Genomic DNA, 56,907 nt, shown 5'->3' with positions numbered 1-56,907 from the left:
CATGTCCAGCGGCGCCGCCCTGGCCGGATCACCGCTGAGTGGGGGCTATGCCGGCGCGAAGGCGGCGGTGAGGTTCATCGCCAGCTATGCCGCCATCGAGTCGCAGCGGTCCGGATCGGGGATTCGCTTCGTGTCTGTCCTGCCGCGGTTGACGCCGGCCACCGACCTCGGAGCCAAAGCCGTCGCGGCGTACGCCGAACGGCAAGGGGTCGACGTCGAGGCGTTCGTGCGGGCCGGTGGGCCCGCGCTCAGCGCGGAGCAGGTGGGCCGGTCGGTCCTGGAGATCGCCGGCGGTGACAGCGGGAGCGGAGACGCATATCTGCTCACGTCGACGGGTCTGTCAGCGGTGGCCTGAGGCCGCCGAAAACGCAAGGAGGACAACGTCATGAACACTCCCCCCATCGTGTCGGCACGGGACTGGGCGGCCGCGCGTGAACAGCTGTTGGTGAAAGAGAAGGAAGTGATGCGAGCGCACGACGCCTTGGCGGCAGCGCGTCGGCGGATGCCCTGGCTGGCCGTCGACACGGAATACGCGTTCGAGGGCCCCGAGGGCAGGATGAGCCTGCTGGGGCTTTTCGGGGGCCGGCGTCAGCTGATCGTGTACCGCGCCTTCTTCGAGCCGGGCGTCGACGGCTGGCCCGACCATGCCTGCCGCGGCTGCTCGATGATCGCCGACCACGTGGGGCACCTCGCCCATCTGAATGCTCGCGATACGACTCTGGTGTTCGCCTCGCGCGCGCCCCAGCCCGACATCGCGCGGCTGAAGGCGCGGATGGGGTGGCAGATGCCGTGGTACACGATCACCGACGGATTCGATGCCGACTTCGGCGTGGACCAATGGCACGGCACGAACGCGTTCATCCATGACGGTGACCGCGTGTTCCGGACCTACTTCATCAACAACCGCGGCGACGAGGCGCTGGGCAACACCTGGAGCTACCTCGACATGACCGCACTCGGGCGCAAGGAAAACTGGGAGGACTCGCCGGACGGGTACCCGCAAACCGCGCCGTACGAGTGGTGGGAATGGCACGACGCATACGGCGAGCGCGCGCCGTCGCGTTGGTTCGGTGAGCCCGAGCCGGGCGACCCCAACGACCCACGCCCGCCGCGCGGCGACTGACTCCGGCCGATCGCATTTGGCGTTTCAGCCCCCGAATAACACAAATGCGCGGTAGCCGTCCAACGGCTACGCGCGCAATATTCGGCGGAGTAAATTCGGGCTATAAAATTCGGTGGTTCGCCCTGTTGACGTGGTACCCGGTCGGGAAAGACTTCTCGATGACCTGCAGCTGGTGGTCCACCCTGGACTCGAGCTCGAGGACCACGCAGCTGTCGCCGACGGCCTTCGATTCGAGAACTATGTACCGCTGGCCGCAATCCATGATGGGATCACCTGACTGCAATGTTTCGACGGGCACCAATTCCGGGGTTCCGTTTGATTCCACGCATCACACGCTAGGTCAATTTCGCGAGTGAGGGAATACTTTCCGGGCCACCCCGGCGGTTCACTGCGCTCCGGGCTGCTTGAAGAACACGCTGACGTGAGAGATCCGCCCGTCGTCGCTCCGCTCGAACAGGATGCATTCGGGCCACACCTTGGTGGCCCCGTCGATCTCGAACGCCTCGGTCAACTCCACGTAGGACAGGCGGGCGTTCACGTGCGAAACCCGTTGCACCTCCAACCGATGACCCGCCAAGTTGGTGAGGACCTTGCGCAGGTAGGCGACGTAGTGCTGCTTGCCCTCGACGACATCGCAGAACGGGCCCTCGCGGATCAACCCGTCGTCGGCGATCGTCGCGGCAAGACCGTCCCAGTCGTGTGCGGCCAGGCACTCCAGGTAGCGCTCGACCACTCCCACCTCGGTCACGTCGCCTCCACGCACAACACAGTAGGCGAACAGCGTGGGCCAGAAAACAGGTTTGCTCAAGCGCTGCGCCCGGCCCGGCGATGCGGGCAAGAATAGGGCGATGAGCGCACCCAGCGCACCGGATTCCCCGCCCGCGGTTCCGACTTGCTATCGGCACCCGGGCCGCCCGACGTATGTCCGCTGCAACCGTTGTGAGCGCTACATCTGCGGGGATTGCATGCGGAACGCCGCCGTGGGTCAACAGTGCGTGGAGTGCGTCCGGGCGGGCGCCCGGACCATCCGGCAGCCGCGAACCCGCTTCGGCGGGCGGCAGCGGTCGGCCACGCCTGTGCTGACGTACGCCCTGATCGCGATCAACGTGCTGGCGTTCGTGCTGCAGATGGCGTCGGGGAATCTGGAGAAGCAGCTCGCGCTGTGGCCGCCGGCGGTCGCCGACGGTCAGGTCTACCGCTTGGTGACGTCGGCGTTCTTGCACTACGGGGCGACGCACCTGCTGTTCAACATGTGGGCGTTGTACGTGGTGGGTCCGCCACTCGAAATCTGGTTGGGCCGAATTCGTTTCGGCGGGCTATATGCGCTGAGCGGGTTGGGCGGTTCGGTGCTGGTCTACCTGATCTCGCCGCTCGACACGGCGACGGCGGGCGCTTCGGGTGCGATCTTCGGCCTGTTCGGTGCCACCTTCGTGGTGGGCAAGCGGCTGGCAGTGGACGTCCGCTGGGTCGTGGTGGTGATCGCGATCAACCTGGTCTTCACTTTCCTTGTCCCGCTGTTTAGTTCGCAGCGCATCAGTTGGCAGGCGCATGTGGGCGGGCTTGTCACGGGCGGGCTGGTCGCCGCGGCCTACGTTTACCCGCCAAGGCAGCGCCGCAACATGATTCAGGCCGCGGTGACGATCATCGTGCTGGCGGTGTTCGCCGTGCTGATCTGGTGGCGCACGGCGCAGCTGCTCGCGGAGTTCTCGGCATGAGCTGGTGGGTCGCCCACGCCGAGCACACGCTGACGGAGGAGGTGCCGGCACCCCCGGACCAGGTCCGCGATTTCTACGTGGACCTGGACAACATCAAGCTCGTCCACCCGCTCATCGTGTCCGTGGAGACGTTGTCGCGCAATGAAACCCCGGACGGTTACCTCCACAGTTATCGGGTGCGGGACCGGATCCCCTTGGGGCCGTTCACGATGAAGATCACCTACCGCGCGCGGCTGCGGGTGCCGGCGGCAGGCGACGTGCTGACCGAGGCCGACCAGTCCCCGGGGGTGCACCTGCGCGGAACGGTGCGCTTCGAGCCGATCGCGGCGGGCACGCGCGTGACCGAGCGAATCCGGATAGCTGCGCCCCGGCTGCTGGCCCCGATGACGACGCGTGAAGCCGTCAAGGCGCACGTCGAGATGCTGGCCGGCATTCGGAGGCACTTCGAATCCGATTACCGAGACACGCGATGATGGATTCTCGCCTGCGCCCGCCGCGGCGCCTCGAATGCCACGAGACATCAAGGAGGTCGCAATGAAGTGTCGCGCCGCTGTGATCCGCGGGGTCGGCCAGGACTGGGAGATCCTCGAGATTGAGCTCGATCCGCCCCGGGCCGGTGAGGTCCTGGTACGGATGGCCGTCGCCGGAATCTGCCACTCCGACGACCATCTGTTCACCGGCGACGTTTTGCCGACCCCCGAGGTGCTGGCCTCAACCGGCATCCCTGAGCCGGACTGGTTCCCGATGCTCGGTGGTCACGAAGGCGCTGGTGTCGTCGAAGAAATCGGGCCAGGCGTGACGACGGTGCGGCCGGGGGACCACGTGGCGATGTCGTTCATTCCCGCGTGCGGCAGTTGCCGGTTCTGCGTGAACGGTCAGAGCTACATCTGCGACGCCGGCGCAAGTTTGTTCTCGAGGGAGATGCCCACCGACGGAACCTGTCGCCGGCATCTCGGCGACGAAAACCTCATGGCTTACGGCCAGCTCGGCACATTCGCCGAATATGCGGTGCTGACGGAAAGGTCGGTCATCAAGATCGATGACGCGATCCCGTTCCATGCCGCCTCGCTGGTGTCATGCGGCGTCAGCACGGGCTGGGGCTCGGCAACGGTTTCGGCGGGCACCGAACCCGGTGACACCGTCGTAGTCATAGGTACCGGTGGTGTCGGGATGAATGCCCTGCAAGGGGCCCGCGCCGCTGGCGCAACCTATGTCGTCGCGGTGGACCCCGTTGAGTACAAACGGGATTCGGCCAAGATCTTCGGTGCCACGCACAGCGCCGTCTCCGCCGAGGAGGCAATACCGCTGGTGGCCGACATCACCGCCGGCGTAATGGCCGACCGCGTCGTCGTGACCGCCGGCGTTGTGCATGTCGACCTGATCCCGTTGGCCATGAGGCTGCTCCGCAAAGGCGGGACGTGCGTGGTCACCGGCATCACCCCGTATACCGAGCCCGTGGTTCCGCTGATCCTGCAGGAGATGGTGCTGTCAGCCAAACAACTCAGGGGAGCGCTGTATGGCGGGATGAATCCGCGCACCAGCGTGCCGTTGCTGTTGTCGATGTATCAGGCGGGCGCAGTGAAACTCGACGAGTTGGTCACCCGCCACTACCAACTCGACCAGGTCAACGAGGCGTTCGTGGATCTGCGCGAGGGCCGCAACATTCGCGGAATTATCGATTTCGCCGATCTCTAACCAACGGGGCCCTGCGCCAACCTTGTGCGCAGTTCCCGCCTGAGCACCTTGCCGTAGCTGTTTTTCGGCAGCTCGTCGATGAATTCGTAGCGCTTGGGCCGTTTGAAGCGGGCGATGCGCCGCAACAGGTGAGCATCCAACGCCGCGGGCTCGACCGCGCCGACGATGAACGCAACAACCACCTCGCCCCACTCGGCGTCGGGTGTGCCCACCACGCATGCCTCGGAGACGCCCGGGTGTTCGAGTAGGACCTCCTCGACCTCCCGGGGGTAGATGTTGCTCCCGCCGCTGATGACGACGTCCTTCGACCGATCCCGAAGCGTGAGAAAACCGCGCGCGTCGAAGGAACCCATATCGCCGGTATAGAGCCAGCCGTCTTTGAGCGTGGAGCGGGTCGCGTCGGGATTTCGCCAGTATCCGGACATGATCGCGTCTCCGCGGCACACGATCTCGCCGATCTCGCCGACGGGCGCCGGGCCGCCGTCCGCGCGCAGCACCGCGACCTCCATCCCCGACCGCGCATAACCGACCGAACCCAGGATCGCGTCGTCGTCGGCGTCGTGATCGACCCGGCGCAATCCGGTGATGGTCATCGGTGACTCGCCCTGCCCGTAGATCTGCGCGAAGACTGAGCCGAATGCCGTAATCGCCTTCCTCAGGCATTCGACATACATGGGCCCGCCGCCGTAGACGATCGTCCGAAGATTGGCCGGCCGGGCGCGGCCCGTGTCGACCAGCCGTTGCACCATCGTCGGTGCCAGAAATGCGCTAGTGGCCGGGTGGTGCTCGCAGAGATCGAGGAACTCGTCGGGATCGAATGCGCCCGACTCGGGCACTACCTGGCGGGCAGCGCGCAGCACGTACGGCAGGACGTAGAGGCCGGAGCCGTGCGACATCGGTGCCGCGTGCACGAGGCTGCAGTCCTCTTCCGGAGCGTCGATGTCGGCAAGGTGCGCGACCGCCATCGCCGTGAGGTTGCGGTGCGACAGCATCGCGCCCTTCGATCGGCCGGTGGTCCCGCTGGTGTAGAACAGCCAGGCCAGCGCCGACGGATCGGTGCGCGGCGGGGCCGATGGGGCGGCGGTCAATCGCCGTGAATAGGCTTCGGACTCAATGATTTCCGTTGGCGCTGTGGAAATTGATGCGAGTTCGGCGCCAATGGCCGATGACGCGAAGACCTGTGCCGCGCCCGCATCGTCGAGGATTTGCGCCATCTCGCGCGGATGCAGCTTGTAGTTGATCGGGACGACGACGCATTCGGCGGCCCAGATCGCGAACATCAACTCGATGATCTCGGGGCGGTTGTGGGTCGCGATCGCGATTCGAGCACCCGCTCCGTGTTGTTGCCGGATCGACGCGGCCAGTCGCAATGCCCGGTCGCGCAACTCAACCCAAGTGCACACGCGGCGCCCCCCGTGATACACCGCGCCGCGATCGGGGAACCGGCTCGCGGCCTGATCGAGCATCGCGAACAGATTCATCGTTCGACCCACTGCGATGACAACGCAAACTCCGAAAGATACTTCGTCGAACTCCATCCGCCGTCGACGACGATCGTTTGGCCGTTGATGAAACTTCCGCCCGGCGAGCAGAGGAAGGCGACGGTGCTGGCGATGTCGTCGATCGTGCCCAACCGCTGATGCGGGGTCATCTCTGTGTTGATCTTGCGGAATCGCTCGTCCTCCAACCGCTTTTCGACCATCGGCGTCACGGTCACCCCGGGCGCGACGGCGTTGCAGCGGATGCCGGACGCGCCGTACTGGCAGGCGATGTGAGTGGTCAGCGCGGTCAGGCCGCCCTTGGCGGCGGAGTAGGCGCCGCCTCGCAGGCCGCCGACAACCGCGAAAGTCGATGTCACATTGATGATTGCCGACCCAGGTGGCATGTGCGGCAGCACGTCGCGCGCGAGTCGAAACGGCGCCCGCAGCATCAAACCCAGGAAGTAGTCGAGGGTTTCGTCGTCGGTTTCGTGCAGGGGCTTGGGGCTGCCCACTCCAGCGTTGTTGATCAGGAAGTCGATGTGACCCCACCGGTCGACCGCGAGGTCCACGATGCGTCGCGGGGCGTCGTCGTCGGTCAAGTCGACAGCAATTGTCGCGACGCGATCCGGATCGCCGATCGCCTTTTCGAGCTCGGCCAGCCGATCCCGGTCGCGGCCGGTGCCCACGACGGCCATGCCCATCTCGGCAAGTTTTGTTGCGCACCCCAAGCCGATACCGCTGCTTGCTCCTGTGACGATTGCGACTTGCATCTCACCCATCCTTAGTCTCCGCCTGTGTTAAAGACGCCCGGATCTGATGCTTGAGAACCTTGCCTGCGTCGTTCTTCGGCAGGGCATCCCAGATCACGACCTGTTCTGGTGCCTTGAATTTGGCGACGCCCTTGCTCACCAGCAGCGCAAGCAGGCTTGCGACATCGGGGTGCGCCGGGCCCGCGGGGACGATCACTGCACAAGCGCGCTCTCCGGTGCGATCGTCGGGCAGTCCGACGATCGCGATTTCGGCGACGCCGGGATGGTCGGCAAGCAGGTCCTCGACCTCCTTGGCCGAAATGTTCTCGCCGCTGCGGATGATGACGTCCTTGGCCCGGCCAGTCACGACGAGGTACTGGTCATCGACCCAGCGCCCAAGATCTCCGGTGCGGAAGAAGCCCGCGGCATCGAACGAGTCGGCGTCGTCTTTCCGATGACGGTAGCCCGCCAGCATCTGCGGGCCGCGCACACGGATTTCTCCGTCACCGGCGGGCGCGGCTTCGTGTGCGACGAGCTTGATCTCGGCGATTCCGGGTCGGCCGTCGGTGTCTGCTGCGTAACCGGTTTCGTCTGGCCGGGGTGCGCCGACGGTCGTCACGGGCACTTCCGTGCACCCGTACACCCGGGTGACCGCGGCATGGTCGAAATACTGTGCGGCGCGGCGGATCAGCGATGGCGATACGGACGCGCCGCCGCAGATGAACACCTTCAAGTCGGGCAGGCGGGTGTCGGCACGCTGCGCGGCGGACAACAGCTGCTGCAGAAAGGGTGTGGCCCCCGCCATGTGGGTGCACCGTTCGGAGTTCATCACTGCGACCGCCTCGGACGCATCCCATCGGTCCATCAGTACCGCGGTGGTGCCCAGCAGCAGCGGGCATTCGAACGCATATATCGAGCCGCCGATATGGGCGACCGGCGACGGGACCAGGAACGCGTCGCCCGGATCGATCATCCAGTGGTCGCGGATCTGACAGATCAGGGCGTGTATCGAATTGTGGGTGTGCAGCACGCCTTTCGGGCGGCTTGTGGTACCGGATGTGTAGAGGATCATCCGAACGGAATCGGGATCCAGCGCCGGAAGCGTTGGGGCGTCCAGCGGCTGCTCGACCAGGTCCCGGTACGGTATGTGCGGCCTGGCGTCTCCCCGCAGCACCACCACCTCCGGCGCCGGGCTCATCGCGGCTGTCACGCGTTCGAGCATCGCCGCGTAGTCGTGGCCGCCGTATTCGTGTGGGACGAAAACCATTGCGGTATCGGCGTCTTCGAGGATGAAACGCAGGTCGTGGTCGCGCAGCGATGGCAGGATCGGGTTCACTACCATTCCGGCCAACGTCGCGGCCAAGTAGATGACGGCGGTCTCGTGCCAGTTCGGCAGCACGAAGGACACGACGCTGCCGGTCGGCATGCGCGACAGCAGGGCGGTGGCCAGCCCGCTGGCCTGCGTGTACAGTGTGGCGCAATCCAGCCGAATGTCCTTGTCGACCAATACCGTTCGCCCGGGCGATTGCTCTGCGGCCGTGCGCAGTGAATCGGCCAGCGTGGTGTGCACCCACAGCCCGCGGCGGTATGCCTCCGACGCGTATGCCGTGTCCTGCGGGGGCCGGGCGATCACCTCAACCGGCCTGACCGGTTACCCGACGCATGGTCATCGCGTACCGAAACCTCGACGACAGGTGGGTGTTGATCGTTACCTGGGCCACCTCTCCGTCGGAGGTCGTGTAGGTGCGCCGCATCTGCAGCGCGGCCGTCCCTGCTTCCACGCCGAGGCCGTCGGCCAGTTCGGGCGATAGCAGGACGGCTGCGATCTCCTGGTGCAACTGGGCGACACTCACGCCGAAGAGATCCTCGATCAACGGAAAAATCGGGCCGGCATGGCGTTGCAGCAGCCTGCCGACCGCGGCGAAACTGCGGCTGATGTAGTACTCCGTTCGGCACATCGGCACCGATGCGCCGTCGGCTTGCCGGTAGCCGCGTACCGATAGCCACTGGGTGCCAACCTCGAGTCCGGTCCGAGCGGCGAGGTCGTCGTCGATCGTCACCATCGCGTTGGATTCGATCGTCAGCTGCGCGCCGGCCGCGAACGCGAGAAGGTCGTCGATCGACATCGCGTCCTGGGCATAGGAACTCGACGCCGGTCGGGGCACTACCCGGGTGCCCGCTCGCGGTCGAGACGCGACCAGGTTGTCCTCTCGCAGCCGGCGCAGCGCTTCGCGGACGGTGTAGCGGCTCACCGCGAAGCGCTCGCACAGTTGGTGTTCGGTCGGCAGCTGCGAGCCCACCGGATAAACCCCGTCGACGATCTCCTTACGCAGCGTGCGTGCGATCTGTAGATAGCGGTGGTCACCCGCGATGGCCTGGGGCATCAGCCGGCTTCCCGTGTCGGGCGCAGTGCCAGCACGCTGCCGTCGCCGTCGGCCGAGAGGTAGAGCGTCCCGTCGGCCGCGGCGGTGATCCCGGCGAATGGGCCCTGCGGTCCGGAGAACGGTGGCATGCCGCGCAGCGGCTTGGGCGTCACACCCGGCGGGGGGCCGACCGGCAGCCCGGATGCGATCGTCTGCCGCGCGTTGCTGGTCAGATCGAACGCGACCAGCTCCTTGGCGCCGGCATCGACGACGTAGAGCACACCGCCGTGGACCAGAATGCCCTGCGGGCGTTGGAGATCGGGGATGACGGTATCGATCCTCGACCCGTTCACCCTGACCACCCGTCCGGCTCCGGCCTCCGCGACCAGACACGCCCCGTCGGCATCGATCGCGACGCCGACCGGCTCACGCAGATCGCTCGCCAGCACTTCGAGTCCACCCGATTGCAGCGACAGCACCCGTCCGGTGCCCAACTCCGCAACGACCACGCCGCCGGGATACACGGCGACACCATAAAGCTGGTCGAAACCGTCTGCCAGTACCTCGGTTTCGCTCGCTTCCGGCCGGTAGCGGCTCACCTGGCCGCCGGAGGTCGTGACGACGAACTCGCCGGGTCCGCTCGCCGCAACGCCGCGCAGGAATCCGGGATAGCCGGGGCTGAACAGCATTCCCGCGGTGTGCAAGGACCCGTCGGGCAGTGCGACGTAGAAGTAGGTGCCGTCGGCGATGTAGAGCTGTCCGTCGTGGCCGACCGCCAGGTCCATCGGCCAGTTGAGTCCGCCCGCCAACACGGATCGTGCTGTGCCGTCTGGCGATATCTCGGTGATTTCGCCGGTGAAGTTGGATACGAACAGCTGCTCGCCGACGAAGGTGCAGTTGTCCAGCCCCGGATTCAACTGGGCGAGCAGACGTTGTTCGCCGCTGCGAGGATCGATGCGGAGCACCTGTCCGCTCGCCACCTGCGTCGAAACGATGTAGCCCTGCGCGTCGAACTTGACCGAGTCGGGCACACCGAGATCGCGTGCGACACAATGTGGCTCGCCGCCGTCGGGGTCGATGCGCCAGATTTCGTTGGCGCCCATCACCGGGAAGTACAGTAGGCCGTCCGGGCCGACCTCCATTGCGTTGGGTGAGGGCACGTTGTCCAGGAGCACCCGTGGCGGTCCGCCCGCCAGGTCGAATTGCAGCAGCCGTCCACCCTCACGGCATTCACCGATGAACAACCGGCCCTGATGGAAGGTGATGCCATTGGCTGCCGGCACGTCGTCGCGCAGGACCCGCGTTCGACCGCTCGTGTCGCGCACGCTGACCCGGCCGTCCATCACCTCGGTCGCGTACAGGTTGCCGCTGGCGTCGAACGCGACGTCGTCGGGCGCCACGATGTCGCCGCCCTTGGGGCTGACCGTCACCAGTTCGCCGGTGCGGTGATCCAGCGCGCTGATCTGACTGCCGGTCACCTGGGCGATGTAGATGCGACCGTCCGGGCCGGTGCGCAGACCATTGGCGCCGAACAGCCGACTGGGCGCGGTGACCCGTTCGAGCCCCCAGCCCTCCGCGACTTCGATGGGGTGTGGCCCGGAGTTCGAGGGGGCATACCGCGAGGGCTGCGTTGAGATGGCCCGTGAAATCGACATGCTCGCGCGACGTCCTTCCGTCAGCCGTTTGGGCTGGACGTTATCAACTCCTCTTAGTCCAGACAATAGCTGCGACCGTGTTCTGGGCCGACCTTGACAGCGAAGTCCACCGATCGGAATAGTGTTCTCCAAGGGGCAGAATGCAATATTTTGTCCGGACAAATGAAGCAATCGATCCTGTTGCGGACCTTTATGCGTTGGCAGCGGGCGAAAGCAGGTCATGGACGATCTTCTCGGGCTCGACGGTCGCATCGTGGTGGTCTCCGGCGCCGGCGGAGGCGGCATCGGCACGACGGTCACGGCCATGACCGCCCGGGCCGGGGCCACGGTCATTGCGGTGGGCCGGTCGAAGGAAAACCTCGACGAGCACATCGCTCCGCTGGCGGAGCAGGGGCTGGCCGTGGTGCCCGTCGCGGCCGATGCGTCCACCGACGAGGGCATCGCCGCGGTGATCGACCACGCGCGTCGTGCCGACGGCAGCTTGTACGGGCTGGTCAATGTCGCCGGCGGCGCGCAGCCGTCGACGTGGATGCCGTCGACCCGGGTGACGCGCGGCGACTGGCGCAAGATCTTCGCCGACAACCTCGAGACGGCATTCTTCATGAGCCAAGCCGTGGCAGGTGAACTCGTCGCGCAGCAACAGCGGGGCTCGATCGTGTCGATCTCCTCGATCAGCGGCATGAACACCGCGCCGTTTCACATCGCCTACGGAACAGCCAAGGCTGCGATCACGGCGATGACCCGCACGATGGCCCTCGAATTGGCACTGGCGGGGATTCGGGTCAATGCCGTGGCGCCCGGCGTCACCGAGACGGCGGCCTCGCGCACCTACGTCGACGAGGACCCCGAGCGGGACCGGCAGGCGATCGCGATGGGTCGCCGTGGGCGGCCCGAGGAACAGGCCGGCGCCATCCTCTTTCTGCTGTCGGAGATGTCCAGCTACATCACCGGCCAGACCCTGCTTGTCGACGGCGGACTGGACCTCAAGTGGAGCCATCTCGGTGCCGACCACACGTCGCTGTTCCTCAAAGACGAATCCTTTCGCGCGGCGATCAGGAGGATGTGATGACCGACCTAGCCAAAGGCGTGAATTCCGAAGTAGCCGAAGAACTCTCGAAACCGATGACGATCGGGGTCGAGGCATACATCTCGGAGGACTATGCCCGCGCCGAGCGCGACAAGCTGTGGCGCAAAGTCTGGCAGCAGGTCGGCCGCGTCGAGGAGCTGCCCGAGGTGGGCAGTTACCTGACCTACGACATTCTCGACGACTCGATCATCGTGGTGCGCACCGGCAAGAAGGAATTTCACGCCCACCACAACGTCTGCATGCACCGTGGCCGCCGGCTGATCGACACCCCCGAAGGCGCCAAGAACGCCTGCGCTCGAACCCGAAAGTCGTTCGTCTGCGGCTTCCACGGCTGGACCTACGGCCTCGACGGAGCCTGCACTCATATCCGCGAACAACAGGACTGGCAGGCTGCGCTCACGCCCGACAACACCCATCTTCGGCCGGTCAGGGTCGATACCTGGGGCGGCTGGTTGTGGATCAACATGGACCCCGACTGCGAACCACTGGCCGACTACCTGTTCCCCGCCGCGAAAATTCTCGAGCCGTTCGGCCTGGAGAACATGCGCTACAAATGGCGCAAGTGGCTGTCCTTCGACTGCAACTGGAAAGTCGCGCTGGAGGCCTTCAACGAGACCTACCACGTCTACACCACGCATCCCGAGTTCAATAAGTTCGGCGAATTCAAGGGCTGGGCGAAAGCGCAAGGCAAGCACAGCCACATCGGCTACGACGCCCCGGACGATCTCGCGGCGACCAAGTCCAAGATCCGCCTCGGAACCGGCGCCGATCCCCGTGTGTCAACCGCGGAGATGCAGATCTACACGATGGAGGAAACCAACACCTCCACCACCGAGACGCTGGTGAACGCCGCCAAACGGTTGGTCGACGAGCTGCCCGAGGGCACACCGGCCGACAAGGTTCTCGAGCACTGGCTGGCGTCCGCGCGCCGCGACGACGAGGCACGCGGCGTGATCTGGCCGACGATTCCGTCCGACATCCTCGGACAGGCGGGCACCGCGTGGCAGATCTTCCCGAACTTCCAGATCGGTCAGGGTCTGACGGTTGCGCTGTGCTACAGCGCCCGGCCGGACCCCAGCTACGACCCGAACAAGTGCATCTTCGAGGTGTCGGTGTTCGAACTCTTTCCCAAAGGCGAAGAGCCGCAAACGGAGTGGGAGCATACCCCGGCCGGTGACCCACGGTGGCGGTCAGTCTTGCCGCAGGACTTCTCCAACATGGCCGCCGTGCAGCAGGGCATGAAGTCCCTTGGCTTCCCGGGCACCAAGCCCAATCCCTATCGGGAGCGCAGCACCGTCAACCTCCATCACCAACTGTCGAAGTACATGGGTACCGGCGAACCGCAGGAGCTTTGAGATAGATGACCATGTTCGATAAATGCGGACCGACGCAGACGCCGGACGACATCGATATCGACGCGCTGCGAAAGAAGTATCTGCACGAGCGCGATAAGCGACTGCGCCCGGAGGGCTCGAAGCAGTACTTGGAACTCAAGGACGACTTTGCAGAATACGCCGAGGTCGACCCCCACACGCCGGTGACGCCGCGCGCGCCGATCGACGAGAACATCGACGTGGCCGTGCTCGGCGGCGGCATCACCGGGCTGCTGGCGGGCGCCTACCTCAAGAAAGCCGGCGTCGAAGACGTGCACATCATCGAGATGGGCGGGGACTTCGGCGGCGTCTGGTACTGGAATCGTTTCCCCGGCATCCAGTGCGACAACGACGCCTACTGCTATATCCCGATGCTGGAAGAACTCAACTACCTTCCGTCGAAGAAGTTCGCCGACGGCGCCGAGATCTATGAGCACTGCCGTCGCATCGCAAAGCATTTCGGGCTCTACGACGGCGCCATCCTCTCCACCCAGGTTCGCACGGCGCGCTGGGATGAGACGATCGAGCGCTGGCGGTTGAGCACCAACCGCGGTGACGACATTCGGGCCCGGTTCGTGGTGATGGCGCAGGGCTCGTTCAACCGCCCGAAGCTGCCCGGCATCCCCGGTATCAAGGATTTCAAGGGGCATACATTTCATTCCGCTCGCTGGGATTACGACTACACCGGTGGGGACTCCAGCGGCGGACTGCACAAGCTGCATGACAAGCGCGTGGCACTGGTGGGTACCGGTGCGACCGGCGTGCAGCTTGTTCCGCACCTGGGCCGAGACGCCCAGCACCTCTACGTCTTTCAGCGCACGCCCTCGTCGGTGGACCTGCGGGGTAACGAGCCGACGGACCCGCAGTGGGCGGCTTCCCTGCAGCCCGGCTGGCAGGAAGCACGCAAGCGCAACTTTCACCGCTGGTCACCGCTGGGGGAAGGTGTGGTGTTCGACGAGCCGGATATGGTGTGCGATTTCTGGACCGAACTGGGGCGCAACCTGACCGCGCGGGTCGCGGCCGTCGACGATCCCTCTTCACTGACCATCGAGCAGATCATGGCGATGCGTGAAGAAGAGGATTACAAGATGATGGAGCGGCTGCGGCGCCGCGTCGCGGAGGTGGTCGAGGACCCGGAGACCGCCGAAGCGCTCAAACCGTACTACCGGTTCATGTGCAAGCGGCCCTGCAGCAACGACGAATACCTGCCGACGTTCAATCGCCCGAACGTCACGCTGGTCGACGTGTCGGAATCCAAAGGCGTGGAAAGACTCACCGAGAACGGGATCGTCGCCAACGGCGTCGAGTACGAAGTCGACTGCGTCATCTTCGCCAGCGGTTTCGAGATCACCACGGACATCAGCCGTCGGTACGCGGTCGATGTGATCGAGGGCCGCGACGGCCTGTCGCTCTTCGATCACTGGCGCGATAGCTACAAGTCGCTCCATGGGATGACCAGCAAAGGCTTTCCCAACCAATTCTTCACCGGCTTCATTCAGGGCGGCGTGGCGGGAAACACCACCGCGATGCTCGAGCAACAGGCCGAACACATCGCCTACATAGTGTCTGAGGCGATGGCACGCGGTGCGACGACCGTCGAGCCGAGCCAGGAAGCCCAAGACAACTGGGTCAAGACGATCCGCGAAACCTCGATCGACAACACGGAATTCGCGGTGTCCTGCACGCCCGGCTATTACAACAACGAGGGCGGCGGTGGCGGCGAGGGCATCCGCTCGGCCATCGGCGATCCCTACATGCCGGGCTTCTACGCGTTCGACGACCTGCTCAAGGAATGGCGTGCAAAAGGCGACCTCGACGGCCTGGTCTTGGCGAACTTAGATGGCTGACTTGGGATCCTTGAACTTCAAGGGCAGGGTGGCGGTCGTCACCGGGGGTGGCCGAGGGCTCGGCCGCTCCTACGCCTTGCTGCTCGCGTCTCAGGGGGCGAAGGTTGTCGTCAACGATCCCGGGGGCGGCCTCACGGGTGACGGCACCGACGCCCGTCCGGCCGACGATGTGGTGCGTGAGATCGTCGCTGCCGGTGGTCAAGCCGTCGCCAGCACCGACTCGGTCGCCACCGCGGACGGCGGCAAGGCAATCATCGATTCGGCGCTCGATACGTACGGCCGCGTCGACATCCTGATTCACAACGCCGGCAACGTTCGTCCTGGCTCGCTGAAGGAAATGACTTACGAAGATTTCGACGCCGTGCTCGACGTGCACTTGCGCGGCGCATTTAACGTTGTGCGGCCGGCATTTCCGGTCATGTGCGAGGCCGGCTACGGGCGCATGGTGTTGACATCCTCGATCGGCGGCCTGTACGGAAACCGCGGCGTAGCCAACTACGCGGCAGCGAAGGCCGGCGTGATCGGGCTGTCCAACGTCGCCGCCGTCGAAGGTGCGGCCGAGGGCGTGACGTGCAACGTGATCGTGCCGGCCGCTGTGACCAGGATGGCCGAGGGTGTCGACACGTCGGCCTATCCGCCGATGGGCCCCGAGCTCGTCGCGCCCGTAGTGGGCTGGCTGGCACACGAATCCTGTTCGGTGAGCGGCGAATTGTTCATCGCGCTCGCGGGCCGGGTGGCGCGGGCGGTCATCGCCGAAAGCCCCGGCGTGTGTCGCCTATCGTGGACGGTCGACGATGTCGCCGAACATCTCGAAGCGATTCGAAATATCGAGGCTCCGTTGGTTTTTCCGGTACTGCCGGACGGTCACAACGAGCACATCCGCTATAGCTTCGAACTGGCTCGCCGATCCAGCGATCGGGGTGCACTCCATGGCTGACAGCGCAGGCAAGGGCCCGCTGGCCGGTGTGCGGGTAATCGACCTCACCGCAATGGTGATGGGACCGTATTGCACGCAGATCATGGCCGACATGGGCGCGGACGTGATCAAAGTCGAGCCCCCACAAGGAGATAACACCCGCTACATCTCAGTGGGTCCGGCGCTGGGCATGAGCGGGGTATTCGTCAACGTCAACCGGGGCAAGCGCAGCATCGTGCTGGACCTGCAAACCGATGCCGGAACGCGTGCGTTACGCGCTCTCGTTGAGAACGCCGACGTGTTCATCCACTCGATGCGCGCCAAGGCGATCGCCAAACTCGGCTTCAACTATGACGACGTCGCCGCGATCAATCCCGCGATCATCTACACCAATTGCTACGGGTACGGGCGACGCGGACCCGATCGCGACCGCCCCGCCTACGACGACACGATCCAGGCCGAATGCGGGCTGCCGGCGGTGCAACGGCAATTGACCGGCGAGGCCGATTACGTCGGCACCATCATGGCCGACAAGATTGCCGGGCTGACGGCACTGTACGCGACGACGATGGCGTTGTTTCACCGCGAACGCACCGGACAGGGGCAAGAAGTCGAGGTCGCGATGTTCGAAACCATGGCCTCGTTCATGCTCGTCGAACATGCCAACGGCGCCCTGTTCGACCCTCCCCTAGGCCCCGCGGTGTATCCGCGCACCGTGGCACCCAACCGTCGCCCGTACCGCACCAGCGACGGCTACATCGCGGCGTTGATCTACAACGACAAGCACTGGAACGCGTTCATGAAAGCCGTACAGCCACCATGGGCCAGCGACCTGTATTCGACGTTGGAACAACGCGCCGGTCAGATCGACACCGTGTACGGGCTCGTAGCCGAGACGATGAAAGAGCGTTCCACCGCGGAGTGGTTAGCGCTGCTGCGCCAACTCGAGATACCGGCAGCGCCCCTCAACACGCCCGGCGCGCTCTTCGACGATCCGCATCTCAACGCCGTCGGCATGTTCGAGACGGTGGACACCCCGCACGGGCCGGTGCGCTTCCCGGGCGTACCGACCTGGTTCTCGCAGACACCGGGTCGTGTTGCAGGGCCTGCGCCAGAGCTCGGCGCCCACACCGCCGAGGTCCTCGAAGAAATTGGCCCGAGCAGACACAAAATCAGTCGAAATACCAGGCCAGAGCGCGATTTTGCGTCTGCTCGCGAGGGAAAGGAACTCTAAAGTGGGTGTGCCTGTCTATAAGCGCATTCTCGACCTGTTCGAGGCCGAGGGCGTGAACACGCTGTTCGGTATCCCGGACCCGAACTTCGTGCACATGTTCGCCGAGGCCGACGCACGCGGGTGGTCGGTGGTCGCGCCGCATCACGAACTGAGCGCGGGATTCATGGCCGAGGCGGCGTCACGGATGACGGGTAAGCCCGGCCTGTGCATCGGCACGCTCGGTCCCGGCGTCGCCAACATCTCCGGCGCGATGATGTGTGCGCTCGTGGAGAACTCGCCGGTGATCTTCCTGGGCGGTCAGCGCGCCCGCATCACCGAGCGTCGTGTTCGGCGCGGACGCATCCAGTTCGTCCAGCAGGAAGGCCTTTTCACGCCATCAGTCAAGTACAGCAGCTCGATCGAGTACGCCGACCAGACCGATGAAATCATCCACGAGGCGATCCGCCGGGCCATGTCGGGCACACCCGGCCCCGCCTACATCGAGTACCCGTCGCACGTCATCCTCGAGGAGCTCGACGTGCCGGATCCGCTGCCACCCAACCGGTACCGGCTCGTCAACCAGACGGCGGGTGAGCGCGAGGTGGCCGAAGCGGCGAAGTTGATCCGCGCGGCCGAGAGCCCGATCCTGTTGGTAGGACACGGGGTCCACACGTCCCGCACCGGCGCGGCGGTCCGAGAGCTGGCCGACCTCATGCAGTGCCCGGTGATCCAGACTTCCGGCGGCACGTCGTTCATCGAAGGTCTCGAGGACCGCACTTTCGCATACGGATTCTCGCCGGCGGCCGTCGAGGCGGTGGTGAAGTCCGATCTGTGCGTCGCGCTCGGCACGGAGCTCGGCGAACCGAGCCACTACGGCAGGACCCGCCACTGGGCGGAGAACGACGCAAAGCGGAAATGGGTTCTGGTCGAGCAGGATCCGGTGGCCATCGGCGTCAACCGTCCCATTGACGTCCCCCTGGTCGGTGACCTTCGCGGTGTGGTACCTCAGCTGGTGGAAGCGCTCAGGGACAATCCGAGAAAGGCTTCGGCCGCTTCCAGGGCCGATCTCGACCGCTGGATCAAGGAGGACGCGGCGGAGCTGGCGCAGCTCGCCGAGAACGCGCCGACGGGCCGGACGCCGGTGCACCCTGCGCGGTTCGTCGTCGAGGCCACGAAAGCTTTCCCAAAGGACGGCATCATGGTCCGCGACGGCGGCGCGACCGTCATCTTCGGTTGGACCTATTCGCAGGCCAAGCCGCGCGACGTCATCTGGAACCAGAACTTCGGCCATCTCGGCACCGGCTTGCCGTACGCGGTCGGGGCATCGGTCGCCGAGGGTGGCAAGCGCCCGGTGATGCTGCTGACCAGTGATTCGGCATTCCTCTTTCACATTGCCGAGTTGGAAACCGCTGCGCGGCAGAACCTTCCGTTGGTATGCGTCGTGGGTGTCGACCACCAGTGGGGCCTCGAGGTGGGCGTCTACAAGCGCACCTTCGAGCAGCCGTCTCCGCAGCCCGGCGTGCACTGGAGCAAGGACGTCCGCCTCGACAAGGTCGCCGAGGGCTTCGGCTGCCACGGCGAGTACGTCGAGAAGGGGGACGAGATCGGCCCGGCGATCGCGCGGGCCTACGCTAGCGGCAAGACCGCCGTCGTGCACGTATGCATCGATCCGAAGGCCAACTCCGAGGAGATGCCCAAATACGACGAATTCCGCACTTGGTACGCCGAAGGCACCCAGTAGATAAGGAGAAGCCATGCGCGAATACCTGAAGTTCTACATCGACGGCAAATGGGTCGACCCGTTGCGGCCCAATAGCTTTGACGTTGAAAACCCGGCGACCGAGCAGGTGTCCGGGCAGATCTCGCTCGGCACGGCCGCCGACGTTGACGTGGCGGTCAGCGCCGCCCGACGCGCTTTCGCCAGCTGGTCGCAAACCAGTCGCGAACAGCGCCTCGATCTGCTGGAGGCGATCCTCGCCGAATACGGCAAGCGTGCGGGCGACCTCGCCGACGCGGTCACCGAGGAAATGGGTGCGCCGCCGTCGCTGGCGGCCGGCCCGCAGGTCCAACTCGGCATCGGTCACCTGGTGACGGCGATCGATGTGCTGAAGAACTTCCCATTCGAGGAGCAGCATGGGGCAACGCTGATCGCCAAGGAGCCGATCGGCGTGTGCGGGCTGATCACGCCATGGAACTGGCCGCTCAACCAGATCGCGGTCAAGGTGTACCCGGCGTTGGCGACGGGGTGCACGATGGTCCTAAAACCGTCTGAGGTGGCGCCGTTCTCGGCCTACATCTTCACCGAGATCCTTGATGCCGCGGGCGTTCCGGCAGGTGTCTATAACCTGGTCAACGGCGATGGCCCGGGCGTCGGCGCCGCGCTGGCGAGCCACCCCGACGTCGACATGGTGTCGTTCACCGGATCCACCCGCGCCGGTGTCCAGGTGGCCACGAATGCCGCCCCGACCGTGAAGCGGGTGACCCAGGAACTCGGTGGCAAGAGCCCCAACATCGTCCTCGACGACGCGGGTTTCGCCGACAGCGTCCGCGCCGGCGTGGTCAACATGATGCCGAATTCGGGGCAGAGCTGTAACGCGCCGTCGCGCATGCTGGTCCCGAATTCGCGTATGGCCGAGGCGATCGCCATCGCGCGGGAGACCGCCGAGCAGGTGAAGGTGGGCAATCCCGGCGATAAGACAGCGATCGGGCCGGTGGCGTCGAAGGCACAGTTCGACAAGGTCCAGGGCCTGATCCAGAAGGGCATCGACGAGGGCGCGACCGTCGTGGCCGGCGGCCCGGGTCGCCCGGCGGGGCTGGACAAGGGCTACTACGTCAAGCCGACCGTGTTCGCCAACGTCACCAACGACATGACGATTGCACGCGAGGAGATCTTCGGGCCGGTGCTGTGCGTCCTCGGCTACGACGACATCGATCAAGCCGTAGAGATCGCCAACGACACCGACTACGGCTTGGCCGGCTATGTCTCCGGGGCCGACGTCGATAAGGCGCGCGAGGTCGCCCGCAAGATCCGGGCCGGCTGGGTGACGATCAATCACGCCTTCGACATGAACGCGGCGTTCGGCGGCTATAAGCACAGCGGCAACGGTCGGGAGTGGAGCGAATTCGGCTTCCACGAGTACCTGGAAGTCAAGAGCACGCTTGGCTACGCGCCCGATAAGGCCGCCCAATAACCCTCTGACCCAAATCCGAACGCACCACAGCGGAAAACCGCTGCGTGTCCTCCACTGAATCCTGCGCGCCCGCCTCTAGGCTGGCTTGCTGAACTCAACAGGAGGGGCAGCGACGTATCGGCATCAACCATGGCGCCGGGCGAGATGGTAATTACGGCGCGCTGACAGCAAGCACCGAGCCGGGCGGGTCTCACCCCGCACCGGCTCGTCGTGCTCGGCGGACCCGGTGGGTCGCTCCCGTGCGCAGGGCCGGACGGCTGGCGATCTGGGATAAACCGGAGCGGCGCAGCGGGATTCCGGCACTCGATGGGTTACGCGCGATAGCCGTCGCGCTGGTGCTGGTCGGACATGGCGGCATCCCCGGAGTGGGCGGCGGATTCATCGGCGTCGACGTCTTCTTCGTGCTCAGCGGATTCCTGATCACCTCGCTGCTGCTGGACGAGCTGGGGCGCACCGGCCGTATTGAGCTGGCCGGCTTCTGGATTCGCCGTGCGCGCCGGCTGTTGCCGGCCCTGGTGTTGATGGTGCTCTCGGTGGCCGCTGCCCGCCAACTTCTTCCCGATCGGTCTCTCACCGGGCTGCGCGACGATGCGATCGCAGCGTTCGTGTGGATGGCGAATTGGCGGTTCGTCGACCAGAAGACCGACTACTTCACACAGGGCGCCCCGCCGTCGCCGTTGCAGCACACCTGGTCACTCGGGGTGGAGGAGCAGTACTACTTCGTGTGGCCGGTGCTGCTGATCGCGGTGACGCTGCTGTTGGCCGCGCGGGCGCGGCGCCGCTTAACCCGGGCCACCGTGGGCGGTGTCCGGTTCGCGACGTTCGTCATCGCCACCGTGGGGACCCTGGCTTCGGCCGCTGTCGCCATGGTGATGGTGTCCGACAACACCCGCGACCGCGTCTATTTCGGCACGGATACCCGCGCGCAGGCGCTGCTGACCGGCGCCGCGGCGGCGGCTCTGCTGGTTCGCGACTGGCCCTCACTGAACCGGGGCTGGTGTCTGATCCGGACCCGGTGGGCCCGGCGGGTCGCCCGTGTGCTGCCGCTCGCCGGCCTCGCGGGACTCGCGGCGGCGACCCATTACGCCACCGGCAGTAGCCGCGAATTCCGCCACGGTCTGCTCATCGGGGTCGCGATCGCGTCGGTCGCCGTGGTGGCGGCGGTGGCCCTGGAGCAGCGCGGGGCGGTCGCCCGCATCCTGGCTGCACCGCCCCTGGTGTGGCTAGGCACCATTTCCTACGGCGTCTATCTGTGGCACTGGCCAATCTTCCTGGTGCTCAACGGCGAACGCACCGGATGGACCGGGCTGCCACTGTTCGCCGCTCGGTGCGGGGCGACGGTGGCGCTGGCCGCGGCGTCCTGGTGGCTGATCGAGCAACCCATCCGGCGCTGGCGCCCGGCGCGGGTGCCGCTGTTGCCATTGGCGGCGGCGACGGTGGCCAGCGCCGCCGCGGTGACCCTGCTGGTGGTTCCGGTGGGGACCGGGCCCGGGCTGCGTGAAGTCGGCCTGCCGCCGGGAGTCTCGGCGGTCGCCGCGGTGTCGCCGTCCCCGCCGGGCGGCAGCCGCCCGGCCGGACCCCGCGATCCCAACCGGCCGTTCACCGTTTCCGTGTTCGGCGATTCGATCGGGTGGACGTGGATGCACTACCTGCCACCGACGCCGGGATTCGCGTTCCTCGACCACACCGTCATCGGCTGCAGCCTGGTGCGGGGCACGCCGTATCGGTACATCGGTCAAACCCTGGACCAGAAGCCGGAGTGCGACGGCTGGCCGATCAGATGGTCGACTCAGGTCGGCCAGGACCAGCCGGACGTGGCGCTGCTGATCATCGGCCGCTGGGAAACCGTCGACCGCGTCAACGAGGGGCAATGGACCCACATCGGTGATCCCACCTTCGACGCGTACCTCAACGGCGAGCTGGATCGAGCGCTGAACATCGTGAGTTCCACAGGCGTTCGAGTGGTGGTCGCCACCGTGCCATACAGCAGGGGCGGCGAAAAGCCGGACGGCCGACTGTATCCGGAGGACCAGCCCGACCGGGTCAATCTGTGGAACACCATGCTGCGCAAGACCGTCAGCCACCATCCGAACGTGCAAATCCTGGACCTGAACAAAAAGCTATGTCCGGACGGCGTTTACACCGCCAAGGTCGACGGCATCAAGGTGCGCAGCGACGGCGTGCACCTCACCCCCGAAGGCGTGAAGTGGTTGACGCCGTGGCTCGAAGAATCCCTGCGCTAGGCCCTAATTGCCGGTGCGACAGCTGATTTCCATGCTGTCGCTCTCCCGGACCTGGAAGTTGAAGCTGACGTAGCCGTTCTCGGGATTGCGCACCCGGTCCAGATACGGCTGCGTGTCCGCGGCGCTGGTGTTGTCAGCGACCACCAACGCCCCCGTCGACAGCCGCGGTTCGAGCAGCTCGATCACCGGCAGATACAGGTCCTTCCAACCGTCCAATAACACGAAGTCAACCGGTCCGTCCAGGCCGGCCAGCGTGGACAGCGCGTCTCCTTCGAGGATGGTGAGCACGTCGTCCAGGCCGGTCTGCGCGAACGTCTGCCGCGCGGCGGAGATCTTGGCGTCGTTGAGCTCGGTCGTCACCACCCGGCCGGCGCCGTTGTCGCGCACCGCCGAGGCCAGGTGGATGGCGGAGATGCCGAACGACATCCCGAACTCGACGACCGTCGCCGGACGGGTCGCGCGCACCAGGGCGTAGAGCAGTCGGCCGGCTTCGGGCGTGACGGGGATGTAGAACTCGCTCATCGCGTCGGCGCGCTCCTGCGCGGTCATCGGCCGGTCGAACTCGCCATGCCTCTGACGCAACAGCGACATCTGGTTCTGCGCTTCGGTGTACATGCGGTCGAGCACGGTCGCGACCTTCGGATCTCGCAGAGTGTTGGCCATGCTGTCGAGGGTAGGCGTCGGCGGCGGCCGACCGGCTGCGCCCGGGTGGAATCGACGACGACCTGCCGTAACGGTTGCGCCAATGAGTTTGACGGGCACTGGGCCGCGGTGTACAAATGGTTTCGCAAGCACCTCGGTAGGTGAGGCGTCTGCATGGACACAGGCCACTGACCCCGAACGTCGAGAGACGCCCCGGGTCAGGACAGCTCTTCCCGGACCCAAGGGTTGAGCCCAAGTGGCTTCTGGACGAAGTTCCGGATACGCCGTGCAGTGCCGAAGCTCCGGCGAGAGGGGTGCGATCGGCGGCACGTCGCCGCATTAGCTCCTCTCCCGTTCAGGTGACATGTGATGACACCCGCGTGTGTCGTGGCCGTGAGGAGGTGAGGGCGAGATGAGTCCAGGCGATAGTCCCTATCCGAAATCCGTCTTGTCCCGATCCGGTTCCGGCATTCCTTCCGCCGCTTGAGCTTTCGCGGGGCGTTCCGGTAGTTCGCCCGTCGACCCGCTCGCAAGCTGCCGTTCCTGCCCGGGCGTGCTGAGCTGAGCCGATCGGGCCTCCATAAAGGAGAAGATCATGGCTTTTGTTGTCACACAACGCGTTACCGGCCGGACCGGTGGGCGTGGGCGGGCGTTGCTGCGCTCGGCGCGGCTGCTGGCCACCAAGGTGCACGCGCGGACCGCCCTGACTCCCCAGGAGCGGGCCAACCTGTACGTGTCGCGGATGCCGATCGCGGTGGTCACGGCCTCGCTGGGTGGGCACCCTTCGACCGGCAGTCACCGGTGACGGGTCCCACGAGAACACCATGACCCCCGTCTCGTCTGAGGCCGTCGGCGCCGTCAACGCCGCTGCGCCAACGCATCCCGCTGTCGCCAACACCGGCGACATCGTGGGCGCGTTCGGCCGTATCCGGCGTGACGGCGCCGGTGCGTCCGGCGGCTGGCGGCGCCGTGTGCGCACGCTGCTGGTCATCAGCGGTCCCGGGCTGATCGTGATGGTGGGGGACAACGACGCGGGCGGTGTCGCGACCTACGCGCAGGCCGGGCAGAACTACGGCATGGTGCTGTTGTGGACGCTGGCGTTGCTGATTCCGGCGCTGTACGTGAACCAGGAGATGGTGCTTCGGCTCGGCGCGGTCACCCGAGTCGGGCACGCGCGGCTCATCTTCGAGCGCTTCGGCAAGTTCTGGGGTGCGTTCAGCGTCGGTGACCTGCTGATCCTGAATGCCCTGACGATCGTCACCGAATTCATCGGTGTCGCACTGGCGCTCGGGTTCCTGGGCTGCCCGAAGGTGATTGCGATCCCGGCCGCCGCCATCCTGCTGTTCGCGGTGGTGGCCGGGGGGTCGTTTCGCCGGTGGGAGGGGCTGATGTTCCTGCTGATCGCGGTGAACGTGCTGGTCATCCCAATGGTGCTGTTGGTGCATCCGACAGCGAAAGGGATTGCCGGCGGACTCATTCCGCGATTCGGGGGCGGGGTCAACTCCACCGTGCTGCTGTTGATCATCGCGATCGTGGGCACCACGGTTGCGCCCTGGCAACTGTTCTTCCAGCAGTCCAACGTGGTGGACAAGCGCATCACCGCCCGCTGGATCGCCTATGCCCGAGCCGATTTGGTGATCGGGATCGTCGTGGTCATGGCCGGTGCGACGGCCCTGATGGCCGTCGCAGCCTTCGGTCTGGCCGGCACGCCCGACGTCGGCCACTTCACCGACGCCGGCGCGGTGGCGGCCGGGTTGTCCAAGCACCTCGGCGGCACGGCCGGGACGCTGTTCGCGATTATCCTGCTCGACGCCTCGCTGATCGGCGCGAACGCCATCGGGTTGGCGACCACCTACGCCATCGGGGATGCGATGGGCAGGCGGCACTCGCTGCACTGGAAGGTCAGCGAGGCCCCGCTGTTCTACGGCGGCTACGCCCTGCTGCTCGCGGTGTCGGCGGCGGTGGCGTTCAGCCCCGACCACATCCTCGGTCTGGTGACCCAGGGCGTGCAGGCGCTCGCCGGTGTCCTGCTGCCCTCGGCGACCGTGTTTCTCGTGCTGTTGTGCAATGACCGGGCGGTGCTGGGCCCGTGGGCGAACAGCGTGCGGCAGAACATCGTCGCGTGGACCATCGTGTGGTCGCTGGTGCTGCTTTCGCTGGCGTTGACGGCGACGACGTTCTTTCCGGGGCTGTCTACGTCCACCATCGAGACCGGCCTCGCGGTCGGCGCGGCGATCGGCGTCATCGGCGGCGCGGTCGTCATCATTGCCGGCCGCCGGTATACCGAGCTGCGCGACGCGGAAGCCGTCGTGCGGACGCTCGGAGGTGGTCTCGACCCCGAGCAGGTCGACGAACTCGACGACATCCCGACGCTCACGCAAGCCGAACGTCGCGCCGTCCGCCGGCAGGACCGGATGAACTGGCAGACGCCCAGCCTCGCCGGCCTGCCGCGCCCGGCCATGTCGCCGATTCGCCGGGCGGGGCTGTTCACCCTGCGGGCTTACCTGGTGGTGGCGGTGGCACTGGTGGTCGTCAAGATCGTGCAGGCGGGCGTCGTGGGCCCGGCCGCGTCATTGTGAAACGTTCGGCAGCAGAACGATTTTGCCGCGAGTGTGCCGCTTCTCGAGTTCTTCGTAGGCGTCGGCGACCCGATCCAGCGGATAGGTGGCGGCGACCTCGAAATCGATGGTGCCGCTGACGATGAGGTCAGCCATCTCGGCCAGCACCTCCGGCGTCGACGCCTCGGCGCTGCCTTCGGTTTTGGCGCCGACTTCGCCGGCCTTCTGAAACGAGATGATGGTGTCGATTCGCTGGGGTACGACGCCGAGGTCGACGGCGAGTTGCACGTAGTCGGGGCCGAACAGATCGATGAACGCGTCGATACCGGTAGGTGCCGCCTCCTGCAGCCGGTCGGCCAGTCCGTCCCCATAGGGGATCGGGGTGGCGCCGTGGGCGCGCAGCCATTCGGCATTGCCCGGCCCGGCGATGCCGAGCACGCGGGCCTCGCGCAGGGCCAGCAGCTGCACGACGAGGCTGCCCACCCCGCCGGCGGCCGCCGAGACGGCGACCGTCTCACCCGGTTGCGGTGCCACCGCGCGGACAGCCGCGTACGCCGTCACGCCGACGACGTAGAGCGAACCCGCTACCTCCCAACTGAGTTGGGGCGGTTTGTGAATCAGCTGGCCGACCGGGACCGCGGCATGGGTCGCGTGGCTGGATCGGCGGAAGCTGAACCCCAAAACTTCGTCGCCGGCCGAGAATTCGGCGACCCGGGCACCTACCGCGGTCACGACTCCGGCGAGGTCGCTGCCCTCGCCGGACGGAAAGGTAGCGGGGAACATCTCATGCAATGCGCCGGTGCGGATGGCGGCCTCGCCGGGGTTGATCCCGGCGGCGCGTACCTCGACGACCACCTCGCCGGGCCCGGGGGTGGGCATGTCGACGTCGGCCACGTACAACACTTCGCGGCCCCCGTACCGGTCGAACCGCACGGCGCGCGCCGCCGCAGCCGCCATGTCGATCTCCTCCCGCCGCGGACCTGCCCTCCCCACGTCAGCATAGGCACGCAAAATGGGTACCCAGTGATCGTCGTGGGCGGTGATCTTCGAATGCGCCGCCAACGCAGGACGCGGAGGGAACGCCCATGGAGGTTGCTCGCATCGGTGTAGCCGGCCGGGCCGTCGCCGCCATCCTGGCGGGTGCGGCGCTCGCCAGCTGCGGTGGTAGCAACAATGCATCGCCGACGACCTCGCGTTCCGCCGCTCCCTCAACCAGTTCCAGCGTGGCCAGCCCGTCGCCGGGGCAACCCATGGATTCCAGCGCTCTACTGATCAAGCCCACCGACATGGGCGGGGATCTCACCGCACCGCAGCCACCGGTGCTGAACCCCAACAACGCGCCCGGGGTGGCGCAGTTGTTCGCGAGCGCCGACAACAGCCGTCGAATCGGTGACACCATCCTGATCGTCGCCGATCCGGCGACGGCGGCGGCTGGAATCGACAACACGAAGGCCAATTACGGCGGCAAAGTCAGCGGTACGTGGCAGCCGGTTGACGTCGGCTCCAACGGGACGATGATCTCCGGTACGTCGCCCGACAACTCCCAAGCGGTGACGGTGCTGCTGTTCAGCGAGGGCAGGGCGCTCGTCAACCTTGAATTCGACAGCGCGCCAGGCGATCCGATCGATCCGGCCGTGGCCACCGATATCGGGCGCAAGCAGGACGCCGCGATCAAGAAGGGCATGCCCGGCTAGTTCCCGCCGCGGTTACTCCGAGCGCCGGACGTTTGCCGGCGCGCGGCCGGCATCAGGCGACGACTTGGATGGGATCGCCGATATTCACCTGGTTGAAGTACCAGGCGGCGTTGTCGGGACTGAGGTTGATGCAGCCATGACTCACGTTGGCGTAGCCCTGGGAGTCAACCGACCAGGGTGCCGAGTGCACGTAGACACCGCTCCAGGTGACACGGACGGCGTACTGGGCGGTGATCTTGTATCCCTCAGGCGAACTCAGTGGGATGCCGATGGTCCGCGAATCCATGACGACGGAGCGCTGCTTCTCCAAAGCGGTGAAGTTGCCGATCGGCGTGGGCCTGCTGGGCTTGCCCATCGAGGCGGGCATGGTGCGCAGCACTTCGCCGTTTCGGCTGACGGTGAAGGTGTGCGCGGAGATGCTGGCGACACCGAGTAGCGCGTCACCGGTGTCGAATCCCGTCGTCAGGGCCTGGACACCGACAGAGACATGGGTGTGGGTGGGCCAATACTGGTTCGGCACCCACTGCACGATGTTGTTTTCGACCCACTCGAAGTGTCCGGGCGTATTGCTCGGCGAGGCGACGTGGATGGACCGCTCGGCGGCGGCTCGGTCGCTGACCGGCGCGGTGAACGTCACCACGACCGGGTGCGCCACGCCCACGGTCGCACCGTTAGCCGGCAAAACCGAGGCAACGACGGGGGCAGGTTCCGCTACCGGAATGGACGCGTGGCTGCGGCCGGTCGATCCGACCAGACCCATCGCCGTGATCGCGACCATAACAGACAGATAACGAACACCTCGACCCATAGCGCCCGCCCTTCGAGATGGTGCGATCAACACGACTGTATTCTACCGGCTGTACCCGCAGTGCCACTTTCAGCAAACATTGTCGGGTTCGCCGGCCACCACGATAAACGATCGGGTCCGCGATTGCGTTCGACCGTGTCGCCGATCGATCCCGTGCCGGTGACGGGGCGAGCGCTCAATCCCGCTGGGCACGTGCCGTTACCGCTGCCTCCGCGGCGGTTCCGCGGTAGCGCGGGCGCTTTGGCGAGGGGCGCGCCAACTGTCGATGGCCATCGGCCCGCCGGACTGGCTGGCGCGCCGCCGACACGCTAGCCTCAGCAAAATTCCGGAGGCCGAGGAGGTGCGGGTGTGCTCTTCCGTCAACTGGAGTACTTCGTCGCCGTCGCGCAGGAGCGCCACTTCGCGCGGGCGGCCGAGAAGTGCTTCGTGTCCCAACCCGCGCTGTCCGCCGCGATCGCCAAGCTGGAACGGGAACTGAACGTCACGCTGATCAATCGTGGGCACAGCTTCGAGGGCCTGACGCCCGAAGGGGAGCGGTTGGTGGTGTGGGCCAGGCGGATTCTCGCTGAGCACGACGCCTTCAAGGCCGAGGTGCATGCGGTGCGATCGGGCATCACCGGCATGCTGCGGCTGGGCACGGTGCCCACGGCCTCGACGACAGCCTCCCTGGTGCTCTCGGCGTTCTGCTCGGCACACCCGTTGGCGAAGGTGCACATCCTTTCCCGGCTGGCCGGCACCGAACTGTACCGGCGGCTGCGCGAATTCGAACTGGATGCCGCGATCGTGCACGCGGCGCGCGACGAGGCCCACGACGTGAACCTGGTGCCGCTGTATGAGGAGCACTACGTCCTGTTGTCACCCGCCGACATGTTGCCCTCCGCCGCCTCGACGATGACCTGGCCGGAGGCCGCCCAGCTGCCGCTGGCATTGCTCACGGCCGACATGCGGGACCGCCAGATCATCGACAAGGCCTTTGCCGACCACGCCATCGAAGTCGCCCCGCAGGTCGAAACCGACTCCGTCGCTTCGCTGTTCGCTCAGGTCGCCGCAGGAAACTGGGCATGCATCGTGCCGCACACCTGGTTGTGGACGTCGCCGCTGGGAGCAGGGGTCCGCGCGGTGGAGATGGTCGACCCGGTGGTCACGGCCGACATCGCGCTGGCCACCAATTCCGCCGGGCCCGGGTCGCCGATTGCCCGGGCGCTCGCCGCCTCCGCTGCGCAATTGTCGCTGAACGAGTTCTTCGACGCGCAGCTATCGCGAATCACGCACCGGCGCTGACCGCGAGGCCGCGCTGGTCGGGTTCAGGCTTGCCAGATGCCCGCTTTCCACCCCCGCCGCCGGGTCGAGCTCGCAGTCGATGATCGACGGCGTCCGGGAGCCGATCGATTCGGACAACGCCGACCGCAACTCCGACGGGGTGGTGACGTGATAACCCTTGCCGCCGAACGCTTCCGCGATCAACTCGTGATGCGCCCGCGCGTTCAGCACGGTGGGCGCCGGATCCGGGTCTTTTGCCGCCGTATTCGGCGCAATCTCGTCGCCGCGGTAAACGCCGCCATTGTTGAGAATGACCACGGTCACCGGAAGCCGGTAGCGGCAGATGGTCTCGATTTCCATGCCGCTGAAGCCGAATGCGCTGTCGCCCTCGATCGCGACCACGGGCTCGCCGGTTTCGACGGCGGCCGCGATGGCGTAGCCCATGCCGATGCCCATGACGCCCCAGGTTCCCGTGTCGAGCCGGTGCCGCGGCACCTCCATGCCGATGACGTTGCGGGCCAGGTCCAGCGCGTTGGCTCCCTCGTTGACGACATAAGCGCCCGGGTTCTCCTGCAGCACCGCACGAATCGCACCCAGCGCGTTGTAAAAGCGCATGGGGTGGGGATCTTCGGCCAGGCGCTCGCACATCTTGGCATCGTTGCGGGTGGTGCGGTCGGCCAGCTCCTTGATCCATTCCGCGGGCACCGTAACTGGGCGGGCGGCCAGGCCGTCGCGCAACGCCGACATCACCGAGCCGATGTCGCCGACCAGGGGCGCCACGATCCGCTGATTGCTGTCGAATTCCGACGGCGCGATATCAACCTGCACAAATTTGGCGTCGGCGGACCATTGCGGCGAGTCCCCATGGCCGAGTAACCAGTTCAGCCGCGCGCCGACCAGCAACACCACGTCGGCCCGCGCGACCGCGAGTGAGCGCGCGGCCGCCGCGGATTGCGGGTGGGAATCCGGCAGCAGCCCCTTGGCCATCGACATCGGCAGAAACGGAATGCCGCCGGCCTCGACGAACTCGCGAATCACGTTGTCGGCCTGGGCGTATGCCGCGCCCTTGCCGAGCACAATCAACGGTCGCTGCGCTTGCGCCAGCACCTGCAGCGCGCGCTCGACCGCTTCGGGTGCCGGCAGCTGCCGGGGCGCGGGGTCGACGATCCGCCAGACTGTGTCCGCGCCGGCTGCGGCATCCATGGCTTGCCCCAATACGTCACCGGGGATGTCGAGGTATACGCCGCCGGGACGGCCGGAGATCGCGGTGCGAATGGCACGCGCGACGCCGCGCCCGATGTCCTCGATCCGGTTGATCCGGTAGGCCGCCTTCGCGAACGGCCGTGCGGCGTTGAGCTGGTCGATGTCCTGGTAGTCACCGCGCTGCAGATCGACCAGCGCCCGATTGCTGGAGCCCGAGATCTGGATCATCGGGAAGCAGTTCGCGGTGGCGTTGGCGAGCGCCGGCAACCCATTGAGGAAACCGGGCCCGGATGTCGTGAGGCACACGCCCGGCCGGCGGGTCAGGAATCCCGCGGCGGCCGCGGCGTTGCCGGCCGAGGTCTCCTGCCGAAAGCCGATGTAGCGGATTCCGGACGCCTGCGCGACGCGGGCGAGGTCGGTGATCGGGATGCCGACGATCCCGTAAATGGTGTCCACGTCGTTGGCCTTGAGCGCCTCCACCACCAGGTGGAAGCCGTCGATAACTTCGGTCATGGTGGCGACTCCTCGTGTGGTCGGAGGTGAAGTAAAGCCTCGGCCCTTACTCTGACGCGGCCGCCCGGCGGGTGTCCAAGACCGACCCGCTATGCAGCGATTCATACCGTCTATCGGCGCTGGCCAGCCGGGTTCCGCGGTGTCGATAGCCAACGGTTATCGGTCGTGAGTGAATCGGTATTGGACGGGCGGCTAGGCCGCCCGGCATGGTTCGGGCAGATGCTTGTGACGACGAGGGAAGGGGAGCGCGGCGATGAGGTCTGGAGCGATGATCGGCGGCGATGTCTCGGGGTCGGCGGAGATGCCGGGCCCACGCATCGCCGATCTGGTCGAGGAGGCGGCAAGCCGGTCCCCGGAGGCGCCCGCGCTGGTGGTCACCTCCGATCGGATACCGGTCAGCTATCGCGATGTGCTCCGGCTGGTGGACGATCTTGCCGGTCAGCTGAAGCGGGGCGGCCTGCTGCCGGGCGACCGCGTCGCGCTGCGGTCGGCAAGCAACGCGGAATTCGTCGTCGGGCTGCTGGCGGCTTCGCGGGCCGACCTGGTCGCGGTGCCGCTGGATCCGGCCCTGCCGGTTGGCGAGCAGCGCGCCCGCAGCCAGGCCGTGGGGGCCCGGGCGGTACTCATCGACAATGACGCGCCTGACGACCAAGGGGAATCAGCCCCGCCGTGGTGGCCGCTGGCGGTGACGATCGGCGGTGCGGACCGCGCCCCAACGGTGCGCCTGGACGCGACTGCGGCTCCCGCGCAACTCGTTTCGACGCCGGAGGGGCTGCGTGACGAGGACGCGATGATCATGTTCACCGGCGGGACCACCGGGGTGCCGAAGATGGTCCCGTGGACCCGCGGCAACATCGCCGGCTCGGCGCGGGCCATCATCGCCGGATACGAGCTCGGTCCCCGCGACGCTACGGTGGCGGTGATGCCGCTCTACCACGGCCACGGGCTGCTCGCCGCGCTGCTGGCGACCCTGGTGTCCGGGGGCGCGGTGTTGCTCCCCGCGCGCGGACGGTTCTCCGCGCACACCTTCTGGGACGACATCGACGCCGTCCGCGCCACCTGGTACACGGCGGTCCCGACGATTCACCAGATCCTGTTGGAGCGGGCCAAAACCGACCAACCGAACAACGCCGTATTGCGGTTTATCCGCAGTTGCAGCGCCCCCCTCACCGCCGAAACGGCGCAGGCATTGCAGGACACGTTCTCGGCCCCGGTGGTGTGCGCCTTCGGCATGACCGAAGCCACCCACCAGGTGGCGACGACCGACATTGGTCACACCGAAAACCCCGCCGCCACACCCGGTCTCGTCGGACGCTCGACCGGGCCGGAGATTCGGATCGTCGGATCCGACGGCAGGCCAGTGCCCGCGGGGGAGGTCGGTGAGGTCTGGCTGCACGGACCCACCGTGGTTCGGGGCTACCTCGGTGACCCGGCGATCACCGCCGCCAACTTCACCGACGGGTGGCTGCGCACCGGTGACCTGGGAACGCTGTCGGCGGCCGGCGAACTGGTCATCTGCGGCCGGATCAAGGAACTCATCAACCGGGGCGGGGAGAAGATCTCCCCGGAACGCGTCGAGGGCGTGCTGGGCAGCCATCCCGACGTGCTGGAGGTGGCCGTTTTCGGGGTATCCGACAAGCTGTACGGCGAGACGGTGGCCGCGGTGATCGTTCCCCGGGGATCCGCCGCACCGACCGCGGACGAACTCGCGGCGTTCGGTCGCGAGCGGCTGGCCCCCTTCGAGGTGCCGGCCAGCTTCCAGCAGGCAGCGGAGCTACCGCACACCGCGAAAGGCTCGCTGGACCGCCGGGCCGTCACCCAGCAATTCGGTGGCGGGGGGTAACGACTTACACGGTGGCCTTCACCCGGGTGGCCGCGGCTTCGGGCATGGGTTCGTAGCGGGCGAACGTGCGGGTGAAGGACGCGGCCCCGTGGGCCAGTGAGCGCAAGTCGATCGCGTAGCGCGTCAACTCCACCTGCGGCACCTCGGCCTTGACCAACGTGCGTTCGTGGCCCGCGGTGTCGGTGCCGAGCACCCGGCCGCGACGACCCGACAGATCGCCCATCACCGCACCCACGAAGTTGTCGGGCACCAGTACCGAGATCTCGTCGATGGGCTCGAGCAGGCTCACCTTCGTCGCCGCGGCCGCCTCGCGCAGCGCCAGGGAGCCCGCCATCTGGAACGCGAAATCCGAGGAGTCGACGCTGTGCGCCTTGCCGTCGAGCAGCGTGACCCGAACGTCGACCACCGGGTAGCCGGCGTGCACCCCCTTTTCCATCTGCGCGCGCACGCCCTTCTCCACGCTTGGGATGAATTGCCGCGGCACCGCCCCGCCGACCACCTTGTCGAGGAACTCGAATCCGGAGCCCTCCGGCAGCGGCTCCACTTCGATGTCGCACACCGCGTATTGACCGTGCCCGCCGGACTGCTTGACGTGGCGGCCATGGCCTTTCGCCTTGCCGCCGAACGTTTCTCGCAGCGGTACCCGGAGTTCTACGGTGTCGACGGTGACGCCGTACCGGTTGGCCAGCGCGTCGAGAACGACGCCGGCGTGGGCTTCGCCCATGCACCACAACACGATCTGGTGGGTTTCCTGGTTCTGCTCGATCCGCAGCGTCGGGTCCTCGGCGGCCAGCCGCCCCAGCCCGACCGACAGCTTGTCCTCGTCGGTCTTGGCGTGCGCCTGGATCGCGACCGGCAGCAGGGGCTCGGGCATCGTCCACGGTTTCAGCACCAGCGGCTCCGCCTTGTCCGACAGGGTGTCGCCGGTCTCGGCCCGGCTCAGCTTGCCGATCGCGCAGATGTCACCCGCCACCACGGCCGGGGCGGGGCGCTGCTGCTTGCCGAGCGGGAACGCCAAGACTCCGACGCGTTCGTCTTCGTCGTGGTCGGGGTGCGTGCCGCCATGGGAATTGGAGCCGTTGACCGCCCCGAAGAACGACGCAAAATGGCCCGACACATGAACCGTCGTGTCGGGCCTGATGGTCCCGGAGAACACCCGGACCAGGCTGAGCCTTCCGACGTAGGGATCCGACGTCGTCTTCACCACCTCCGCGAGCAGGGGTGCGTTGGCGTCGCAGGTCAGCGTCGCGTGCGGAGCGCCCTGCGGCGTAAACACCTCCGGGAGTGGGTGTTCCATCGGCGACGGGAATCCGCGCGTCGCGACTTCCAGCAGTTCCAGGGTGCCGACGCCGGTGCTACTGCACACCGGGATCACCGGGAAGAACGACCCCCGGGCGACGGCCCGCTCCAGGTCCTCGATGAGCACCGCTTCGTCGATGGACTCACCGCCGAGGTAGCGATCCATCAGCGACTCGTCCTCAGATTCCTCGATGATGCCTTCGATGAGGGTCCCGCGCGCCTCCTCGATCCGGTCGGCGTCGGATGGATCGGACGGCTGTATGGTCCGCTTGCCGTCGGAGTATTGGTAGCGCGTCTGCGACAGCAACCCGATCAGGCCCTCGCAGGACGGCAGGCCGGTCGGCAGGTAGAGCGGTAACACCTTGTCGCCGAATGCGTTCTGCGCGGCGGCCAACGCCTCGGAGTAGTTGGCCCGGGTGTGGTCGAGCTTGGTGATCACCACGGCGCGGGGCATGCCGACCTGATCGCATTCCTGCCACAGCAATTTGGTGGGCTCGTCGACGCCCTCGTTGGCCGCGATCACGAACAGTGCGCAGTCCGCGGCGCGCAAGCCCGCCCGCAACTCGCCGACGAAATCGGCGTACCCGGGCGTGTCGACGAGGTTGATCTTGATGCCGTCGTGCGCCAGGGAGGCGACGGCAAGGCCGACGGACCGCTGTTGGCGGATCTCGGCGTCGTCGTAGTCACAGACTGTGCTGCCATCGGTGACGGAGCCCGCTCTTGTCAGCACCCCACCGGCGACCAACAGCGCCTCGACCAGGGTGGTCTTGCCGCCGCCCGAGGGCCCCACCAGGACGATGTTGCGCACATCGCCGGGACCGTTCGCGGTGGGAGCGGCCGCTGCGCCCTGGGAAGCATTCGCCTTGTCCGCCATGACGTTCCTCCAGTTCTCCCCGTCGCATCGCCGATGGGTGCGCCCTGCGCGGTGTGCCCTAGCTCACAGGGTCCATAAGCAACTTTTCCCCCAACCGCGGCCCAACACAAGGCCACGGGCCGGCCACAATCGCGTCGGCCCGATGGGAAGGGGAGCGCCGCGCGTCAGGCGTGCCAGCTCGACCACCGGCGGACCGCGATCGCGATCACCGGCCCGTCCAGCGGAACGGATTGATACTGAGGGTATTTGGTGCGCAGCAGCCGGTACGCGGACTCCATCACCGCCCCGTCCGTGTGGATGGTGGCGGCACCGTCGACCCGCACCCACCACAAACGGGTCCAATCCTCGGCGTAGTGGTCGACGAGCAGGCTCACCTGGGGCGTCTTTTCGATGTTGGCCAGCCGCCGCAGCCGCCGCGTCGTCTTGGGTTTCGCGTCGACGGCGGTGTAGATCACGTCGGGGGAGTCCAGAGCGACCGCGAATACCACCGGCACCAGGTGGGGGAGGCCGTCAGGCGTGATCGTGGCCAGTCGGGCCACCGGGGATCGGGTGAAGCTGGCCTTGGGGTCGAATTCGCCCACCGTGTCAGCCTAGGCGCCGGTCATCCAGGTTGGCGGGAAACCATTACGGCCGGTCTCCAACCTTGCCACTGCCATGAATAGCTACCTGCATTACGGTTATACAAACAGAATTGTGCCGCCCAGAACCGCACGGCCGGGACAGTTTGGTGTTTACCGCGACGCAGGAAGGTGACGGGATGAGCAAATCGCACCACCGCTCGGTCTGGTGGTCATGGCTGGTCAGCGTGCTGGCTGTGGTCGGCCTGGGCCTCGGTTTGGGCGGCGTGGTTCCGGCGGCTGCATCGCCATTCATCCAGCCACAGGCGCCTCTCGACCCGGCGGCATTGGTCGGCCAGGTGGGACCGCAAGTGGTCAACATCAGCACCAAGTTCGGCTACAACAACGCGGTGGGCGCCGGAACCGGCATCGTCATCGACCCCAACGGTGTCGTGCTGACCAACAACCACGTGATCTCCGGGGCGACGGATATCAGCGCGTTCGACGTCGGCAACGGGCAGACGTACGCCGTTGACGTGGTCGGTTATGACCGCACCCAGGACATCGCGGTGCTGCAACTCCGCGGCGGGGCCGGGCTTCCGACCGCCGCGATCGGCGGCGGGGTCACGGTGGGCGAGCCGGTCGTCGCCATGGGCAACGCCGGCGGGCAGGGCGGGACGCCGAGCGCGGTGTCCGGCAAGGTCGTCGCGCTCAACCAGAGCGTCTCGGCGACCGACACCCTGACCGGCGCCAACGAGTCGCTGGGCGGGCTGATCCAGGCCGACACGCCGATCAGGCCCGGTGACTCCGGCGGTCCGCTGGTCAACAACGCCGGGCAGGTGGTCGGCGTGAATGTGGCCGCCACCGACAATTACAAGATGTCGGGCGGCGGGCAGGGCTTCGCCATCCCGATCGGCCACGCGATGGGCGTGGCAGGGCAGATCAGGTCGGGTGCCGGCTCGAACACCGTGCACATCGGCCCGACCGCGTTCCTTGGTCTGGGCGTGACCGACAACGGCAACGGCGCGCGCGTCGAACGTGTGGTCACCTCCGGTCCCGCGGCGGCAGCCGGGATCTCGCCCGGTGACGTCATCACCGCTGTCGACAACGTCCCGATCAACGGCGCCACGTCGATGACGGAGGTGCTCGTGCCGCACCACCCGGGGGACACCATCGCGGTGCACTACCGCGATGCCGGGGGTGGCGACCGCACCACGAACGTGACGCTGGCGGACGGACCTCCGGCCTGACACCCGCGCCGATGATGCGTGACTGGCCGTCAATCCGGTTGGCGCCAGGCGTGTTTCGTCACATGTCGGCGGGCGTGATTCCGAATGTCGCGCCTCGGGTACCCGTGGCAGCGTGGATTTGATGAACGACGCAAGAGAAGCTGTCGAGCACCATCCCGCAGGGGGCAGCCACGTCCAGGACGGTGTCGTCGAGCACCCCGAGTCCGATGACTTCGACAACGCCGCCGCGCTACCCACCGACCGGACGTGGTTCAAGCACGCCGTTTTCTACGAGGTGCTGGTCCGGGCGTTCTTCGACGACAACGCGGACGGGTCGGGTGACCTGCGCGGACTCCTGGGGCGCCTGGACTACCTGCAGTGGCTGGGTATCGACTGCATCTGGCTGCCCCCCTTCTACGATTCGCCGCTCCGCGACGGCGGTTACGACATCCGGGACTTCTACAAGGTGCTGCCCGAGTTCGGCACGGTCGAGGACTTCGTCGCGCTGCTCAACGCCGCGCACGAGCGGGGCATCCGGGTCATCACCGACCTGGTCATGAACCACACCTCGGAGTCGCACCCCTGGTTCCAGGAGTCGCGGCACGATCCGGACGGCCCGTACGGCGACTTCTACGTGTGGAGTGACACCAGCGACAAGTACACCGACGCCCGGATCATCTTCGTGGACACGGAGGAGTCCAACTGGACCTTCGATCCGGTGCGCCGCCAGTTCTACTGGCACCGGTTCTTCTCCCACCAGCCGGATCTGAACTACGACAACCCGGCCGTGCAGGAGGCCATGATCGACGTTCTTCGCTTCTGGCTCGGGCTGGGCATCGACGGGTTCCGGCTGGACGCGGTGCCCTACCTGTTCGAGCGGGAGGGCACCAACTGCGAGAACCTGCCCGAGACACACGCCTTCCTCAAGCGTGTCCGCAAGGTCGTCGACGACGAATTCCCGGGCCGGGTGCTGCTCGCCGAGGCCAACCAGTGGCCCGCCGATGTCGTCGAGTACTTCGGCGACACCAGCACCGGCGGCGACGAATGCCACATGGCGTTCCACTTTCCGCTGATGCCGCGCATCTTCATGGCGGTTCGCCGGGAGTCGCGCATTCCGATCTCGGAGATTTTGGCGCAAACGCCGGAAATCCCCGACATCGCGCAATGGGGAATCTTCCTGCGCAACCATGACGAGTTGACGCTGGAGATGGTCACCGACGAAGAGCGCGACTACATGTACTCCGAGTACGCCAAGGATCCGCGGATGAAGGCGAACGTCGGAATCCGCCGCCGCCTGGCACCGCTACTGGACAACGACCGCAACCAGATCGAGCTGTTCACCGCACTGCTCCTGTCGCTGCCCGGCTCACCGGTCCTGTACTACGGCGACGAGATCGGCATGGGCGACGTCATCTGGTTGGGGGATCGCGACGGGGTGCGCACCCCGATGCAGTGGACACCGGACCGCAACGCCGGGTTCTCCAAGGCCAACCCGGGCCGGCTCTACCTGCCGGCCAGCCAGGACTCGGTCTACGGGTATCAGGCCGTCAACGTGGAGGCCCAACGCGACACCTCCACGTCGCTGCTCAACTTCACGCGCATGATGCTGACCGTGCGGCGCCGCCACGAGGCCTTCGCGATCGGCGTATTCGAGGAGCTGGGGGGCTCCAACCCGTCGGTGCTGGCGTTCGTGCGCCAGGCGCCCGACGACGGCGACACGGTGTTGTGCGTCAACAACCTGTCGCGGTTCCCGCAGCCGATCGAGCTGAATCTGCAGCACTGGAGCGGTTGCACGCCGGTGGAACTGACCGGGCACGTCCAATTTCCGCGGATCGGGCACCTGCCCTACCTGCTGACATTGCCGGGACACGGTTTCTACTGGTTCCAGCTGACCGCATGTGCGGAGGACGCATGACCGCGCCGGCGACGATGCAGTGGGGGTACGCCCCCACAAGTGGGAGGGACCCCCACCCGCTTGCGGGGGACGAAGCGATGGGGAGGAGCGGCGCAAATGACTGAGCCAGCCAAGTTGCCCTGGTCGGACTGGCTCCCACACCAACGGTGGTACGCCGGACGTAACCGGGAACTGACCTCCACCGAGGCCGCCGTGGTCGTCCCGCTCCAGGATGATCTCGACCTGGTGCTGGTCGACGCCCGATACGCCGACGGCTCGTCCGAGCGCTACCAGGTGATCGTGCGGTGGGATATCGCGCCGGTCTCCGAGTACAGCACCGTGGCCACCATCGGCGCCGCCGGCGACCGCACAGGTTTTGACGGCCTGTACGACACCGACGCGCCGCAGTTTCTGCTGTCCTTGATCGGCTCGTCGGCCGTTCGTGCGGCGTCCGGCACCGAAGTGAGGTTCGTCAAGGAACCCGACGTCGAGCTGCCGCTGGAGGCGCGGCCGCACGTCTCCGACGCCGAACAGAGCAACACCAGCGTGATCTTCGACCGCGACGCGATCTTCAAGGCGTTCCGCCGGGTCAGCAGCGGCATCAATCCGGATATCGAACTGAACCGGGTGCTGGGCCGGGCCGGTAACCCGCATGTGGCCCGGCTGCTCGGCACCTACGAGATTGCCGGCCCGGACGGCACGGCCGACACGGCCTGGCCGCTCGGCATGGTGACGGAGTTCGCGTCCAACGCCGCGGAAGGGTGGGCGATGGCCACCGCCAGCGTTCGCGACCTGTTCGCTGAGGGCGATCTGTACGCCTACGAAGTCGGCGGTGACTTCGCCGGTGAATCCTGCCGGCTCGGGGAGGCCGTGGCGTCCGTGCACGCCACCCTGGCCGAATCCCTCGGAACGGCGCAGTCGACTTTCCCGGTGGACACTGTGCTGGCGCGGCTGTCGTCGACCGTGGCGAAGGTGCCCGAGCTGCAGGAGTACGCGGCGACCATCGAGGAGCGCTTCTCCAAACTCACGGGCGGGGCGATCACCGTCCAGCGGGTGCACGGCGACCTGCACCTCGGTCAGGTGCTGCGCACGCCCGAAAGCTGGCTGCTGATCGACTTCGAGGGCGAACCGGGGCAGCCGCTCGATGAGCGCCGGGCGCCGGATTCACCGTTGCGGGACGTGGCCGGTGTGCTGCGGTCCTTCGAGTACGCCGCATACGGCGAGCTGGTGGACCAGGCGGCCGACAAGCAACTGGCCGCGCGCGCCCGGGAATGGGTCGAGCGCAACCGGACCGCGTTCTGCGAGGGCTACGCCGCCGCGTCGGGGGCCGACCCGCGCGATTCGGCCGAGCTGCTGGCCGCCTACGAACTCGACAAGGCCGTGTATGAGGCCGGCTACGAGGCGCGGCACCGGCCCGGTTGGCTGCCGATCCCGCTGCGCTCCATCGCCCGGCTCACCGCCTCATAGCAAATTCTGGTCTGCGAGTAACACGGGCGTCTGGAACCATGTCCGTGTGACAAAGGAGATCTTCGACAGCGAGGCCCGGTTGTCCTGGGTGCTGGCAGGGCTGGCCGGTGTCTTGGGGGCGACGGCTTTCACTCACTCCGCCGGATACTTCGTGACCTTCATGACCGGAAATGCCCAGCGCGCCGCGCTCGGATACTTCCGGGGCGATGTCGTGCTCTCCGTCAGCGCGGGACTGCTGATTGTGTGCTTCGTCGGCGGCGTGGTTGTCGCATCGGTGTGCCGACGGCATTTCTGGGTGGCGCACCCCCACGGGCCGACCGTGCTCACCACCTTCAGCCTGTTCGCCGCCACCGTGGTGGACGTCATCGACGAAGGATGGGAAGAGAATTTCCTTGATTTCGCGCCGATCACGTTGGTGGCCTTCGGCATTGGCTCTTTGAACACGTCATTCGTCAAGGACGGCGAGGTGTCGGTGCCCTTGAGTTATGTGACCGGAACGCTGGTCAAGATGGGCCAGGGCATCGAACGCCACATCGCCGGTGGAACGGTGGCCGACTGGCTGGGCTACTTTCTGCTGTTCTCCAGCTTTGTCGTGGGCGCCACGGTGGGAGGCTTGATCAGCTTGGCCGTCAACGGGACGTGGATGCTGGTGGTCGCTTCGGCTGTGTGCGCGTTGACAACCGGCTATACGTACTTTCACCAGGACCGCCGCGCCCTGCTGGACTAAACCCAAAGCATCGGCAGCAGCGCTGACCGGTGCGCTGCTGCCGATGCTGGCTTGGAGGGTTTCAGGCGGTCGGTTGCGCCGGTTGCGCCGGTTGGGCGGTGGTGTTGCTGGCCAGCAGCACCTGCTGGATGTCGGGCTTCATGGCGAGCAGCTGCTGGTTCCAGTAGGGCCACGAGTGTGTCCCGTTGGCCGGGAAGTTGAACGTGCCATTGCGTCCGCCCGCGGCCGCGTAGCTGTTCTGGAACTGCTGGTTGGTCCGCAGCGTGAGGCCTTCCAGGAACTTGGCCGGCATGTTGTCGCCGCCGAGGTCGCTGGGGGTCCCGTTGCCGCAGTAGACCCAGATCCGGGTGTTGTTGGCGACCAGCCGCGGAATCTGGAGCATCGGGTCGTTGCGCTTCCACGCCGGGTCAGTGGAGGGACCCCACATGCTGTTGGCGTTGTAGCCGCCCGAGTCGCTCATCGCCAGCCCGATCAGCGTCGGCCACCAGCCCTCGGACGGGTTGAGGAAGCCCGACAGTGAGGCGGCGTAAGGGAATTGCTGCGGGTAGTACGCGGCCAGGATCAGCGCGGAGCCGCCGGACATCGACAGGCCCACCGCCGCGTTGCCGGCCGGCGAGATCTGCTTGTTGGCCTGCAGCCACAGTGGCATTTCCTGGGTCAGGAACGTCTCCCACTTGTAGGTGTAGTTCTGACCGTTGCCCGACGACGGCTGGTACCAGTTGCTGTAGAAGCTGGACTGGCCGCCGACCGGCATCACCACCGACAGGCCGGATTGGTAGAACTCCTCGAAGGCCGGGGTGTTGATGTCCCAGCCGTTGTAGTCGTCCTGGGCGCGCAGACCGTCGAGCAGGTACACCGCGTGCGGTCCGCCACCTTCGAACTGGACCTTGATGTTGCGGCCCATCGACGGTGACGGCACCTCCAGGTATTCGACCGGAAGCCCCGGCTTCGAGAACGCCCCCGCGGTAGCCGAGCCACCGGCGGCAGTGATGAGGCCGGACATCAGGGCAGCCCCCACCGCCGCGACCGCCAGTTGCCGCGGCAGGGTTGCCGCGGCGCCACGCAACTTCCGCAACTCTTCGAAGAACTTCATAGCTCTCTACCCATCCCAACTTTCATCTGCCGTGTGCGGCGGTCGAATCCGTTCGCTGGGCAGTGAAACACGGGGGGAGGGCGCAAATCGCCTGTCAGGGCCGGAGCTTCACATCGCGGTTGGCTAACGATTGGGAGTCGGGCGGAAATCGTCACCGTTAGGTCACGATTGGCTATCGAAACGCGCGCTGGCCTACCCGGCCGGCAGCGCATCGGCTATGGCGTCGCGGTGTCCTAGGCGACGAGCCGGCGCAATAGCGTTGAGGCCGTGGCGATTCCGAGCGCCGCGGCCAGCACCAGCACGACGATGTCCATCGGATTGAAGGGCGTGCCGATGAGAAGTCCGCGTAATGCGTCGACCTCGTAACTGAGCGGGTTGACCCTGCTCAGCACGCGCAGCCACCCCGGCATCACGTCGACCGGGTACAACGCGTTGGAGGCGAAGAACAGCGGCATGGTGATGGCCTGGCCGATTCCCATCAGGCGATCGCGATTGCGCACCAGGCCGGCCAGTGTCATCGACAGGCAGGCGAAGAACGCGGCGCCGAGCATGACGACGGCCATCGCCGCCACAATGCGCAGGGGGTTGACCGTCAGGCCGACATTCATCAGATACGCCAACGCCATCACGCCGACCACCTGGGCGACCGACCGGACCCCGGCCGCGAACGCCTTGCCGGTTATCAGCGCCGAAGCGGGCGCCGGCGTCACCATCAGCTTGGCCAGGACTCCGGCGTCTCGATCCCAAATGATTTGTATCCCATAGAAAATGGAGATGAACAGCGCGGACTGGGCGATGATCCCCGGCGCCAGGAAGGCCAGGTACGACACCGATCCGGTCTGGATGACGTGCAGGTGGCTGAAGGTAGTCCCGAAGATCAACAGCCACAGCGCCGGCTGCACCATCCGGGTGACGAGTTCGGTCCTGTCGTGCTGCAGCTTCTGCATCTCGACGATCGCGAACGCGCCGATGCGGCTGAACACGGCGCCGACTCGTTGCCATCCTCTGGGTGCGCGGACCAAGGTGCCTGGCATGGCGCTATCAACCGACACGGCGCGCGACCTTTCTGGCAGAACGGATTTCGCGGAACGATCCCGCCGGCTCCGATGACGCCGCTTCCTCCTCCAAGCCCGAGGCCGCGTAGTGGCGGAACACGTCCTCTAGGGTCGCGTGCGGCGACACCGTCGACTTCAACTTGGCCGGAGTGCCCACCGCTCGCAACTCGCCGTGGTGCATCAGCGCGACGCGATCGCACAACGCGTCGGCCTCCTCCATGTAGTGGGTGGTCAGCAGCACGGTCATACCGAACTGCGCCTGCATCCTCTGCACCTGTGCCCAGACGCCATCGCGCGCGATCGGGTCCAGCCCGACGGTCGGTTCGTCGAGAACGAGCAGCGATGGGCGGTTCACCAGCGCCTGCGCCACCTCGAGGCGACGGACCATGCCGCCGGAATACGCCGCTGCCAGCCGGTCGGCCACGTCGAGCAGGTCCATCGCGGTCAGCGCCCGCTCGGCCCGGTCGGAACGCTCGGCCCGGGGCACACCGTAGAGCCGCGCGAACCACTCGACGTTCTGCCGGCCGGTCAGTGCGGGCTCGATCGAGAGTTGTTGCGGCACATAGCCGATATTGCTGCGGATGTCGGTGGTTTGGCGACGGGCATCCAGCCCGAAGACGCGCAGCTCGCCGTGCTGCACGGGGGCCAGCGTGGTGAGCATTCGGACCACGGTCGTCTTCCCGGCGCCATTCGGGCCGAGCAGGCCCATGGTTTCGCCGGGACGCACCTGCAACGCCACGTCGTTGACGGCGGTGAACTGGCCATACCGGTAGGTCAGGTGCCTCGCGTCGATCGCCAGCGGCAGTGATCCGCTCATGATCGTCGCTCCTGCAGTGTTTGGGTCATCGTCTCTATGACCTCCAATCCTCTTGTCAAAGCCTCGATTTGATCGTCGTCAAGCTCGGCGAGCACCTCCGCCAGGACCGCTCGCCGCGCGGCGCGAGACGCGTCGACGATCTGTTGGGCGGGTTCGGCGAGGTGTAGCCGGCCGACCCGGCGGTCCGTGTCGCCGACGGTCCGGATGAGCAATCCCCCGGACACCAGCTTCGAGACCAGGGTCGAGGCGGTGTTGGGGGCCAGCCCCAGCTCGGCGGCGGCGGTGTTGACCGAGATGCCGGGTTGCCGGTTCACCAGCCACAACAGCTCGGACTGCGACTCGGTCAGCCGGGACGAGTCGAAGCCGCGGCCGGCCGACCGTCGCAGTTGCCGGCGAAATCTGCCCACGACGCGGAACACCTCGGTGACCACATCGGTACTTGCCTTCACCCTTTCCATAATACCTCTGTAGCCGAGCTATCTATGTGAGGAAGCTGTGCAGAAGGTATGTACCCGCTACTTCAGGAGGCGATGCAGGACCACGTCTGCGAGGGCCCCGTCGTCGACATGGGCGGTCATGTAGGTGCAGGAGGGCTGCCGGCGGCGATCCGTCGGCGAGCCCGGGTTGAGTAGACGCAACCCGGTGTGGGTGGTGGTGTCCCAGGGGATGTGGCTGTGCCCGAACACCAGGACCTGGGTGTCGGGGTACAGCCGCGACATCCGGGCTTCGCGACCCGTCGTCGCGCCGGTCTCGTGCACGACCGTGAAACGCACACCCGCCAGGGTTACGTCCGCCCGTTCGGGCAGCCGCGCCCGCAAAGCGGGACCGTCGTTGTTTCCCCAGCAGGCCACCAGCCGGGCCGACCTGCTTTCGAGTTCGTCGAGCAATTCGGAGACCACCCAGTCGCCGGCGTGCACGACAACGTCGGCCGCATCCACCTCATCCCAAACCCGTGCGGGTAGGTCGCGGGCGCGTTTGGGGACGTGGGTATCGGAGATCAGCAGCAGCCGCACAGCCCCATCTTGCGCCCGCGGCTCACCTCGCCGTAGAAGCCGTGGCTTTTTCAGGCTTGGTGGTTGGCGCGTCGGCCTCCTCGCCCAGCAGAAGAGAACGAACGAGGCGACGCGGCCCGAAGGGCCGCAGCATGGAGCTGGCCGGGCGGGGCCGCACGCGCAGCGGCCACCAGAACCAACGCCCCAGCAGCGCCGCGATCGACGGCGTCATCAACGAGCGCACAATCAACGTGTCGAACAGCAGGCCAAGGCCAATCGTGCTGCCGGCCTGGCCGATCGAGCGCAGGTCGCTGGCAACCATCGACATCATCGTGAACGCGAAGACCAGGCCCGCCGCCGTGACGACGCCGCCGGTCTCACCCATCGAGCGGATGATGCCGGTCCGCAGCCCCGCGCCGATCTCCTCCTGGAACCGCGACACCAGCAGCAGGTTGTAGTCGGATCCGACGGCCAGCAGGATGATCAACCCGAACACCGGCGCGATCCAGTTCAAGTCCAGGCCCAAGAGGTGTTGCCACACCAGCACCGAGAGCCCGAAGGCGGCACCCAGCGACAGCAGCACCGTGCCGACGATCACCATGGATGCGACGAGCGCACGCGTGATGATCACCATCACGACGAAGATCAGCGTCAGCGCCGCGAGTCCCACGATCAGCAGGTCATAATGCGAGCCCGACTGGATGTCGCGATAGATCGCCGCCGTCCCGGCGAGGTAGAACTTGGCGCCGGTCAGGGTCGTCCCCTTCACCGCTTGATGCGCGGCCGCCAGTTCCGGCAAGACCGCGGAAATGCCCGCCGGCGTGGCCGGGTCCGCATCGTGGGTGATGATAAAGCGCGCGGCCTTGCCGTCCGGCGACAGGAACAGCTTCAGGCCACGCTGAAAGTCGGGATTCTGGAACGCCTCCGGCGGCAGGTAGAAGTAGTCGCCACTCCGTGAAGCGTCGAACGCCTGACCCATCGCGCTCGCCGTATCGGTCATCTGCGCCATTTGGGTGACCAGACCGGAGAAGCTGCTGTGCATCGTGAGCAGAGTCCCCTGCATCGACTTGGCGACGGCGATGATCGGCGGGAACTCGGCGAGCATCTGAGGCATTATCGCGTCAACGTTGTTCACATCTTTGATCAGCGTGCTCATGTTCTCGCTGAACTTGTCCACACCGTCGATCGCCTCGAACACCGACCTCGAAGCCCAGCACACCGGGATGTTGAAACAGTGTGGTTCCCAATACAGATAGCTGCGGAACGGCCGCGCGAAATCATCGAAATCCGCCAGGTGGTCGCGCATCTCGTCCAGGGTGGCCTGCATCTCGTGCATGTCGCCGACCATGTGATGAGTCGCGCCGCTCATCTGCCCGAGCAAGCCCTGCATCCGCTGCATCGAGATGATCATGGCGCCGAGATCGTCGCTCATCTTGAGCATGTCGTCCGTGCGATCCCTCATGAATTGCAGGTTCTGCTGGATCGGGATCGATTGCGCACTGATCTGGAACGGTATGGAAGTGTGCTCAATCGGCCCACCCAACGGCCGGGTGATGCTCTGCACCATCGCGATTCCGGGCGAACGAAAGACCTCTTTGGCTAGCCGGTCCAGGATGATCATGTCGCCGCTGTTCCGCATGTCGTGATCGCTTTCGATCATCAGGATGTCGGGATTCATTGTGGCGGCACTGAAATGGCGCTCCGCGGCCGCATATCCGACATTCGACGGCAGGTTTCCGGGGATGTAATAGCGGTCGTTGTAGCTCACCTTCATGCTCGGCACCATGAGGATGCCGACCAGGGCGATGACCAGCGAGGCCGCAAACACCGCACCCGGCCAACGCACCGTAGCGGTGCCGACGCGCCGCCACCCACGCGTCTTGATCATCCGCCTCGGGTCGAGCAAACCGAACCGGCTGGCCACCGCGACAACGGCAGGTGCCGCGGTCATCGCTCCCGCGACGACGACAAGCAGCCCCAAAGCGGACGGAATGCCCAGTGCCTTGAAATACGACAGTCGCGCCAGGTGGAGGCAGAAGGTAGCCCCGGCGATGGTCAACCCCGAGCCCAAGATGATGTGAGAGGTCCCACGGAACATCGTGTACCAGGCCGTTTCTCGATCCTGACCCGCCTGACGAGCCTCCTGGTAGCGACCGATGAGAAAGATCGCGTAATCGGTTCCCGCCGCAATGGCCAGGGACGACAGCATGGCGACGACGAACGTAGAAAATCCCAACAGCTCGTTGTTTCCGAGCAGCGCGACCAACCCTCTGGCCGTGCCCATCTCGAAACCGACCATGACGAGCACCAGGAGCACCGTGCTGATGGAACGGTAGGCGATGAAAAGCATGATCATGATGACCACACCCGTCACGCCCATCATCTTGAACATGCTCTTATCGGCGGCTTCGTTCATGTCCGTCGTCAACGGTGCCGGGCCGGTGACGTAGACCTTGAGCCCTTGGGGCGGCGCTGACTTGTCGACGACCTTCCGTATCGCGTCGACGGATTCGTTGCCTTCGGTGCTGCCCTGATTGCCGGCCAGGTTGAGTTGGACGTAGGCGGCTTTGCCGTCGCGGCTCTGAACGCCGGCGGCGGTGAGTGGATCTCCCCACACGTTCTGGACGTGCTGCACGTGCTTGGGATCGGCCTGCAGCTTCTTCACCAAGCCGTCGTAGTAACGATGGGCCTCGTCGCCGAGTGGTTGATTGCTCTCAAGGACAATCATCGCGATGCTGTCGGAGTCCGACTCGTGGAAGGTTGCGCCGATGCGTTTGGCGGCGATCATCGCCGGCGCATCTTGAGGAGACATTGTCACCGCGTGGTTGCGTGCGACCGACTCGATCGGCGGCACAAGCACATTCAGGGCGACGGTCAGTAGGAGCCATCCGATGATGATGGGCCAGGCAAACCTGCGGACGAACCGCATGAATTTCGGACGGACGTCGTTATCGGTGTTCATGCGGCCTTCACCAAACACGAAGTCTGCGCGTGCCGCCCAGCCGTGGATCGCTCGTCCTTGACCACGCCATTGACGGTGATGCGGCACCCGATGTCGTCGCTGTTGCCTTGTGCCACCAGGCTGGCGATCACGGCGGGCACCGTTGTGGTGACCGTGAAGGTCCACGGCAGCGTCGTGAAGTCCACCTGTTCCGGCTGCGCGTTCTTGTCGAGGTAGCTCACGCTTCCTGTTGTGCCGCTAGGGCCGTAAACCTCGTAGGTCACCCGCTTGATGTGCGAGGGTTCGAGTGGTTCGGCGCTGCTGCCCGTCGCGGTAAAGATGGCGTCGGAGCCGAAAACACCGCGCAACCGCTCGACGGTAATGCCACCGAGCACGACCGCCACCACGACCACGAACGGCACCCAAGCCCGTTTGAGAAACGTGGACACTGACGTTTCCTTTCACTCGCGACCTGGTCTTCTGGTACGGAGTCTCAGCCCGCATCGCCGCAGCCAATAGGGCCATTTGGCCCGCACCTGAGGGTCAGCAGGCACACGCCGCACGTGACCGCGGGACTGGGGACCCGCGAACCGTCGCTTACTCCGCGGATCAAGTTATACCATACCCCCTGGGGTATCAAGCCGCGGGCATACCATACCCCGCCGGGTATGGTATGAAGGAATCATGGCAAACGAAGTTCGCGGCGGTTCGCCGCTTCAAGCCGGCGTCGCCAGCCACGATCCCGGCGACATGGACGCCGTCCTCGCCCGGTTGCGACGAGCGCACGGTCAGCTCGGAGGCGTCATCGCGATGATCGAACAGGGGCGCAGCTGTAAAGACGTCGTTACCCAGCTTGCCGCGGTGTCGCGGGCGCTGGATCGCGCCGGCTTCAAGATCATCGCCTCGGGGCTGCGCGACTGCATCACCCGGCCGGAGGCCAGTCCCGCTGACGGGCCGGCCATGTCGATCGATGAGCTGGAAAAACTGTTCCTAAGCCTGGCCTGACGGCCGGCGCCTACGAAAGGGAAGAGCAATGGACCCCGCCGACAGTGGTCGAGCTGGATCGAAGGTGACCCTGTGGTTGGACCCGGTGTGTCCGTTCTCGTGGAACACCGCACGCTGGCTGCGCGCGGTCGCCGAAAAGACCGGCATGGCCCTCGATTGGCAGCTGATGAGTTTGGCGGTGCTCAACGCGGGGCGCGAACTCCCGCCCCCTCAGCAGGCACGCATGCGCGACTCGCAACAAGTGGGCCGGCTGATGGCCGCCATCGCGCGGGAACAGGGCGCCGCCGGGTGGACCGACGCGTACTTCGCCTTCGGTGAGCGGTACTTCGACCGCTCCGAAACCCTCGACGCCGGTCTCGTCGCCCACGTCTTGGCCACGGTGGGCGCGCGCGACACCACCGCTGAGGCCATTGCAGACGAATCCGTGGATGAACTCGTGCGGCAGGCGCACCAGGCCGGACAGGATGCGCTCGGTGAAACCGGGGGCAGCCCGATTGTGCGGATCGACGGGCATGCGTTCTTCGGGCCGGTCCTGACCGCGGTACCCGATCCGGAGGCCTCGATCGCACTGTTCGAAGCGGTCACGACTCTGGCCGCGGTTCCCCAGTTCGCCCAGCTGCAACGACCGCGCACAGCGGCCTAGCGCCGGGCATTTAGCTCGTTGGACACTGAAAGAGGAGGAAAGAAATGACATCAGGATTGAGCACGACGTTGCACACCTCGTTCGAGGAAGCGGTGAAACGGACCACCGAAGCTCTGGCTGAACAGGGTTTCGGCGTGCTGACCACGATCGACGTCAAGGCCACGCTGAAGAAAAAGCTCGGGGAGGACATGGAGGACTACCTCATCCTGGGCGCCTGCAACCCGACTTTGGCGCATCGCGCCCTGGGCATCCACCGCCAGATCGGCCAATTACTACCGTGCAACGTGGTGGTGCGAGCCGACCCTGATGGCTCGGGCGATGCGGTTCTCGTCGAGGCGATGGATCCACAGCTGATGGTCAAGGTGACCGGCGAGCAGGGGGCCTTGCAGGATGTCGCGGACCAGGCCACCGCCAAACTGCAAGCCGCGATCGGCGCGCTCGGATAGCTGACTCCTGCCGGCCCGGGTTGTCAGCCTTGCCGGCTGCGCGCTTCGGCACCCGTTTCCCCGGCATCGAACGTGTCGTCGGAGCCGGCCGCTCCGACATACGAGCCGTCGGTCTCACCGGCGGCGGCGCGGGAGCGGGATTCGTGCGTTTCGGGTTCGACGTCTGACTCGGCTTTGTGGCCCTTACCTTCTGGCATGTTTTCCTTCCATGCAGTTCGCAGCGTTCAGGTAGGGATTCCCATGCTCGTCGCCGTGAAACCCGCTCGCCGCGAAGCTCCCGCACTCACCGGCGACTAGCCCCACGGAACCGCTTGGGCCGGATGGCGATGCCCGATGCCTTCGGCGCTATTGTTACCAGCCGAAGCCAAGGAGAAACCTCAATGCGCACCTTCGAATCAGTAGCCGACCTCGCGGCCGCCACCGGCCAAACCATCGGGCACAGCGACTGGGTGACCATCACCCAGGAAGACGTCAACCTGTTCGCCGACGCGACCGGCGATCACCAGTGGATCCACGTCGACCCGGAACGCGCGGCCGCCGGTCCGTTCGGCGGGACGATCGCCCACGGTTTCATGACCCTGGCACTGCTGCCGCGCCTGCAGCACCAGATCTACACCGTCAACGGCATCAAGCTCGCAATCAACTACGGCCTCAACAAGGTTCGCTTCCCCGCTCCGGTTCCGGTCGGCTCCCGGGTGCGTGCGCAGACGTCGCTGGTCAGCGTCGACGACGTCGGAAACGGTGCCGTGCAGGCGACCATGTCGACGACCGTCGAGATCGAAGGGTCGCCCAAGCCGGCCTGTGTGGCCGAGAGCATCGTCCGCTACATTTCGTAGCCTGACGGCCCGCGAGACTTAAACCACGGCGACGCTTTTCGGCGTGTCGTGTGCATGGTTTCAGTGTCTTGGCGGCGGAGCGGGTCAGAATTCCGCGACGGAATGCTCGAGCCGCTCGGCCAGTCGCGCCTGCGCCTCCGCGCGCCGGGTGGGTATGTGCGCGGACGGGAATGGCGTTGTCACCGCCTGATATTCGCGTAAGGTGCGGCGGGCCACCGTCATCTTGTGCAGTTCGGTGGCGCCGTCGGCAATGCCCAGTGACTCGGCGGCCACCATCATTTTGACGAACGGCATCTCGTCGGAGACGCCGAGCGCGCCGTGCAGGTGCATTGCCCGTTGCGCGACATCATGCAGCACCTGCGGCATAGCGACCTTCACCGCCGCGATGTCGCGACGCACTTTCTGGTAGTCGTGGTGCTTGTCGATCAACCACGCCGTGCGGAGCACGAGGAGCCGGAATTGCTCGATCTGGATCCAGCTGTCGGCGATCTTCTCCTGCGTCATCTGGAAGTCGGACAGATGGCCGTGCCGGGTCCTGCGAGACACCGCCCGCTCGCACATCATGTCGAATGCCTTGCGCGCCAACGCGATCGTGCGCATCGCATGGTGGATGCGGCCGCCGCCGAGTCGGGTCTGCGCGATCATGAACGCCTGACCCTCGCCGCCGAGGACGTGATCGGCCGGTACCCGCACGTCGTTGTAGCGGACGTAGCCGTGCGAGCCATGCTTTCCCGACTCGCCTCCCACCCCGACGTTGCGGATGATCTCGATGCCCGGCGTCTCGCCCGGAACGATGAACAGCGACATCTTGTCGTACGTACGAGCGTCGGGTTTCGTTACCGCCATCACGATGAAAAACGACGCGTGCTTGGCGTTACTGGAAAACCACTTTTCGCCGTTGATGACCCAGTCGTCGCCGTCGCGGGTCGCGCCCGTCACGAACATCCCGGGATCGGAACCGCCCTGCGGTTCGGTCATCGAATAGCACGAGGTGATCTCGCCGTCGAGCAGCGGCTGCAGGTAGCGGGCCTTCTGTTCGTCGGTGCCGAACAGCGCGAGAATCTCGGCGTTGCCCGAGTCGGGCGCCTGGCAGCCGAACACCGACGGTGCCCAGCGCGAGCGGCCGAGGATCTCGTTGAGCAGCGCGAGCTTGACCTGACCGAAGCCCTGGCCGCCGAGCTCCGGCCGCAGGTGCGCGGCCCACAGCCCCTGGTCCTTCACCTGCTGCTGCAACGGCCGCAGGATCGCCATCATCTCGGCGTTCTTCTTGTCATAGGGGTCGAGGGCGACCAGATCGAGCGGTTCGAGCTCGTCGGCCATGAACTTTTCGACCCAGTCGAGCTTTGCCTGGTACTCCGGGTCTGTTTCGAAATCCCACACGGTGGCCACCCGTTCCCCGGCGCAGCGTTGCGCCGGACTCGTCGATGAAGCCACCTCATCGTAGATGGCCGCGGCGGAGGTTCAGTCGTCGCTGCGGGTATCGATGACGCGCTGCGCGATGTCGATGAGCTTGACCTGACTCTCCTGGGACAGCCGGCGCAGCAGGTCGAACGCTCGCACGTCGTGCGTCACGCGGCCACCTTTCGGCGGCGCCTGAGGGCCGGCGGTCCAGAAGTTGCTTCCGCCGTCTGCATTCGAACTAGTGCAACTTCGGCAAGACGTTGGTGCGGTAGAACTCGATTGCCGTCAGCGGATTGCTTTGGGGGAAATGCAGAAACGGCACGGCGCCGGCGTCCAGGACCGCTTGCACTGCCTTGATGTGCGGCGCGGGGTCGGTGCCCACGGTCCAATTGGCCAGCACCTTGTCGATGGGATTGATCTGTGCGGCGCGCTGGATTTCGACCGGGTTCGGCTGGTCGACCGCGCCGGCGGTGAAGCGCCACAAGCCGGCGGCGGTGGCGGCTTCGGCATTGTCGCCGACGACCGCGAACAACTCGGCGCGCTTGCCCAGGCTGCCCGGGTCGCGGCCGGCGACCCGCGCGCCGGCGTTGAATGCGGCCAGCAGCGTGGGGTTCGTGACATCCCGGGATTGACCGATCCACCCGTCACCGTATTGGCCGGCCATTGTCGCGCTCTTGGGTCCGCTGGCCGCCACGAAGATCGGCGGCGGCGCGGACGGCGCGTCGTAGAGTTTCAACGCGTTGGTCTGAAAGTAGCGGCCGGCGAACGAGGTTCGCGATCCGCTCCACAACTGGCGGATCAGGCTGATGGCCTCGATCAGGCGATCGTGGCGCTCGGTGTACTTGCCGAACGCGTTGGTGGCCGCCTGTTCGTTGAGCCGTTCTCCGGTGCCGACACCCAGAAACACCCGTCCGGGGCTGAGGATCGCCAGCGAGGCAAAGGCCTGTGCCACCACGGCCGGGTGATACCGGTAGGTGGGGCAGGTCACCCCGGTGCCGAACGTGATCCGGCTGGTGGCGTTGCCCACTAGTGCCAGGGTCAGCCAGGGGAACATCGAATGGCCCTCGTTGTCCTGCCACGGCTGGATGTGGTCGCTGGCCCAGACGTATTGAAAGCCCGCCTGTTCGGCCGCCTGCGCGTGTGCCACCAGCTGGTCGGTGCGGAACTGCTCGTGCGAGAGCACGACACCCACTCCCTTGGCCGCGGGCGGGGGCGGGGCAGTGGGTGTGGTGTGGTCGGTCGACCGCGAACAACCGGCGGGAAGTCCGGCGGTGCCGAGCATGCCCGCACCGGCGGCCATCCGCCCGAATGCGCGACGCGAAACGCCGGTCACCGACGTAAAGTTACCCCTCCGCTCCGGCGATGACACCCAAGACGTGGGTCACCCGCTAGCCTGACTCGGGTGACTCCCCAGACCCGTCCGGCGCGGAAGGCTGATCTCCGTGAGCTGTCGCGCACGCTGGGCCGGGCCTTCCACGACGACCCGGTGACGACCTGGCTGCTGCCCGATGAGAGGGCAAGGACCGCGCACCTGCACCGGTTGTTCGCGACGATGACACGCCACCATCATCTGGGATGCGGCGGAGTCGAGGTGGCCTGCGACGGCCCGGGCATCGGGGCGGCGGCCCTGTGGGATCCGCCCAATCAGTGGCGCGAGACACGCCTGGGTGAACTGGCGATGATCCCGACGTTTCTGCGGGTGTTCGGCCTGCGCACGGCCAGGGCACGCGGTCTGCAGGAGCTGATGAAACGCATGCATCCCGAAGAGCCGCACTGGTATCTCGCCGTGATCGGGAGCGACCCTTCGGTCCGCGGGCAGGGCTTCGGGCAGGCGCTGATGCGGTCGCGGCTGGATCGCTGCGAAGCCGAATACTGTCCGGCCTATCTCGAGTCGAGCAAGGCCGAAAATGTGCCGTACTACGAACGTTTCGGTTTCACGGTGACCCGCGAGATCGTGTTGCCCGACGGCGGCCCGACCATGTGGGCGATGTGGCGGTCGCCGCGGTAGCGAGGCGTTTAGACCCCCAATCTGGGGGCAACCGTTGTCGCATGAGCGAAAACCCTCAGGCCGACGAGCTCGTGGACCCGCCCGAGGGCTGGAGCGAAGCGAACCGGTACGGCATGACCGCGCGGGAAGAGCGCGAGGGCGAATCCCTGGATGCCCGGCTCGCCGAAGAGGAGCCCGACGTCTCACCCGACTCCCCAAAGGAGGTGGCTGGTGCTGACGGTCCGCCCCCGACGACGGCCAGTCGCTGTACGAGGTCGTCGACGAGAACGGTGCGCCGGACTTCACCCAGACGACGGAGTGAGCCAGCCAGTGTTCGACTGTTCACTTTGCGCGCGGCAAGCGAACGGCTGCTAGGGGCTGCTCTTCCAGCCGGCGATGCCGATGGCGATCATCCGCAACTGCTTGACGGCGATCCGCCGGATGTCCTCCATCGCCTCGGCGCTTTGCGCGTCCTCGATGGCCTCCGCAATGACGATCATCGCGTTGACGAACAGGGTCGCCAGCACGTTGAGATCCTCGGTGGTCCACTCGTGCAGCCGCGGAAAGCGAGCCAGGTCGGTGGCCAGCTCGGAGGTGATCAGCCGGATCTCGGTGCGGATGGCGTAACGCAGCACGCTGAGCCCGCTGTTGCGTTCGCGTGCGATGAATCGCCAATGTTCCCGCCGCTGCGCGACACTGGCGACCAGGATTTCGACGGACGATTCGATCACCCGATTCGGATCGAGCTTGCCGACACGCGCGTCACGCAGGGTGTCGCGCAAGCTTCGGAATGACTCGTCGATCAGGACCAGCCCTAGGGCCTCCATCGACTCGAAGTGGCGGTAGAACGCCGCCGGCACGATCCCGACCTCACGGGTCACCTCGCGCAGGCTCAGGCTGGAAAAGCTGCGGTCCTGCAGCAGCTTGAGCGCCGCGGCGATGATCGCGCGACGGGTCGCCTCTTTGCGCTCCTCGCGCGACCGGCTTTCGCGTGTGCGCTCGCGACCAGAACTGCGCACCCGTGAGCTAGGAGTACGGCTGTTCACTATGTGAACCCTACCACAGACCTGCAGTAAACCCTTGACGGACTGGGTGGTGCGGCCGCACGGTGTACATATGTTCACTCAAATGGCTCAGACTTCTGGTCGGGCCCTCGCTCGGACTTTTCGGAAGCGAGTCTTGGGTTCCGACCTTCTCGACCTACTCACCGGCCCGCACGGCGTCGACCGTTACACCGAGCTGGTGGCGCCGACCTGGACGCTGGGGGAGGCCCGCGCCAAGGTGATCGACGTGCGCCGCACCACTGCGCGCAGCGTCACCCTCACCCTGGCCCCGAACGAGAGCTTCACGTCCGCCTGGACCGTCAAGGCCGGCCAGTACGTCAACCTCACCGTAGAGATCGACGGCCGCCGGCACACCCGCTGCTACTCGCCGGCGAACGCCGAGGGGACCGCCAACCTCGAGCTGACGATCGGTCAGCACGACGGCGGGCTGGTCTCGAACTATCTGTACGAGCGCGCCCGCCGCGGCATGGTGGTCGGTTTGGCGGGTGCCGGCGGCGACTTCGTGTTGCCGGCGCTGGGGGCACCTCCCGCTTGCGGGGGACGACCGCGGCGGATCTTGTTCGTCTCCGGCGGAAGCGGCATCACACCGGTAATGGCGATGCTGCGCACCCTGGTCGCCGAGGGTCACCCGGGCGAGATCGCGTTCATCCATTACGCCCGCACGGCGGCCGAAGCGTGCTACCGCGACGAGCTGGCAACCCTGCCTGGCGTCCGCGTGCTGCACGGCTACACCCGATCCGGCGGCGGCGACCTCGCCGGTCGATTCGGCGCCGCACATCTGGAGGCCGCGATGCCGTCACCCGATGCGGTGTTCGTCTGTGGGCCACCGCCCTTGGTTGACGCCGTCCGGAACCACTGCAACACCGTCTACACCGAGAGCTTCGTGCCGCCGTCGTTCGAGGCACCGGCCAATTCCTCGGGTGGACGGGTTACCTTCTCCGGCAGCGGGGTCGACGTCGTCGACGACGGACGCTCCCTACTGGAACAGGCGGAATCGGCCGGCCTGTCACCGGAAAACGGCTGCCGGATGGGCATCTGTCACACCTGTACGCGGCGGAAAAACGCCGGAACGGTACGCAACCTGATCACCGGCGCGGTCTCGACCGTCCCCGACGAGGACGTGCAGATCTGCGTGTCCGTCCCGGTCGGCGACGTCGATCTATCGCTTTAAAGGAGAGAAAAAGCCATGACACAGAACAAGCTCACCCTGACCCCCGAACAGGCTGACGCATTCGGCCGCGAGCTGGACGCCATCAGGGAGCGCGTGATGGCCGGCCTGGGCGCAGAGGACGCCGACTACATCCGCCGGGTCATCAAAGCCCAGCGCGCGCTGGAAGTCGGCGGACGCGCTCTGCTGTTCCTGCCGCCCGCCTGGCTGCTCGGAACGACGATGCTGGGGCTGTCAAAA

Annotated in this window: 53 protein-coding genes, 2 pseudogenes and 1 riboswitch (2 of these 56 only partly in view); of the genes and pseudogenes, 30 read left to right on the top strand and 25 right to left on the bottom strand. The window is 66.3% G+C overall.

Annotated features, from left to right (window positions below):
* Both AWC17_RS07450 and AWC17_RS07445 read left to right on the top strand, forming a co-directional pair.
* Positions 1–355: the 3' end of an SDR family oxidoreductase gene (locus AWC17_RS07450; RefSeq protein WP_231588444.1), read on the top strand. 398 nt of this gene lie to the left of the window's left edge; the window shows 355 of its 753 coding nt (coding positions 399–753); the start codon falls outside the window, past its left edge; its stop codon occupies positions 353–355.
* A 30-nt stretch (positions 356–385) separates the two neighbouring features.
* A complete protein-coding gene (locus tag AWC17_RS07445; protein ID WP_046183246.1) occupies positions 386–1,123 on the top strand; it encodes a DUF899 domain-containing protein in 738 nt (245 codons plus the stop codon).
* A 100-nt stretch (positions 1,124–1,223) separates the two neighbouring features.
* Here AWC17_RS07445 and AWC17_RS07440 read toward each other — a convergent pair whose 3' ends face one another.
* Positions 1,224–1,448: a hypothetical protein gene (locus AWC17_RS07440; RefSeq protein WP_046183247.1), complete on the bottom strand. Its 225-nt coding sequence runs from the start codon at positions 1,446–1,448 to the stop codon at positions 1,224–1,226.
* A gap of 60 nt (positions 1,449–1,508) precedes the next feature.
* Positions 1,509–1,871 (bottom strand): nuclear transport factor 2 family protein, encoded by a 363-nt coding sequence (locus AWC17_RS07435; RefSeq protein WP_046183263.1) that lies wholly within the window; start codon positions 1,869–1,871, stop codon positions 1,509–1,511.
* 100 nt (positions 1,872–1,971) lie between these two features.
* On the opposite strand from AWC17_RS07435, the gene AWC17_RS07430 reads away from it, so the two are divergent.
* From AWC17_RS07430 to AWC17_RS07420, 3 genes are all read left to right on the top strand, one after another.
* On the top strand, positions 1,972–2,838 hold the full coding sequence (locus AWC17_RS07430; protein ID WP_082122946.1) for a rhomboid family intramembrane serine protease: 867 nt from the start codon (positions 1,972–1,974) through the stop codon (positions 2,836–2,838).
* Positions 2,835–3,311 (top strand): SRPBCC family protein, encoded by a 477-nt coding sequence (locus AWC17_RS07425; protein ID WP_046183249.1) that lies wholly within the window; start codon positions 2,835–2,837, stop codon positions 3,309–3,311. The genes AWC17_RS07430 and AWC17_RS07425 overlap by 4 nt, the downstream gene beginning before the upstream one ends.
* 61 nt (positions 3,312–3,372) lie before the next feature.
* Positions 3,373–4,533 carry an NDMA-dependent alcohol dehydrogenase gene (locus AWC17_RS07420; RefSeq protein WP_269432118.1) on the top strand — a complete coding sequence of 387 codons (1,161 nt, stop codon included), beginning with the start codon at positions 3,373–3,375 and terminating at the stop codon, positions 4,531–4,533.
* On the opposite strand, the gene AWC17_RS07415 is transcribed toward AWC17_RS07420, so the two are convergent.
* Genes AWC17_RS07415 through AWC17_RS07395 form a run of 5 tightly spaced genes read right to left on the bottom strand, consistent with a single transcriptional unit; the run spans position 4,530 to position 10,781 of the window.
* Complete coding sequence (locus AWC17_RS07415; RefSeq protein ID WP_046183251.1) at positions 4,530–6,014, bottom strand: acyl-CoA synthetase; 1,485 nt, start codon at positions 6,012–6,014, stop codon at positions 4,530–4,532. The genes AWC17_RS07420 and AWC17_RS07415 overlap by 4 nt on opposite strands.
* On the bottom strand, positions 6,011–6,793 hold the full coding sequence (locus tag AWC17_RS07410) for an SDR family NAD(P)-dependent oxidoreductase (RefSeq protein ID WP_046183252.1): 783 nt from the start codon (positions 6,791–6,793) through the stop codon (positions 6,011–6,013). Before AWC17_RS07410 ends, AWC17_RS07415 begins: the two co-directional genes overlap by 4 nt.
* The gene (locus AWC17_RS07405; protein ID WP_046183253.1) at positions 6,786–8,396 is read right to left on the bottom strand and encodes an AMP-binding protein; all 1,611 of its coding nucleotides are present in this window, start codon (positions 8,394–8,396) and stop codon (positions 6,786–6,788) included. The genes AWC17_RS07410 and AWC17_RS07405 overlap by 8 nt, the downstream gene beginning before the upstream one ends.
* 1 nt (position 8,397) lies before the next feature.
* Positions 8,398–9,147 carry a GntR family transcriptional regulator gene (locus tag AWC17_RS07400; protein WP_046183254.1) on the bottom strand — a complete coding sequence of 250 codons (750 nt, stop codon included), beginning with the start codon at positions 9,145–9,147 and terminating at the stop codon, positions 8,398–8,400.
* On the bottom strand, positions 9,147–10,781 hold the full coding sequence (locus tag AWC17_RS07395) for an SMP-30/gluconolactonase/LRE family protein (RefSeq protein ID WP_046183255.1): 1,635 nt from the start codon (positions 10,779–10,781) through the stop codon (positions 9,147–9,149). Before AWC17_RS07395 ends, AWC17_RS07400 begins: the two co-directional genes overlap by 1 nt.
* A gap of 220 nt (positions 10,782–11,001) precedes the next feature.
* On the opposite strand from AWC17_RS07395, the gene AWC17_RS07390 reads away from it, so the two are divergent.
* From AWC17_RS07390 to AWC17_RS07355, 8 genes are all read left to right on the top strand, one after another.
* Complete coding sequence (locus AWC17_RS07390) at positions 11,002–11,847, top strand: SDR family NAD(P)-dependent oxidoreductase (RefSeq protein WP_046183256.1); 846 nt, start codon at positions 11,002–11,004, stop codon at positions 11,845–11,847.
* A complete protein-coding gene (locus tag AWC17_RS07385; protein ID WP_046183257.1) occupies positions 11,847–13,223 on the top strand; it encodes an aromatic ring-hydroxylating oxygenase subunit alpha in 1,377 nt (458 codons plus the stop codon). The genes AWC17_RS07390 and AWC17_RS07385 overlap by 1 nt, the downstream gene beginning before the upstream one ends.
* A 5-nt stretch (positions 13,224–13,228) precedes the next feature.
* The gene (locus AWC17_RS07380) at positions 13,229–15,088 is read left to right on the top strand and encodes a flavin-containing monooxygenase (protein ID WP_197083382.1); all 1,860 of its coding nucleotides are present in this window, start codon (positions 13,229–13,231) and stop codon (positions 15,086–15,088) included.
* Positions 15,081–16,025: an SDR family NAD(P)-dependent oxidoreductase gene (locus AWC17_RS07375; protein ID WP_046183258.1), complete on the top strand. Its 945-nt coding sequence runs from the start codon at positions 15,081–15,083 to the stop codon at positions 16,023–16,025. The genes AWC17_RS07380 and AWC17_RS07375 overlap by 8 nt, the downstream gene beginning before the upstream one ends.
* Positions 16,026–16,044: 19 nt before the next feature.
* Entirely contained in the window at positions 16,045–17,238 is a 1,194-nt protein-coding gene (locus AWC17_RS07370; RefSeq protein WP_141224544.1) for a CaiB/BaiF CoA transferase family protein, read from the top strand.
* A gap of 1 nt (position 17,239) precedes the next feature.
* Positions 17,240–18,958, top strand: a complete 1,719-nt coding sequence (locus AWC17_RS07365) for a thiamine pyrophosphate-binding protein (protein WP_046183260.1) — start codon at positions 17,240–17,242, stop codon at positions 18,956–18,958.
* Positions 18,959–18,971: 13 nt separating this feature from the next.
* The gene (locus AWC17_RS07360) at positions 18,972–20,408 is read left to right on the top strand and encodes an aldehyde dehydrogenase family protein (RefSeq protein ID WP_046183261.1); all 1,437 of its coding nucleotides are present in this window, start codon (positions 18,972–18,974) and stop codon (positions 20,406–20,408) included.
* Positions 20,409–20,647: 239 nt separating this feature from the next.
* Positions 20,648–22,651, top strand: coding sequence for an acyltransferase family protein (locus tag AWC17_RS07355; protein ID WP_047322410.1), 2,004 nt, complete (start codon positions 20,648–20,650; stop codon positions 22,649–22,651).
* Positions 22,652–22,654: 3 nt separating this feature from the next.
* Here the strand turns inward: AWC17_RS07355 and AWC17_RS07350 are convergent, their stop codons facing one another.
* Positions 22,655–23,314 carry an O-methyltransferase gene (locus AWC17_RS07350; RefSeq protein ID WP_046186686.1) on the bottom strand — a complete coding sequence of 220 codons (660 nt, stop codon included), beginning with the start codon at positions 23,312–23,314 and terminating at the stop codon, positions 22,655–22,657.
* A 125-nt stretch (positions 23,315–23,439) separates the two neighbouring features.
* Positions 23,440–23,614: riboswitch (M-box (ykoK) riboswitch) on the top strand.
* 274 nt (positions 23,615–23,888) lie between these two features.
* Here AWC17_RS07350 and AWC17_RS07345 point away from each other — a divergent pair.
* Positions 23,889–24,098, top strand: a complete 210-nt coding sequence (locus AWC17_RS07345; protein ID WP_047322409.1) for a hypothetical protein — start codon at positions 23,889–23,891, stop codon at positions 24,096–24,098.
* 19 nt (positions 24,099–24,117) lie between these two features.
* A complete protein-coding gene (locus AWC17_RS07340) occupies positions 24,118–25,872 on the top strand; it encodes an NRAMP family divalent metal transporter (protein WP_046186688.1) in 1,755 nt (584 codons plus the stop codon).
* On the opposite strand, the gene AWC17_RS07335 is transcribed toward AWC17_RS07340, so the two are convergent.
* Entirely contained in the window at positions 25,864–26,808 is a 945-nt protein-coding gene (locus AWC17_RS07335; protein WP_085164460.1) for an NADP-dependent oxidoreductase, read from the bottom strand. The two genes, AWC17_RS07340 and AWC17_RS07335, sit on opposite strands and share 9 nt — an antisense overlap.
* Before the next feature lie 128 nt (positions 26,809–26,936).
* On the opposite strand from AWC17_RS07335, the gene AWC17_RS07330 reads away from it, so the two are divergent.
* A complete protein-coding gene (locus tag AWC17_RS07330; RefSeq protein WP_046186426.1) occupies positions 26,937–27,545 on the top strand; it encodes a hypothetical protein in 609 nt (202 codons plus the stop codon).
* 52 nt (positions 27,546–27,597) lie between these two features.
* On the opposite strand, the gene AWC17_RS07325 is transcribed toward AWC17_RS07330, so the two are convergent.
* On the bottom strand, positions 27,598–28,353 hold the full coding sequence (locus AWC17_RS07325; protein ID WP_046186427.1) for a L,D-transpeptidase: 756 nt from the start codon (positions 28,351–28,353) through the stop codon (positions 27,598–27,600).
* A 348-nt stretch (positions 28,354–28,701) separates the two neighbouring features.
* Between AWC17_RS07325 and AWC17_RS07320 the strand changes: the two genes are divergently transcribed.
* Positions 28,702–29,634, top strand: a complete 933-nt coding sequence (locus tag AWC17_RS07320; RefSeq protein WP_046186428.1) for a LysR family transcriptional regulator — start codon at positions 28,702–28,704, stop codon at positions 29,632–29,634.
* Here AWC17_RS07320 and oxc read toward each other — a convergent pair.
* Complete coding sequence (oxc, locus tag AWC17_RS07315) at positions 29,608–31,329, bottom strand: oxalyl-CoA decarboxylase (RefSeq protein ID WP_047322407.1); 1,722 nt, start codon at positions 31,327–31,329, stop codon at positions 29,608–29,610. The genes AWC17_RS07320 and oxc overlap by 27 nt on opposite strands.
* A 301-nt stretch (positions 31,330–31,630) precedes the next feature.
* Between oxc and AWC17_RS07310 the strand changes: the two genes are divergently transcribed.
* The gene (locus AWC17_RS07310; RefSeq protein ID WP_197089746.1) at positions 31,631–33,172 is read left to right on the top strand and encodes a FadD7 family fatty acid--CoA ligase; all 1,542 of its coding nucleotides are present in this window, start codon (positions 31,631–31,633) and stop codon (positions 33,170–33,172) included.
* 4 nt (positions 33,173–33,176) lie between these two features.
* Here AWC17_RS07310 and AWC17_RS07305 read toward each other — a convergent pair whose 3' ends face one another.
* Positions 33,177–35,345 (bottom strand): elongation factor G-like protein EF-G2, encoded by a 2,169-nt coding sequence (locus AWC17_RS07305; protein WP_046183536.1) that lies wholly within the window; start codon positions 35,343–35,345, stop codon positions 33,177–33,179.
* Between the two features lie 164 nt (positions 35,346–35,509).
* Positions 35,510–35,926 carry a TIGR03668 family PPOX class F420-dependent oxidoreductase gene (locus AWC17_RS07300; protein WP_046183535.1) on the bottom strand — a complete coding sequence of 139 codons (417 nt, stop codon included), beginning with the start codon at positions 35,924–35,926 and terminating at the stop codon, positions 35,510–35,512.
* A gap of 176 nt (positions 35,927–36,102) precedes the next feature.
* Between AWC17_RS07300 and AWC17_RS07295 the strand changes: the two genes are divergently transcribed.
* From AWC17_RS07295 to AWC17_RS07280, 5 genes and pseudogenes are all read left to right on the top strand, one after another.
* On the top strand, positions 36,103–37,152 hold the full coding sequence (locus AWC17_RS07295) for a S1C family serine protease (RefSeq protein ID WP_046183534.1): 1,050 nt from the start codon (positions 36,103–36,105) through the stop codon (positions 37,150–37,152).
* A gap of 121 nt (positions 37,153–37,273) precedes the next feature.
* Complete coding sequence (gene treS, locus AWC17_RS07290; protein ID WP_046183539.1) at positions 37,274–39,046, top strand: maltose alpha-D-glucosyltransferase; 1,773 nt, start codon at positions 37,274–37,276, stop codon at positions 39,044–39,046.
* 1 nt (position 39,047) lies between these two features.
* Positions 39,048–39,146 (top strand): annotated as a pseudogene (locus AWC17_RS34135) (hypothetical protein); the annotation flags it as partial.
* Complete coding sequence (locus AWC17_RS07285) at positions 39,143–40,492, top strand: maltokinase N-terminal cap-like domain-containing protein (protein WP_046183533.1); 1,350 nt, start codon at positions 39,143–39,145, stop codon at positions 40,490–40,492. The pseudogene AWC17_RS34135 and the gene AWC17_RS07285, both read left to right, overlap by 4 nt.
* Positions 40,493–40,538: 46 nt before the next feature.
* The gene (locus AWC17_RS07280) at positions 40,539–41,219 is read left to right on the top strand and encodes a YoaK family protein (protein WP_046183532.1); all 681 of its coding nucleotides are present in this window, start codon (positions 40,539–40,541) and stop codon (positions 41,217–41,219) included.
* Between the two features lie 61 nt (positions 41,220–41,280).
* Here AWC17_RS07280 and ag85C read toward each other — a convergent pair whose 3' ends face one another.
* From ag85C to AWC17_RS07245, 7 genes are all read right to left on the bottom strand, one after another.
* Positions 41,281–42,312: a diacylglycerol acyltransferase/mycolyltransferase Ag85C gene (gene ag85C / locus AWC17_RS07275; protein WP_046183531.1), complete on the bottom strand. Its 1,032-nt coding sequence runs from the start codon at positions 42,310–42,312 to the stop codon at positions 41,281–41,283.
* Positions 42,313–42,545: 233 nt separating this feature from the next.
* Entirely contained in the window at positions 42,546–43,364 is an 819-nt protein-coding gene (locus AWC17_RS07270; RefSeq protein WP_046183530.1) for an ABC transporter permease, read from the bottom strand.
* A complete protein-coding gene (locus AWC17_RS07265) occupies positions 43,354–44,184 on the bottom strand; it encodes an ATP-binding cassette domain-containing protein (protein ID WP_046183529.1) in 831 nt (276 codons plus the stop codon). Before AWC17_RS07265 ends, AWC17_RS07270 begins: the two co-directional genes overlap by 11 nt.
* On the bottom strand, positions 44,181–44,642 hold the full coding sequence (locus tag AWC17_RS07260; RefSeq protein ID WP_046183528.1) for a MarR family winged helix-turn-helix transcriptional regulator: 462 nt from the start codon (positions 44,640–44,642) through the stop codon (positions 44,181–44,183). Before AWC17_RS07260 ends, AWC17_RS07265 begins: the two co-directional genes overlap by 4 nt.
* A gap of 57 nt (positions 44,643–44,699) precedes the next feature.
* Positions 44,700–45,197 (bottom strand): metallophosphoesterase family protein, encoded by a 498-nt coding sequence (locus AWC17_RS07255; protein WP_046183527.1) that lies wholly within the window; start codon positions 45,195–45,197, stop codon positions 44,700–44,702.
* A 22-nt stretch (positions 45,198–45,219) separates the two neighbouring features.
* Positions 45,220–48,138 carry an MMPL/RND family transporter gene (locus AWC17_RS07250; protein WP_046183526.1) on the bottom strand — a complete coding sequence of 973 codons (2,919 nt, stop codon included), beginning with the start codon at positions 48,136–48,138 and terminating at the stop codon, positions 45,220–45,222.
* Positions 48,135–48,566: an MmpS family transport accessory protein gene (locus AWC17_RS07245; RefSeq protein ID WP_046183525.1), complete on the bottom strand. Its 432-nt coding sequence runs from the start codon at positions 48,564–48,566 to the stop codon at positions 48,135–48,137. Before AWC17_RS07245 ends, AWC17_RS07250 begins: the two co-directional genes overlap by 4 nt.
* A 235-nt stretch (positions 48,567–48,801) precedes the next feature.
* Here AWC17_RS07245 and AWC17_RS07240 point away from each other — a divergent pair, with 235 nt between their 5' ends.
* From AWC17_RS07240 to AWC17_RS07230, 3 genes are read left to right on the top strand one after another with little or no spacing between them, the layout of a single operon-like run.
* The gene (locus AWC17_RS07240) at positions 48,802–49,122 is read left to right on the top strand and encodes a metal-sensitive transcriptional regulator (RefSeq protein ID WP_046183524.1); all 321 of its coding nucleotides are present in this window, start codon (positions 48,802–48,804) and stop codon (positions 49,120–49,122) included.
* Positions 49,123–49,150: 28 nt separating this feature from the next.
* Positions 49,151–49,765: a mycothiol-dependent nitroreductase Rv2466c family protein gene (locus tag AWC17_RS07235; RefSeq protein ID WP_046183523.1), complete on the top strand. Its 615-nt coding sequence runs from the start codon at positions 49,151–49,153 to the stop codon at positions 49,763–49,765.
* Positions 49,766–49,809: 44 nt separating this feature from the next.
* The gene (locus AWC17_RS07230; protein ID WP_046183522.1) at positions 49,810–50,211 is read left to right on the top strand and encodes a DUF302 domain-containing protein; all 402 of its coding nucleotides are present in this window, start codon (positions 49,810–49,812) and stop codon (positions 50,209–50,211) included.
* 23 nt (positions 50,212–50,234) lie between these two features.
* Here the strand turns inward: AWC17_RS07230 and AWC17_RS32580 are convergent, their stop codons facing one another.
* Complete coding sequence (locus tag AWC17_RS32580; protein ID WP_167385553.1) at positions 50,235–50,408, bottom strand: hypothetical protein; 174 nt, start codon at positions 50,406–50,408, stop codon at positions 50,235–50,237.
* Between the two features lie 183 nt (positions 50,409–50,591).
* Here AWC17_RS32580 and AWC17_RS07225 point away from each other — a divergent pair, with 183 nt between their 5' ends.
* Positions 50,592–51,047 (top strand): MaoC family dehydratase, encoded by a 456-nt coding sequence (locus AWC17_RS07225; protein WP_046183521.1) that lies wholly within the window; start codon positions 50,592–50,594, stop codon positions 51,045–51,047.
* A gap of 84 nt (positions 51,048–51,131) precedes the next feature.
* Here AWC17_RS07225 and AWC17_RS07220 read toward each other — a convergent pair whose 3' ends face one another.
* From AWC17_RS07220 to AWC17_RS07215, 3 genes and pseudogenes are all read right to left on the bottom strand, one after another.
* Positions 51,132–52,427, bottom strand: a complete 1,296-nt coding sequence (locus AWC17_RS07220) for an acyl-CoA dehydrogenase family protein (protein ID WP_046183538.1) — start codon at positions 52,425–52,427, stop codon at positions 51,132–51,134.
* An 81-nt stretch (positions 52,428–52,508) separates the two neighbouring features.
* Positions 52,509–52,610 (bottom strand): annotated as a pseudogene (locus AWC17_RS31960) (ANTAR domain-containing protein); the annotation flags it as partial.
* 76 nt (positions 52,611–52,686) lie between these two features.
* Positions 52,687–53,781 (bottom strand): F420-dependent hydroxymycolic acid dehydrogenase, encoded by a 1,095-nt coding sequence (locus AWC17_RS07215; protein ID WP_047322398.1) that lies wholly within the window; start codon positions 53,779–53,781, stop codon positions 52,687–52,689.
* Between the two features lie 69 nt (positions 53,782–53,850).
* Between AWC17_RS07215 and AWC17_RS07210 the strand changes: the two genes are divergently transcribed.
* Complete coding sequence (locus AWC17_RS07210; protein ID WP_046185858.1) at positions 53,851–54,456, top strand: GNAT family N-acetyltransferase; 606 nt, start codon at positions 53,851–53,853, stop codon at positions 54,454–54,456.
* A 350-nt stretch (positions 54,457–54,806) separates the two neighbouring features.
* On the opposite strand, the gene AWC17_RS07200 is transcribed toward AWC17_RS07210, so the two are convergent.
* On the bottom strand, positions 54,807–55,454 hold the full coding sequence (locus AWC17_RS07200; protein ID WP_197083481.1) for a TetR family transcriptional regulator: 648 nt from the start codon (positions 55,452–55,454) through the stop codon (positions 54,807–54,809).
* A 97-nt stretch (positions 55,455–55,551) separates the two neighbouring features.
* On the opposite strand from AWC17_RS07200, the gene AWC17_RS07195 reads away from it, so the two are divergent.
* Together AWC17_RS07195 and AWC17_RS07190 are read left to right on the top strand one after the other, a co-directional pair.
* Entirely contained in the window at positions 55,552–56,670 is a 1,119-nt protein-coding gene (locus tag AWC17_RS07195) for a ferredoxin reductase (protein WP_046185856.1), read from the top strand.
* 15 nt (positions 56,671–56,685) lie between these two features.
* Positions 56,686–56,907, top strand: partial view of a fatty acid desaturase family protein gene (locus tag AWC17_RS07190; RefSeq protein WP_046185855.1) — the beginning only. The gene runs 885 nt beyond the window's last position; only the first 222 of its 1,107 coding nucleotides appear in the window; it begins with the start codon at positions 56,686–56,688; the stop codon falls past the right edge of the window.

This window comes from Mycobacterium nebraskense (assembly GCF_002102255.1).
GTDB lineage: Bacteria > Actinomycetota > Actinomycetes > Mycobacteriales > Mycobacteriaceae > Mycobacterium > Mycobacterium nebraskense.
Note: the sequence above shows the minus strand (reverse complement) of the source record. Positions and strands in the feature narration are given on the sequence as shown.

What these genes read in the sequence shown, in the direction of transcription:
- AWC17_RS07325 (WP_046186427.1), bottom strand. Translation starts at nt 28,353, where the DNA reads ATGGGTCGAGGTGTTCGTTATCTGTCTGTTATGGTCGCGATCACGGCG.
- treS (WP_046183539.1), top strand. Translation starts at nt 37,274, where the DNA reads ATGAACGACGCAAGAGAAGCTGTCGAGCACCATCCCGCAGGGGGCAGC.
- AWC17_RS07395 (WP_046183255.1), bottom strand. Translation starts at nt 10,781, where the DNA reads ATGTCGATTTCACGGGCCATCTCAACGCAGCCCTCGCGGTATGCCCCC.
- AWC17_RS07425 (WP_046183249.1), top strand. Translation starts at nt 2,835, where the DNA reads ATGAGCTGGTGGGTCGCCCACGCCGAGCACACGCTGACGGAGGAGGTG.
- AWC17_RS07410 (WP_046183252.1), bottom strand. Translation starts at nt 6,793, where the DNA reads ATGGGTGAGATGCAAGTCGCAATCGTCACAGGAGCAAGCAGCGGTATC.
- AWC17_RS07305 (WP_046183536.1), bottom strand. Translation starts at nt 35,345, where the DNA reads ATGGCGGACAAGGCGAATGCTTCCCAGGGCGCAGCGGCCGCTCCCACC.
- AWC17_RS07195 (WP_046185856.1), top strand. Translation starts at nt 55,552, where the DNA reads ATGTTCACTCAAATGGCTCAGACTTCTGGTCGGGCCCTCGCTCGGACT.
- AWC17_RS32580 (WP_167385553.1), bottom strand. Translation starts at nt 50,408, where the DNA reads ATGCCAGAAGGTAAGGGCCACAAAGCCGAGTCAGACGTCGAACCCGAA.
- AWC17_RS07385 (WP_046183257.1), top strand. Translation starts at nt 11,847, where the DNA reads ATGACCGACCTAGCCAAAGGCGTGAATTCCGAAGTAGCCGAAGAACTC.
- AWC17_RS07250 (WP_046183526.1), bottom strand. Translation starts at nt 48,138, where the DNA reads ATGAACACCGATAACGACGTCCGTCCGAAATTCATGCGGTTCGTCCGC.
- AWC17_RS07265 (WP_046183529.1), bottom strand. Translation starts at nt 44,184, where the DNA reads ATGAGCGGATCACTGCCGCTGGCGATCGACGCGAGGCACCTGACCTAC.
- AWC17_RS07285 (WP_046183533.1), top strand. Translation starts at nt 39,143, where the DNA reads ATGACTGAGCCAGCCAAGTTGCCCTGGTCGGACTGGCTCCCACACCAA.
- AWC17_RS07335 (WP_085164460.1), bottom strand. Translation starts at nt 26,808, where the DNA reads ATGGCGGCTGCGGCGGCGCGCGCCGTGCGGTTCGACCGGTACGGGGGC.
- AWC17_RS07420 (WP_269432118.1), top strand. Translation starts at nt 3,373, where the DNA reads ATGAAGTGTCGCGCCGCTGTGATCCGCGGGGTCGGCCAGGACTGGGAG.
- AWC17_RS07375 (WP_046183258.1), top strand. Translation starts at nt 15,081, where the DNA reads ATGGCTGACTTGGGATCCTTGAACTTCAAGGGCAGGGTGGCGGTCGTC.
- AWC17_RS07360 (WP_046183261.1), top strand. Translation starts at nt 18,972, where the DNA reads ATGCGCGAATACCTGAAGTTCTACATCGACGGCAAATGGGTCGACCCG.
- AWC17_RS07340 (WP_046186688.1), top strand. Translation starts at nt 24,118, where the DNA reads ATGACCCCCGTCTCGTCTGAGGCCGTCGGCGCCGTCAACGCCGCTGCG.
- AWC17_RS07345 (WP_047322409.1), top strand. Translation starts at nt 23,889, where the DNA reads ATGGCTTTTGTTGTCACACAACGCGTTACCGGCCGGACCGGTGGGCGT.
- AWC17_RS07330 (WP_046186426.1), top strand. Translation starts at nt 26,937, where the DNA reads ATGGAGGTTGCTCGCATCGGTGTAGCCGGCCGGGCCGTCGCCGCCATC.
- AWC17_RS07390 (WP_046183256.1), top strand. Translation starts at nt 11,002, where the DNA reads ATGGACGATCTTCTCGGGCTCGACGGTCGCATCGTGGTGGTCTCCGGC.
- AWC17_RS07230 (WP_046183522.1), top strand. Translation starts at nt 49,810, where the DNA reads ATGACATCAGGATTGAGCACGACGTTGCACACCTCGTTCGAGGAAGCG.
- AWC17_RS07260 (WP_046183528.1), bottom strand. Translation starts at nt 44,642, where the DNA reads ATGGAAAGGGTGAAGGCAAGTACCGATGTGGTCACCGAGGTGTTCCGC.
- AWC17_RS07225 (WP_046183521.1), top strand. Translation starts at nt 50,592, where the DNA reads ATGCGCACCTTCGAATCAGTAGCCGACCTCGCGGCCGCCACCGGCCAA.
- oxc (WP_047322407.1), bottom strand. Translation starts at nt 31,329, where the DNA reads ATGACCGAAGTTATCGACGGCTTCCACCTGGTGGTGGAGGCGCTCAAG.
- AWC17_RS07445 (WP_046183246.1), top strand. Translation starts at nt 386, where the DNA reads ATGAACACTCCCCCCATCGTGTCGGCACGGGACTGGGCGGCCGCGCGT.
- AWC17_RS07430 (WP_082122946.1), top strand. Translation starts at nt 1,972, where the DNA reads ATGAGCGCACCCAGCGCACCGGATTCCCCGCCCGCGGTTCCGACTTGC.
- AWC17_RS07415 (WP_046183251.1), bottom strand. Translation starts at nt 6,014, where the DNA reads ATGAATCTGTTCGCGATGCTCGATCAGGCCGCGAGCCGGTTCCCCGAT.
- AWC17_RS07295 (WP_046183534.1), top strand. Translation starts at nt 36,103, where the DNA reads ATGAGCAAATCGCACCACCGCTCGGTCTGGTGGTCATGGCTGGTCAGC.
- AWC17_RS07380 (WP_197083382.1), top strand. Translation starts at nt 13,229, where the DNA reads ATGACCATGTTCGATAAATGCGGACCGACGCAGACGCCGGACGACATC.
- AWC17_RS07400 (WP_046183254.1), bottom strand. Translation starts at nt 9,147, where the DNA reads ATGCCCCAGGCCATCGCGGGTGACCACCGCTATCTACAGATCGCACGC.
- ag85C (WP_046183531.1), bottom strand. Translation starts at nt 42,312, where the DNA reads ATGAAGTTCTTCGAAGAGTTGCGGAAGTTGCGTGGCGCCGCGGCAACC.
- AWC17_RS07240 (WP_046183524.1), top strand. Translation starts at nt 48,802, where the DNA reads ATGGCAAACGAAGTTCGCGGCGGTTCGCCGCTTCAAGCCGGCGTCGCC.
- AWC17_RS07310 (WP_197089746.1), top strand. Translation starts at nt 31,631, where the DNA reads ATGCCGGGCCCACGCATCGCCGATCTGGTCGAGGAGGCGGCAAGCCGG.
- AWC17_RS07235 (WP_046183523.1), top strand. Translation starts at nt 49,151, where the DNA reads ATGGACCCCGCCGACAGTGGTCGAGCTGGATCGAAGGTGACCCTGTGG.
- AWC17_RS07350 (WP_046186686.1), bottom strand. Translation starts at nt 23,314, where the DNA reads ATGGCCAACACTCTGCGAGATCCGAAGGTCGCGACCGTGCTCGACCGC.